This is a genomic window from Streptomyces ochraceiscleroticus (genome assembly GCF_000720485.1).
Lineage (GTDB): Bacteria > Actinomycetota > Actinomycetes > Streptomycetales > Streptomycetaceae > Streptomyces > Streptomyces ochraceiscleroticus.
This window is the reverse complement of record NZ_JOAX01000046.1, coordinates 1-42,882: the sequence shown is the minus strand read 5'-3', so window position 1 is coordinate 42,882 and position 42,882 is coordinate 1. Positions and strand designations below refer to the sequence as shown.

Below are 42,882 nucleotides of genomic sequence, written 5' to 3'. Positions count from 1 at the left end.
CGCCGTGGTGTGCGGTTACGGCGATGTGGGCAAGGGCTGTGCGGAGTCGCTGCGCGGCCAGGGCGCCCGGGTGATCGTCACCGAGGTCGACCCGATCTGTGCGCTGCAGGCGGCGATGGACGGTTACCAGGTCACCACGCTGGATGAGGTGGTGGAGACGGCGGACATCTTCGTCACCACGACCGGTAACAAGGACATCATCATGGCCTCGGACATGGCCAAGATGAAGCACCAGGCGATGGACCAGACGCTGGCCCAGATCGAGCTGTTCACCAAGCCCGAGCAGTACCCGACGGATGTGTACGTGCTGCCCAAGCACCTGGACGAGAAGGTCGCCCGGCTCCACCTGGATTCCCTGGGCGTCAAGCTCACCCGGCTCCGCCCGGAGCAGGCCGCCTACATCGGCGTTGAGGTCGAGGGCCCGTACAAGCCGGACCACTACCGCTACTGATGGCCGGCGAGCGAGATCCCTGGCTGCCCGACCGGCTGCTGCGTACGGAGCGGGACGCGCTGATGCCGCTGCTGCGCGGCACGGACCAGTACGACTTCGCTGCCCGCACGGCCTGCCCGGGCTGGACCGTACGACAAGTCCTGGCCCACTGCGGGGCCGCGCTGGTCCGCATCGTCGAAGGACGGCTGGAGGGTGCCTTCACTCCTGAGGCGAACGCCGCCGATGTACGCGAGCGCGCCGACTGGACGACCTCGCAGGTCCTGGACGAGCTGGAGCGAGGTTTCACCGAAGCGGGACCGGTCATCGCCGCATCCGATGGTGACCTCGATGTCATCGCACTGGGGGAGTGGGTGCATGCCGGGGATGTACGCGATGCGCTCGGCGAGCCCGGTGCGTACGACGGCAAGGGCGCGCTGGAGGCGCTGACGATCCTGTCCGTCGTCAGCCGCGTACGCCACACACCCCGCCTGCACGCCACCCTGCACGGGCACAACGCACCACTGGTCCTCGGCAATGAGGTCGAGGGCCGGCCGGCGGCGTCCCTGGCCGCCGATGTACCGACCCTCATCCGGCTCTACGCAGGTCGCCCACTGGTCCGTACGCGCTATGAGCTGCGCGGCGCGACGGAGAGCGAGCTGGTCATCTACGGCTGACCGGCCCCTCGAGCCGTATCAACTCAAGCCGTATCGACTCACGCCGTATCGACGACCTGGAACGCCTCGGCGAGGCGTCCGGGCGGCAGACCGCCGGCCCGGGCGTGCTCGCCGAGCCAGTCGCGGAGCAGACCGGCCAGGTCGTCGAAGTGGGCGGTCTGCGAGGTGTGGATGCGCAGCGCCTCGACCTTGCGGTCGAAGACCGGGGTGACGTCGATGTACTGGTTGGGGTGCGGGCCGGTCATCAGCCAGGTCTCGGGCACGGTCCAGGGACGTAGGCCCTCGTGTTTGACCAGGGAGGGGTGGGCGAACGGGTTGCGTGCCTCCGGATAGATCGCGCGGAGCGCCGCTTCCCCCACGGACCGGTGATCGGGGTGGACGTCCGCGATGCGGGACCAGTTGATCTCGGGGCTCGGGATGATCGCCCGCGTCGGGCGGATCTCCCGGATGACCCGGCACAGGTCCCGGCGCAGCTCGACGCTCGGCTCGACCAGGCTGTCGGGATAGCCGAGGAACCGGACGTCCTGTACGCCGCTGAGCTTCGCGGAGTGCGCCTGTTCGGCGCGGCGCAGGTCGGCCATGGCCTGGCGGGGCAGCCGTTCGTCATAACCGCCCGCGCCACCGTCGGTGACGATGCAGTACGTCACGTCGGTGCCGCGTTCGATCCACTGCATGACGGTCCCGCTCACGCAGAACTCGATGTCGTCCGGGTGTGCGGCCACCACTAACAGCCGCTCGGGCGCGCCGCGTCGGTGCGGGCCGATGGGGGAGTCGCTCATGCGATCAGCGTGCGGTGAGCCGGCGCGCCGGACAAGGCCGCGGCCGTGGCCGGTTCACGCCATTGCACTTACGCGCCAACACAAGAATTGGTAGATTCAAATCATTGGGTGCATCCAGTGGTGCTGATGCCCGGCCCCGGCTCGGAGGTAGTCGTCATGTGCAGGATCTGCGGATCGTTCGCCACCAGGGCCACCGGCCAGGAGCTGGCCGCCGTCTCGGGGCGGCAGCGCCACGGCGGACCCGACGCCCACGGCGCCGCTCGCGGCCCGGGCTGGTCGCTCGGCTGCAACCGGCTCGCCGTCACCGACCCCACTGGAGGCGGTCAGCCGTACCGCCTGCCCAGCGCCCCCGGCGTCGTCGCCGTCCTCAATGGGGAGATCTACAACCACCGCCAACTGCGGGCCCGACTGCAGGCGTTGGGTCATACCTTCCCGGACGACTGCGACGGCACCGTGATTCCCGCGCTGTACGCCGAGCACGGGCCGGGCTTCGTCGAGCTGCTGGACGGCATGTTCGCCATTGCCCTCGTCGACCTGCGCCCGGACGAGCCCCGTCTGCTCCTCGCCGTCGACGACCACGGCATGAAGACGCTCTACTACCACGCCGCTGCCGACGGCGGTGTCCGCTTCGCCTCCGAGCTGCCCGCACTGCTCGCCTTTCCCCAGGTGCCGGCAGAGCACCGCGACGAGGCGCTGGACGAGTACCTCACCACCCGCACCTGCCTCGGCCAGCAGACCGCCTTGCGGGGCATCCGGACGCTGCCCCCCGGCGCGACCGCCCTGGCCACCAGGGGTGGCAGCCTGCGTGTGTACCGGAGAACACCGCACCGGAGTTCCCGTGCGCCCCTCGGCGTGAGGGAGACCCTCCGCAGGGAAGTGCGCCGTCTCGCCCAGGCCGACGTACCGGTCTGCGCCATCACCAGCGGCGGTCTCGACTCCGGGCTCGTGACGGCCCTGGCAGCGGAACACGCCAACGAGACCCAGGCGCCACCGCTGCACACCTTCCACCTGACATACCGCGGTGAGTGGCCGGGCAGTGAGCACGGTTTCGCCCGCGCCATCGCAAGGCGCAGCGGCACCGTGCACCACCAGGTCGAGGCCGACCCCGCCGAGTTCGCCGAACTGCTGCCGCGCACGGTGTGGCACCTCGGGCAGCCCAACGCCGACCCGATCACCCTCAGCACGTACGCCCTGTTCCGGGCCGTGCGCAACGAGGGCTTCACTGTGGCGCTGACCGGGGACGGGGCCGACGAGCTGTTTGCCGGGTACGACCGGATGCGGACGGCCCTGGCGGCACCGCCCGGCACTGGCTGGGTCGCCCCGTACGTCGCCTCGCTCGCCGCGGTGCCCAGTGCGCTGCGCGAGACGCTGTACACCTCCGACTACCGCGCCTTTCTGGCCGACCGAGGCACCGCCGAGCAGCGGATCGCCGGCCGGCTGGCCTCGGCGGGCGGCGACCGGCACGCCACGCTGTCCTCGTTCGAGACCTTCCAGCGGCTGCCCGCCTACCACCTCCGGCGGCTGGACCACCTCAGCATGGCCTGGGCCGTCGAGGCCCGGCTGCCCTTCCTCCAGCCCTCCATGGCCGGCCTCGCCGCCCGGCTCCCCGCCCCGCTCAAGACCGGCAAGCGAGCCCTGTACGAGGCTGCCCAAGGGCTGCTCCCGGCGGCCGTGATCCGCCGGCCCAAGCAGCCCTTCCTGCTGCCCGTCGAGGCGATGCTGGTACGCGGTACGCCCCTCATGGCGCTGGCCCAGGACGTGCTGACTGCCGGGCCGCATCTCGACGCACGCCTGTCCCCGCGCGGCTTGCGCGCACTCTTCGCCGCGCATCTGCGCCGGCCCACCGGCCCCAGTGCGATGGCCTTGTGGGCGCTGCTCGTGCATGAGCTGTGGCGGCAGGAGCTGTGCGCCCTGCGTCCTGCGCCGATCCGTGCGTCCGCCGCGCCCGTATTGGCCGGAGCCGCCGCGTGACGGCGCACCTCGCCATGGCGGAGGGCGCGCCGGGGCCCACGCTGGTCCTGGGCGCGGACGAAGTTCCCGATTACGACGAGGAGTTGGCCGAGGCTCTGTGCGAGGCGCGGAGGGTGCTGCGGGCCGGCGGGCGGGGCGAGGTACTGAAGTTCGCGCTCGTCCGGCCTTCCCGGCACCCCTTCTTCGACCTGGAGTACCGCTTCGTCCAGGGGCTGGCGGGCCGAGAGGACGGGTTCGCCTTCGACAGCGCGTGTGGTCATTCGCTGCTGGCGGCCGTGGCCGCGTGGGGGAGGGGCGGTACCGTCCGCGTGCGTACGCGCGCTCCGGGCGGTACCGGCGCGGTGGTCTGTGAGCAGGCTGCCGACGGCTCGTACACCGTGCACTTCCTGCCCGCGATGCCGCGGCCGGCGGAGCTGCTGCCCACCGGTCGCCCCCGGGACGTGCTCATCACCGCCGACGGGGTGCACAGGGTGTCGTTGGTGCGGTTCGCCAATCCGTACGTGTTCGTCGATGCCCGGGATCTCGGGCTGGAGGGGCGGTCGGCCCTGTTCGCGGCCGGGGCTGCCGATTTCGGCCGCCTGCAACGGCTCAGGGGGGCGGCCCAGTCGTTGCTGGGCCTGTCGGCCGGTGGCGCCCTGCCGAAGATCGCAGTCGTCGCTGCCGGGCGAGCAGGACGCCTCGTCGTGCGGTCACTGACCGAACCCGGCTGGCACCCCTCCTTCGCCATGACCGGGCTGACGTGCCTCGCCGCTGCCGCGGCGATCGACGGCACGGTGCCGTACCGGCTGGCCCGCGCGGCCGGTTGTCCGCCGCATGCCCTCCTCGTGGAGACCCCTGGCGGCCTCGCAACGGTCACCGCGACCGTCACCGGCGCCCCGGACTCCCGGCTGGCGCGGGTCAGCGTCCCCGGCAAACGGGTGCGCGTCCTCGAACGCCACGTCGCGCTGCCGTGGCGTACCCACGCCACGGCGTGAATCTGCCGCCGTTTTCCGCAGACCTTCCCCGTTTCCTCTGCCAGGCTCAATGAACGGTCCAGCCGATTCAGGAGAACGGGACAGGATGACTTTCGAGAACCTGCGTGTCGTGGTGACCGGCGCTTCGCGCGAATTCGGGCGATCACTTGCCGTGGGATTCGCGCACCTGGGCGCCGAAGTATTCGTTTCCGCGCGGACCGTCGAAGCGGCCGAGCGCACCCGGACGGGAGTCCTCGGTGCGGCACGCGACCGTATTCACGCATTCGGCTGCGACCTGAGCCGTCCCGCCGAAATCCGGGAATTCGCCCGGCAGGTGGGCGAACACAGCGAACGCGTCGACCTCCTGGTGAACAACGGCGCGCGCTGGCTCGACGGCGTCGAGCTCGACGACGCGTCGGACGACCAGATCGTCGAGACCATCGAATCCACCGCGGGCGGCACCGTCCTCATGGTGAAGCACTTCCTGCCGCTGCTGCGGAAATCCCACCGGCCGGACATCGTGAACATGGTGGCCGTCCGCGGGGGAGCGGGAGCCGCCAGAACCTCCGCGCACGACGCCTTCTACGCGGCGAAGAACGCTCAGGCCGGGTTCGCCGACATCCTCTCCCACCGGCTGCGCCCCTCCGGTGTACGCGTCTTCTCCCTCTATCCGCCGGACTTCTCCACGGCCGACCCGCGGTCCGTGGAATGGGCCGGACTCGGCGCCCACCCCGACGACAAACTCACCGGCCAGGCGCTCTTCGACTGCATCGTCTACGCCGTCGAGCAGCCCCGGGACTGCTTCATCCGCTCCTTCCACTTCGAGCCCCACTAGGGCCTGTCCGAAGCCTGTCCGATGGAACAGGCCCCCAGCACACCAAGGAGGTCCGCCCGTGAGCGTCCCGCTCTGGATCACCGCGACCCCGCCCGCCGCACACGGCGAGCTCCACATCGGCCACCTGGCCGGCCCCTACGTCGCGGCCGACGTGCTCAGCCGCGCTCTCCGCGCCGACGGCAGGCCCGTCCTCTTCACCACCGGCACCGCCGAGCACGGCAGCTCCGTCGAACTCCGCGCGCTGCGCACCGGCCGCAAGCCGGAAGAGGTGGCAGAGGGATACCGCCAGGCCATCTGCGCCGACCTGCTGCGCGCCGGAGTCGTCTTCGACCGCATCGTCCACCCCCGCACCGCCGACGGCTACGGAAGCTGGGTGCAGGACCTCTTCACCCGGCTCCGCAACGAGGGCGTCCTCGCGGCCCGCACCCGGCTCATGCCGTACTGCGACACCTGCGACCGCTGGCTGCACGGCGCCCACGCGAACGGCACCTGCCCCCACTGTGCGCTCCCCTGCGACGGCAATGCCTGCCCGTCCTGCGCCCGGCCCAACAGCAGCGGCGAGCTCCTGGAGCCGCGCTGCGCACTCTGCGACACCCCCGCGGCCATGCGCCGCTGCCGCCGGCTCCACCTCCCCCTGGAGTCGTTCCGTGACCAACTGGCCGACTACTGGGCGGCCGCCGAACTGCCGCCCCGCCTCGCCGCACTGTGCGAGCAGCTCATCGAGGACGGGCTGCCGGACGTCGCCGTCTGCCACCCGGGGGAGTGGGGCCTGCCCGTACCGGGAGAGGACTTCGCCGGCCATCGCATCGACGCGTGCTTCGAGGCCGCCGCGATCCCTCTCTTCGGCTACCGGCTGGACCTCAATGCCGCGCCGGAACGGGCCGTGCACTTCTGCGGCTTCGACCACGCCTTCTGCCAGACGGTGCTGCTGCCCGCCCTGATGCTCGCCCAAGGCATCAAGCTGCCCCAGGGATTCTGTGTCAACGAACCGCTGGTGCTGGACGACGACAGCATTCTGCCCGGCGAGCAGCCCGCCACCGTGTGGGCGCTGGACCTGCTGACGGAGTTCGGCTCCGACTCCCTGCGGCGGCATGTGCTGCAGACCCGCCCCGTCGGGCGTGCCGTCCACTTCAGCCGTGCGGGCCTGGAGCAGGCGCGCCAGACCCTCGACGCGACATGGAACGGCTGGCTGATCCGGCTCTTCGCCCGGATACGGCAGGACTGCGCGGGCCGCGTCCCGGATGCGGAACCCGGCGGCGCCGGCTGGCCGCGGCTGCGCGAGCTGCTGCTGCGTACCGCCGAGGACCTGGCCGTGGCGTACTCACCGGACTCGTTCGACCCGCGGCGCGCGGTCGCCCTGCTCGACGAGACCGTCCGCTCCGTCGACGACTTCGCGCACATCAACGCTCACGAACGGCGCCGTCCGACCGGCCACGGCCGCAGCATGGCCGCCACCGTGGCCCAGTTGGAGGTGGCCGGCGCGCTGTCCGCATGGGCCCGGCCGGTGATGCCCGAAGGCGCCGACCGGCTGGCGGCGGCCCTCGGCCTGCCCACCGGACGCGCGATCACCGCGGAAGCGCTCGCCGCGCCCGCCCCCGGCACCAGGCTGTCACCCCCGTCAGGCCCCGTCTTCGGGTTCTGATCCCGCTCCTCGCCACCCCACCGGCCCCGGCGCACCACCGCACCGGGGCCTTCCGTCTGCCGCGTGCGACGCCGGGTCCCGTACGGACACTGTGCTGATACGGCAGCGGCGGGGCACGTGGCCCCTCGAAGGAGACCCACGTGCCCCGCCCCGCTTCCAGGCCGCCCCGCGTCGCCATGCTCAGCGTCCACACCTCGCCCCTGCACCAGCCCGGCACCGGGGACGCCGGCGGCATGAACGTCTACATGGTGCAGTTGGCACGCGCGCTGGCCACCAAGGGCGCCGAGATCGACGTGTTCACCCGCTGCCGCGGTGAGGGCCTGCCGGCCCGTGTCCCGCTCGCCGACCAGGTGACCGTCCACCACCTCCACGCCGGCCCCTGCGGCCCGCTCGCGAAGGAGGCCCTGCCGGGCACACTGCCCGAATTCTCGCGAGACCTGCTACGAGTCGCTGAGCACTGCCGCTCGTACGACGTCGTGCACTCCCACTACTGGCTGTCCGGCCAGGTGGGCCGGGCCGTCGCAGGCCACTGGCGGATACCGCTCGTCCACACCATGCACACGCTGGGCCGGGTGAAGAACGCCTCCTTGGCCCCGGGGGACAGTGCCGAGCCCGCTGCCCGCATCCTCGGCGAGCACCAGGTCGTCGACGCCGCCGACCGGCTGATCGCGAACACGGCCGACGAGGCTGCCGCCCTCCACGACCTCTATGGTGCCGAGACCACCCGTACCGACATCGTGCGACCGGGGGTCGACACCGAGACCTTCAGCCCCGGGGCGGGCAGACAGGCCGCACGCCGCCGTCTCGGCCTGCCACCGGACGCCTTCATCCCGCTCTTCGTCGGCAGGATCCAGCCCTTGAAGGGGCCGGACGTACTGATCAGAGCCATCGCCGAACTCCTGGGCCTCGCCCCGGAGCTCCGTACGCGCCTGCTGGTCCCCGTCATCGGCGGGCTCAGCGGGAGCGGTGCACATGCGCCCGGACTTCCCGATCTGTGCCGGCACCTGGGCGTCGATGATGTCGTACGGACGGAGCCGGCGGTGCGCCAGCGGACGCTGGCCGACTGGTACCGGGCCGCCGACGTCCTGGTCGTCCCCTCGCGCAGCGAATCCTTCGGGCTGGTGGCGGTGGAGGCGCAGGCATGCGGCACACCTGTACTGGCGGCGCGGGTGGGAGGGTTGCCGACGGCAGTTCAGGACGGGCGTACCGGGCTCCTGGTCGACGGCCATCGACCGGCGGATTACGCGCGGAACTTGCTGGCTCTGGCCCGTGCTCCGCGACGTGCGCATGCGATGGGCAGGGCGGGTGTCCGGCATGCGGCGGGCATGGCATGGGAGACCGCGGCGGAGGCGACGCTCGCCACCTATGAACGGGCCGCGTGGACTGCACGTCGGGGGTGGGCAGGGGCGGCGGCATGCCCCTGCCCGGGCGGGATCCCGCCCCTGGAGGTGCTGGGTTCCCGCCGGTTCCGGGAGCGTTTGCCGAAATGACGCCGCGCTGACGAACGTACCATAAATTTGGTCAGCTCAACTATTGGGCGTATTGCGGAGAATTGAATTCCGGAAAGCGTTCCCGAGGGATCTTCGGAGAGGGGTCCGGAGAGGGATCAATTCCGCTTCCGTCGGTCGTGACGCACTCACGCCATGGCGCGGGCACGACGCCATGAACGCTGGATCGGCCAGTAGTCGAACGGGATTATTGAAGAGTCAGCCCGAGGAAATCCCGGCGGCACGGGAACGGGCGGCAAATCTCTTTCCATCTCCCTGGAGGATTCATGTTCTCGTACGCCGGAATTCGTTACGCGCTCCGTCGCTTCACCGTCGCCGCGGTCCTGTGTGCGGCGGTCGTCGTGCCCGCGACGGCCGCCTCCGCGGCGGAGCGGGGCGCGAGCTCGGCGACCTTCCTGGCGAGCGAGATCGACTGGCCGCCGGCCGTGTCCGGGTCCGGGGCCACCGTCACCACCGTGGACCCGGAGATCGACTGGCCCCCGGCCCAGCCCGCGGCCTAACGGCACTCCGGGCACTCGCCCTTGTACACCAGCTCGGCGGCGTTCATGCGCCAGCCGCTCAGGCCCTTGCGCGTCGGCGTAGGGGCCTGGACGTCTACATTGACCACTCGCCCGCACCGAGTGCACAGGGCGTGGTGGTGCGGTTCCGTCGCCGCCTCGAATACCGCCGGAAAACCTGGCCGGTCGAACTTCGTCACCAGCCCGGTGTCCAGGAAATGCTTCAGCATTTCGTAGACCGCCTGACTCGTGAGGGTGCCGAGCCGCTCGCGGGCGATCGAGGTGATCTCCTCGACGTCCAAGTGACCGCCCTCGCGCAGCACCTTGAGGACTTCCAGCCGCGGTCCCGTCACCCGGAGCCCGACATCGCGCAGCTGCTGCATCGCCGCCTCGCGCTGCTCCGGCAGTACGTCGCGCTTCATGTCTCCGCCATATGGTCGGGCCAAATATTTGACCCCATCGTACCTCCAGGCCGGTGGGGCCGCTCCAGTGCCGGTCCGGCCAACTGCGCCGGCCGAGGTTCCGGAAACGGACGTTCCTGGGCCCACGTGCTCAAGCCCAGCGGTACCCACCGTGATCCGCTGCTCGACGTACCCGCGGTCGACCGTCACCGTGATCGCGTGCTGCACACGGTCCCAGCGCCGACCTCGGCGTCCGCTAGTCCAGCCAGCCCATCCGGGTCGCTCGCACTCCGGCTTCGAAGCGGCTGCTGGCGCCGAGGGCCTGCATGACTTCCGAGAGCAGGCGGCTGACCGTGCGGAGTGAGACCCCGAGGTTGCGGGCGATCTTCTCGTCCTTCATGCCGCTGGCGAGCATGCGCAGGGCGGCGCGCTGCTGTTCGGTGAGGCCGTCGCCGCCGCGCTCGGGGTCCTCCTCCTCGCCGAAGGCGGCGGACGTGTGCCAGCAGTACTCGTACACGGCGAGGTACGACCGGACCAGCGCCGGGCCGCGCGCGAGGATCGCGCCGGCGGTGTGGTCCTCGGGGTCCGCGGGCAGCAGGGCGAACTGACTGTCGCCCAGGATCATATTCATCGGAACGACGGGGGAGAGGCGGACTTCGACGCCCACGCCCGCCTGGCGCCGGAAGAATTCCGCGAGCGCCGGTACGGAAGCGAACCGCTGGTTGTAAATGACGCGGACGCGGACGCCCTCGTCCACCATGCGTTTGTCGCGGCTGAGGGAGCGGTCGAGGGTGGCCGTGTCAATGGCGCCGGGATGCATCGAAGCGATACTGTCGTGCACCACATCGAGCACGTCTTCCACTACTTGCTGAATGCGGCGGTAGTCGGTGAGAACTTCGACTTCGACTTCGGAATTGGATACGGATCCGGCCCGTAGAAATCTTCCGGCCAGCATTTCCAGCCGACTGTACGCCTCGTCGGTCTGCTTGAGCCGTTCCCGCAAGGTGGCCTGCTCGTGCTCCAGGAGTCGCAGGAGTGCGACCTCCGGATCGATGGCCGCGACGGTGTCATCGGCCGTGTCGTGCACCCACCCGGGATTGGTGTCCAATCCGGTGGTGTGGACCGGATCCGTGGGGACCAGCAGGCCGAGCTGTTCCAGTTCGCTGCGCAGCGCGCCGGCTTCAGCCGGCTCGAGCCCTAACTCCTGGGCCACGGCGGAGAAACCCGCTGCTCCCCGAGAGCGCAATGCCTGGTAGAGATGGAACGCAAGGTCCTCGTTACTGCCACCACAACCGGATCTGGACACGTTGCGGCCATCCCCCTTAGTCCATAAGCCGCGCCCCTCAGCGACCTCGCCACATCCCTGACCGGCGGCCGCTGTCCACCGATCAAGTCGTGACCGCCGTCACCCCATCATGGGGCGGCGCGGCAAATCAAGAGCACATGCTCCGTGACACCGTCGATCCGATGGGGCGTCCGCTGGTCGACCTGCAGTCCGGCGTCGCGGATTTCCTGTGCCAACCGGTCGGTTTCCACCAGCCACTTGTGTGTCGTGAGCTTGCTGCGGTGTGTCCGGTGACCGACCGCGCGTTCGCAATAATAGGTGATCTCTTCGGTCCCCTCGGCGAGGTCGAAGGTCTGCTGCGCGACGACCCGCTCGGTCACGTCGTCGCAGCGTGGTACGTCGAACATCCAGGTGCGCCCGGGCTGTTCGGCGAGGGCGCTCATCGAGTGCTCGGGGTAGTCCAGAGCCAGGAGGCCGCCGCTGCCGAGGTGCGCGGCGACGTGGCGGAGCAGGCGTCGGCGGGTGTTCGGGGGCACTGCCGTGATCATGGCTCCGGCCAGTACCACCAGTTGGTAGTCCTGCCGGAGCCGCAGTTGGGCGAGGTCGGAACGGACCGTGGTGACCAGGGCGGAAGTACTCCTGCCCAGCCGGTCCGCCCAGTGCCGCAACCGCTTCAGGCTGGGGCCGTCCCGGTCCACCGCCGCGACGGCGAACCCGTGCCGGGCGAACGGCACGGTGAGCCGGCCCGAGCCCGATCCCAGATCGAGCACGGGACCGCCGGTCCGGCGCGCCAGGGTCAGATAGCCCACGATGTCGGCGCTGTGCGGGCCGAGCAGCGCATCGTGCAGCCACACGTCCTGCTCGTTCTGCGGCGCGACGCTCTCCAGGCCGGGCAGCCACAGCCCTCCGGTGAGCTCTCCCGTGGGCCGGGGCGGCAGATCGTCCGAGAGGTCGCACAACGCGGTACACGACGCGGTGGGGGCGGTACTGGTTCGCACGTCCATGGCTCCTCCAGGTTCCTTCGGGCGGACACTGCCGCCCGGGACGGCACCCGTGCCGCCGGTGCCGTCCCTGGAGAAAATCCTGTCGGGGAAGAGGTGTTGCGAGCTATGGAGAACGGCTGCGTGTCCACGCGATGGCGTGAACGCGCCACGGGCGCCGAGCGGTTCGACGTTTCTCACATGAGGTGCTGTCTCACACGGCGCGCGCGTACCGGAGCCGGTCCGCGGCGCTCTCCTCGGCGGGCCGGAAGCCGTGCCGGCCGAGGAAGGGAACGGCAGGGTCCTGCGCGGCGAGCAGGGACACCCGCTGCTGCCGCGCCGCGTTCCGGAGCTGCTGCTCTGTGACGGCGGTGAGCAGGGACGTGCCCACGCCCCGACGGCGATGTGCCTCGCTCACGCACAGCGCATACAACTCGCCCGAGCCCGCCTCGGCGATGCCGCCGGCAGCCGCGCCGATGACCGTGCCGTCCGCCGCGGTGGCGACGAGCCAGCCCAGCCAGCCGGGCCCGCTTCCGGGCGCGCCGATTTCCGTGCGAATTCGGGTCAGCGAACACTGCTGACTGACCAAGCGCTCGACGGCGGATTTACCCAGCAGGTCCAGATAGCTATTACGGAGTGATTCGGCGACAATGTGGGACACCGCGGGGGTGTCCGCCTCGACCGCCAACCGCACGTCCACCTGGCCCATGGAGCCTCATCCCTCCCGCGGGCACAGTCGCCCCACTGCGGTCCACCATAGACCTCAAGTCGCTTATGGAATCAGCCTTCCCGGGAATTTCGCAAGACTGCAATCATTCCGCGGAAATATCTGTTGGCTGCTTCGTTGTGGAGCCCGTGAATTACGAATGTACGTAGTAAATAAGTAGACCGGGATGGCGCCTACAGCGCACAGCACGTCACCAGGAGCGGAACCGCGGCGAGGCAGTACGCCAGCATGGTGAGCGCGCCATGCGCTGCCGCCCGGCGCGGTCGTTCGGTGGTCAGCAGGCGCCGGACCCGTACGACGGTGGAGGAGCCGCTCAGCGAGAGCGTGCCCCGGTCCACCTGGCCGGCCGCCATCTCGTACAGGGCCGCCGCCAGCGCCTGCCGGGACCCGTGCCGCAGAGCGCGGTCGTCCGCCGCCATTTCGAGCAACAGCGGTACTTCGCGGCGGAGGTGGCGGCCGAGGGGGAGCCACCGGAAGGACGTACCAAATGCATGCGCGGCGGCGCTGAGCCAGTGGTGGCGGCCACGGAGATGTGCCCGTTCGTGCGCCAGCGCCACGTCCAGCTGCCGCCGGCTCAGCGTACGGACAGCGCCCGAACTGACGACGATCTGCGGCGAACGGCCGGGCAGGCAGTACACGGTCGGCACCGCATGCTCGATGACCACCGCGCCCAGCGGCGCGGAACGTCGCCCCACCAGCCGCAGCAGATCGGCGTGGCGCATCCGGGCCCGCCGGGTCCTGCGGTGTTCCCTGGCCAGGGCCTGTACGGGCCAGAGTGCCGCCGCGGCCAGCGAGGCACCCAGCAGGAGATAGAGCCGGCCGTTGGGCTGCGCCGCGTCGTCCTCCGCGGTCGTGCAGGCCACGATCAGGGCCATCGTGTCGTGGGCCCCGGCGAGCGGCAGCAGGAGCTGCGCCAGGCCCAGCCCCACCGCGGCCGTCATGAGGACGGCCAGGGTGAGCCAGCCGGCGATCGCCAGGCGCGGGGCGTGCGGGGCCCAGCGGGCGCGGGCCAGGAGACCGGGCGCGAGCAGGGCACTGCCCAGGGCGATCCCCAGCGGCAGTACCAGGTGATGGAACATCGGCTAGTCCGGCTGCCGAGTGGAGCGGAGCGCGGCGTTCAGCGCTTCGACGTCCTCCGGGGACATGCACTCGACGAAGTGCAGCAGTGCCGTACGCCGGTCCTCGGTGTGGCCCAGCGCTTCCTGCATGAGGGCCGCGGTGTACTCCTCGCGGCTGTGCGCCGGTTCGTACACCCATGCCCGGCCGTTCTTCTGCCGACGGAGCAGGCCCTTGCGGTGGAGTATGTCCGCGACAGTCATGACGGTGGTGTAAGCGACGGTCCGCGTGCGGTTGATGTCGTCCACCACGTCGCGCACGGTGGCGGGCCGGTCCCATCGCCAGAGCCGGTCCATGATCTCGGCTTCCAGTTCCCCCAGCCGGCGCACGCTGTCCCCCTTCTGCGGCACGACGCCGCCACATGGCCGTGCCACATCGTACGACGGTTGCGCGCGTCATGACCGTACGAGACGGGCAATGGCCGCCGATGCCTCGGTGACCTTCTCCCGCGCCTCGCCGCCGCCCTTGCCGATCGCCTCGGTGACGCAGCAGTTGAGGTGTTCGTCGAGGAGGGCGAGTGCGCAGGACTGCAGGGCGGCGTTGGTCGCGGACACCTGTGTCAGTACGTTGATGCAGTAGGTGTCCTCGGACACCATGCGCTGGAGCCCCCGCACCTGGCCCTCGACGCGGCGCAGCCGGCGCAGGATGTCGTCCTTGTGGTTCTGGTAACCGGTCACTGACGCCTCATCTCATCTGAACGTGCCGGATCTTCTGGTCGTACCAGGCATGACGTCTGGAGCGGAGGAGGGGCCGGAGGGGGAAGTCTCCGGCCCCTCCTCGGTCGCGCGTCAGGAGTGGGGGGTGAAGCCGCGCAGGCGGAGGGAGTTGCCGACCACGAAGACCGAGGAGAAGGCCATGGCGGCCCCCGCGATCATCGGGTTGAGCAGGCCGGCGGCGGCCAGCGGCAGGGCGGCCACGTTGTAGGCGAAGGCCCAGAAGAGGTTCGAGCGGATGGTGCCGAGCGTCTTGCGGGAGAGCCGGATGGCGTCGGCCGCGGCGCGCAGGTCACCGCGTACGAGGGTGAGGTCGCCGGCCTCGATCGCCGCGTCCGTACCCGTGCCCATGGCCAGGCCCAGGTCGGCCTGGGCCAGGGCGGCGGCGTCGTTGACACCGTCGCCGACCATGGCGACGCTGCGGCCCTCGCCCTGGAGGCGCTTGACGACGTTGACCTTGTCCTCCGGCATGACCTCGGCGATCACCTCGTCGATGCCGACCTCCGCGGCGACCGACTTGGCGACCGCCTCGTTGTCGCCGGTGAGGAGGATGGGGGTGAGGCCGAGGGCGCGCAGCCGGCGGATGGCCTCCGGGCTGGTCTCCTTCACGGCATCGGCCACCTCCAGTACTGCGCGGGCCTCGCCGTCCCAGGCCACCGCGATGGCGGTACGGCCGCGGGCCTCGGCTTCGTTCTTGGCGCGGCCGAGTTCGGCGGGCAGTTCGATGGCCCACTCGGCGAGCAGCTTCTCGCGGCCGACGAGTACGGCGTGGCCGTCGACAACGCCCTGGACACCGAGGCCGGCGATGTTGGCGAAGTCCTCGGGGGTGGGCAGGGTGCCCACCTTGGCGCTCGCACCGGCGGCGACAGCCTGGGCGATGGGGTGCTCGGAGGCGTGCTCCAGCGCGCCGGCGAGGCGCAGTACGTCGGTCTCGTCGGTGTCGGGTGCGGTGTGCACGGCCAGCAGGGTCATCTGACCGGTGGTGACGGTGCCGGTCTTGTCCAGGACGATGGTGTCGACCTTGCGGGTGGTCTCCAGGACCTCGGGGCCCTTGATGAGGATGCCGAGCTGGGCGCCGCGGCCCGTGCCGACCATCAGTGCGGTCGGGGTGGCCAGGCCCAGGGCGCAGGGGCAGGCGATGATCAGTACGGCGACGGCGGCGGTGAATGCGGCGGTCAGGCCCGCGCCGTTGCCCAGCCAGAAGCCGAGGGTGGCCAGCGCGAGGGCGATCACGATCGGTACGAAGACGGCGGAGATCTTGTCGGCGAGGCGCTGGGCGGCGGCCTTGCCGTTCTGCGCGTCCTCCACCAGCTTCGCCATCCGGGCGAGCTGGGTGTCGGCGCCGACGCGGGTGGCTTCGACGACGAGGCGGCCGCCCGCGTTGAGGGTGGCGCCGGTGACGGAGTCGCCCACGGAGACCTCGACGGGGACGGACTCGCCGGTCAGCATCGAGGCGTCCACGGCGGACGACCCCTCGACTACCGTGCCGTCCGTGGCGATCTTCTCGCCGGGGCGGACCAGGAAGCGGTCGCCGACCTGCAACTCGGCGGTGGCGACGGTCACTTCGCGCCCGTCGCGCAGTACGGTGACCTCCTTGGCGCCCAGTTCGAGCAACGCCTTCAGGGCGGCGCCCGCCTTCCGCTTGGAGCGGGCCTCGAAGTAGCGCCCGGCCAGGATGAAGGCGGTGACGCCGGCCGCGGCCTCCAGGTAGATGTTCCCCGCGCCGTCGGTGCGGGCGATGGTCAGCTCGAAGGGGTGCGTCATGCCGGGCGTGCCGGCCGTACCGAAGAACAGCGCCCACAGCGACCACAGGAACGCGGCCGTCGTACCGACCGAGATCAGCGTGTCCATCGTGGCCGCGCCGTGCTTGGCGTTGGTCCAGGCAGCGCGGTGGAAGGGCCAGGCGGCGTACGTGACGACGGGTGCCGCCAGCGTCAGCGAGAGCCACTGCCAGTACTCGATCTGCAGCGCCGGGACCATGGCCATGGCGATCACCGGCACGGCGAGCGCCACGGCGGTGATCAGGCGCTGGCGCAGGGGCCGCAGCTCATCGGGTTCCTCGGTGGGCTCCCCGGATTCCGCCGCGCTCTGCGCGCGCGGCGGGGCCGGCTCCTGGGCGGTGTAGCCGGTTGCCTCGACGGTGGCGATGAGGTCGCCGACGGAGACGTCCGTGCCCCGGTAGCTGACCTTTGCCTTCTCCGTGGCGTAGTTGACGGTGGCCTCGACCCCGTCCATGCGGTTGAGCTTCTTCTCGATACGGGCCGCGCACGAGGCGCACGTCATGCCACCGATGGCGAGCTCGACCTCGTGGGATTCCGCGGTGGTAGTCATTACTGCTCCTCGAATGCGTCAGGTCCTTGAATGCGTCAGGCCACCGTGCTTGCGTCAGGCCGCCGGGCCGTTGCGTCAGGCTGCCGGGCCCGCGCGGTCGCGGGCCCGGCGACGGTGGCGGCGGGTCAGGCGGTCCGGCCGGTCAGTTCGTATCCGGCCTCGTCGACGACCTCGGCGATCTTCGCGTCGTCGAGCTCGTCCGCGCTCACGACGCTCGCGGTGCCGGCCTCGACGTCGACCTCGACGCTCAGCACGCCGTCGATCTCGCCGATCGCCTTGGTGAGCGTCGCCTTGCAGTGGCCGCAGGTCATTCCGGCGATCGCGTAGACCGTGGTCCGGCTGTCGGCGACGGCGGTCGTGGTGCTCTGCGCGCCGTTGGTCTGGCAGCTGCCGTCGGGCGTACAGCAGTTGGACATGGTTCCTCCTGGGAAGCGATCGGACTTTGGATGCACCTGCCGGGCCTCGGATACCCTAGGGGGGTACCGGTTGCGGCCCTGCTATGTATACCCCCACCCGGTATCGATGGCAAGCCTTTGATCGCGGGCTTGCATATACCCCGGCGGGGTATATGCTCCGTGGCTACGTACGGCCCTGCCGTGCGCCCCAGCCGCTCGAATGCGGTGACCGACGATTCGAGGATTCGAGGAGAACCCGATGAACACCCCAGCGAAGATCACCGCCTTCGTCGCCGCGCTCGCCGCCTCCTTCGGGGCCGCGTACGGGGTGGGCAACGCCGTCACCCCCATCACGGCACCCGAGCCCGCCGCGCACGCGGGCAAGCACGGCGGTGACGCGTCCGGGGGCGGTGGTGATCATCAGGAGGGCGGTGGTCACGACATGCCGCCCGGTGGCCTGCAGATCTCCCAGAGCGGCTACTCGCTCGACCTCAAGACCCCCAGCGTCCCCGCGGGGGAGGAGTCCACGATCCGCTTCGCCGTCCGCGACAAGCCCGGCCGGCAGGTCACCGCGTACCAGCGCGAGCACGGCAAGGAGCTGCACCTGATCCTCGCCTCGCGGGACCTCGGCACCTACCGGCACCTGCACCCCACCCGCGCGGCCGACGGCACCTGGAGCACGGACACCGAACTCCCGAAGGCCGGCGGCTACCGCCTCTTCGCCGACTTCAAGCCCGCCGCCAAGGGTGCCGAGAACCTCACACTGGGCGCCGATCTGGCCGTCACCGGCAACTACCGCCCGGCCGCACTCCCTGCGCCCTCCCGGACGGCGAAGGTCGACGGGTACACCGTCACCCTCGACGGGCGCCTGCGCCCGGGCGCGGAGGACGAGCTGAAGCTGAAGGTCACCAAGGACGGCCGCCCGGTCACCGACCTCCAGCCCTACCTCGGCGCCTACGGCCACCTGGTCGCCCTGCGCTCCGGCGACCTGGCCTACCTCCACGTCCACCCCAATGGCGCCCCCGGTGACGGGAAGACGAAGCCCGGCCCGGAGACCTCCTTCACCGCCACGGCCCCGAGCCCCGGCTCCTACCGCCTCTTCCTCGACTTCCAGCACCAGGGCACGGTCCGCACCGCGGCCTTCACGGTGCGTGCCGGCGGGGCGGCGGATGACACGACGGCCAAGGAGGACACGAAGCAGGAGCCGGATTCGGAGTCGCACGGCAGCCACCAGCACTGACCACTGAGCCGCCGCGCCTCGGCCTTGTCTTGCCGAGCCCCACCGAGGCGCGGCGCGCCCACCCGCACAGGACAGACACCAGACACATGAGACGGCCCCTCAAGCGCTACCTGACCACAGCGGCGCTCCTCCCCCTCACACTCGCCGCCTGCTCGAACACGCCATCCGAGGGCGGCCGGCACTCTGACTCGGACCCGCACTCGCACGCGGCACCGGCCGACAACGGCATCAGTCACATCCACGGCATCGGCGTCGACCCGCACACCGACACGCTCTATGTAGCCACCCACGAAGGCGTGTTCACGCCGGGAAAGAACGGCACGCCGCAACGCGTCGGCACCAGCAGGGACGACTTCATGGGCTTCACCGTGTCCGGTGACCACACATTCCTCGCCAGCGGTCACCCCGCCCCGGGCTCCGATGCCCCCGCCAACCGCGGCCTGCTCCAGAGCACTGATGCCGGAAAGACCTGGAAGGAACGCTCGCTCGGCGGCGAGGTGGACTTCCACGCCCTGGACTACGCCCACGGCGCGATCTACGGCTACGACAGCACTCACGGCCTGCTCCGCACGAGCAAGGACGGCGTCCACTGGAAGAACGGTGCCGAACTCCAGGCGCTGGACATAGCGGTGAGCCCGCGCAACGCAGACGTCGTTCTGGCCACCACGGAGGACGGCGTCGCCAAGAGCACCGATGGCGGCAGGACGTTCTCGTCGGGACACGGTCCGGTCATGGCCTTTCTGTCCTGGACTGCCGCTGACGCGCTGTACGGCGTCGACACAACGGGTCGGCTGAGCCGCAGCACGGACGCCGGAAAGACCTGGCGCCCGACCGGCCGAGTCCCCGGCGGTGCCCCGCAAGCGCTCACCGCGGTCGACGCCCGCCGCGTACTGGCCGCCACTCAGGACGGTGTGTACGAGTCCAAGGACAGCGGCAAGACCTTCACCCGGCGCATGTCGGCGGACCGGACGGGCCACTGAGAGCAACACCCGGCAGCGTCGACAGTGACAGTTCACGGTTCTCTGAATTCAGATATTCGTGTACTCTCAGTGTGTGCTGACTCTCGCTACTGACATCGAGGTGCTGGCGCGGTTCGGCCGCGCGCTCGCCGACCCGATCCGTTGTCGGATCCTCCTCGCACTGCGCGATGCCCCGGCCCATCCCGCCGACCTCGCCGACACCATGGAGATCTCCCGGACCCGGCTGTCGAACCACCTGGCCTGCCTGCGCGATTGCGGACTGGTCGTCGCGGTACCGGTCGGCCGCCGCACCCGCTATGAGCTGGCCGACGAACGCCTCGGGCACGCGCTGGATGATCTGCGTACCGCCGTGGTGGCCGTCGCCGCCGACCGCACGTGCGCGGAGGCTGACGAGGAGGGCTGCTGCTGACATGGCCGCCGGGATATCCATCGGTCCGGCTCCCGCCCGCCGCGACGTGCTCGCCCGTCGAATACGGCTGCTGGTCGCCGCCACCATCACCTACAACGCCATCGAGGCCATCGTCGCGATCGCTGCCGGCAGTCTCGCCTCCTCGACCGCACTGATCGGCTTCGGCCTGGACTCGGTGATCGAGGTCTCCTCCGCCGCGGCGGTCGCCTGGCAGTTCTCCGCCCGCGAGCACGTGGTCCGCGAAGCGCGGGAGCAGACCGCACTGCGGATCATCGCGCTTTCCTTCTTCGCGCTGGCTGCCTACGTCGCTGTCGATGCCGCCCGCAGCCTGATCGGCGGCGGCCAGGCCGACCACTCGGTGCCCGGCATCGTGCTGGCCGCGGTGTCGCTCGCGGTCATGCCGTTCCTGTCCGCCGCCCAGCGACGGGCCGGACGCGAGCTCGGCTCCGCCTCCGCGGTCGCCGATTCCCAACAGACCCTGCTGTGCACGTACTTGTCCGCAGTGCTACTGCTCGGCCTCCTTGCCAACGCGCTGCTCGGCTGGTCCTGGGCGGACCCGATCGCCGCCCTGGTCATCGCCGCGGTAGCCCTCAAAGAAGGCCGTGAGGCATGGCGCGGAAACAACTGCTGTGCCCCCATTGGAGCCGTACCGGCCCCGGGTGCCAGTGATGACGCAGGTGGCTGCCGTCCCGGCTGCTCGTGCTGCGCTACGAGCGTTGAGGGCTCCTGACGGCCGCCGGGGCCGTCTCGACATCCCCGCGCGTCAGGCCAGGACTTGGGCGAGGAAGTCACGGATGTACTGGGTGATGGCCTCGAGGTGACTTTCGAGGGCGAAGTGCCCGGACTCGAGCAAGTGGATCTCGGCATCGGGCAGGTCCTGGCGGAACGCCGTGGCACCGTCGGGGCCGAAGAGCTCGTCACCCGCGCCCCAGACCGCCAGCAGCGGGACCTGGGAGTCGCGGAAGTACTGGTGGACGGCCGGGTAGAGCTCCACGTTGGTGGGGTAGTCACGGAAGAGCTTGAGCTGGATCTCGTCGTTGCCGGGCCGGTCCAACAGTGCCTGGTCGTGGACCCAGTTGTCGGGGCTGACCAGGCTCGGGTCGGCAACTCCGTTCACGTACTGCCAGCGGGTGACCTCGGGTGACAGGGCCGCGCGCATGGGCGCCTCGGTGTCCGGCCCTGGAGCCGCGGCGTAGGCGAAGAGGCCGTCCCAGAAGGACTTGACGAGGCCCTCTTCGTAGGCATTGCCGTTCTGGGTGATGATCGCGGTGATCCGCTCCGGGGTCTGGAGGGCGAGCCGCCAGGCGATGGGGGCGCCATAGTCCTGCACGTACGTCGCGAACCTGCCGATGCCCAGGTGCTGGAGCAGGCCGGAGGTGACCTCGGCGAGGGCGTCAAAGGTGTACGGGAAGTCCTGCAAGGCAGGCATCGCGGACTGGCCGAACCCGATGTGGTCTGGAGCGATCACGTGATAGCGGTCGGCGAGCGCCGGGATCAGGTTGCGGAACATGTGCGAGCTGGTCGGGAAGCCGTGGAGGAGGACCACGGCGGGTGCCTTCGGGTCGCCCGCCTCCCGGTAGAAGACGTCGAGACCGTTGACGGTGGCGGTGCGGTGGTGGACCGTGGGGAACATCGACCTAACCCCTCTATCGAGCTTTAGTGGTTACGGGCACAGTCGAGCACGTTCCGCCTAACCAGTCAAGAAGCTCTAATCGGTTAGGTGCGTTTCGGAGTCCGGTCGGTTGACCCGGTTCATGTAACCTGTTAGAGGAGTCAAGCTGGTTAGGAGGTGTCGGCGGTGGTTGATCCAGGGCGGCAGGACACACTGCTGGAGCTCCTCAACACCACGCCGGTGGTCAACGGGGCAGCCCGGGATGAGCTGGCAGACCCTGAAGCGGCCAGGGCCTGGCAGCGGGCGCACGGCGGGAGCGGCAGCGAAGAGGAGCTCCGGCACCTGGTGCAGGCGCGCGATGCCCTGCAGGACGTGGTGCGCGGCACTCGGCCGGCCACGTCACTGGCCTCGACCCTCGAGGGCGTGTTGTACCGACCGCGCCTCTCTCCTGAGGGAGTGGTCTGGGAATTGGACGCCCCTGCGGAGCGCCGACTGGCAGTAGAGGCGGTCATGGCGTGGAGCGCACTGCAGGAGGCGAAGCCTGGTCGGCTGCGTCCGTGCGCCAACCCGGAGTGCTGTCTGTTTCTCCTCGACCGCAGCAAGACCAACAGGGCTCGATGGTGTTCCATGGCCGTTTGCGGCAACAGGATGAAGGCCAGGCGGCATTACCAGCGCACCCGCGACAGCGCAGCTGAGTAACCTCTCCGGGCGGTTCCCTCAAACCACCTCGCCAGTGCCCCCGAGTGCCGTGATGGCCTGTCTCCGGCAGTGCAGTGCATCGGCTCCGGCTTGCGAGGGCTGAGCGCACGATGCGACACAGATGTTCGTCAGCTCCCGAGGTCGCTTCAACTGTGCCGTGGTGCCAGGATTCCGTCGCTTCCAGCAGGGACTACCGCGACTCGACGAACTGCAGGCCATTGCCGATACCAACAGGCGCCTGGTAGTGGCGACCGAGGTGCCAATGCCCGGCAAGCGCAACGGCTGCCAGCCGTTAACCGAGTCCGGTGTCGACCGGGCCCACCGCGATGCCCCCACCGTCGCCGCCGGTGGTCATCAGGGCACCGGCACTCCCGACCCGCGCCGCATGGCGTGAGCTGGGCCATATGAACCTATTGCCCGTTATGGGAGCGTGGTCTACTCCCCATGCACACACCGTTGTGTCATCGGGTGCGCCCCTCATCCCCGACCTCCAGGGAGCCCCATGCCCCGCCGCGTACGCTCCGTCCCGCCCGTCGTCCTGGCAGGCGGTGCGCTGACCCTTGGTGTCGGTGGTCTGTATGCCGCCGGGCTGCTCGCGGGCGGTGACATCGACGCGGGTACAACCGTGCACGGCGTGGACATCGGGGGCCTGAGCCGGGCGGAGGCCACTCAGAAGCTGGATACGAGCCTGTCGGCGGCCGGATCGAAGGATCTGATCGTGAAGGTCGGCGACCGCGTCGGCAAGGTGGACCCGCGGCAGGCCGGGCTCTCCGTCGACGTACAGAAGACCGTCGACCGGGCGGCGCACACCGGCGCCGATCCGGTCACCGTGATCAGCGGGCTCTTCCACTCGGGCGGCGACATCGAGCCAGTGGTCCGTACGGACGAGGGCAAGGCCCGTGCAGCCCTGGAGAAGCTGGCGAAGACCCACGACCAGAAGGTCCGCGACGGCGCCGTGACCTTCGACGACGGCGAGGCCGGGGAGGTCGCGCCGCGCAGCGGATACGCCGTGGACGTGGACGCGGCGGTCGGCACCCTGCGTACCGCCTTCGCCGGCGGCAAGACCGCCAATGCAGGCGGCGCGGCCGGCGCCGCCACGGCCCTGCCCACCCGCGAGATCAAGCCGAAGGTCACCGCCGAAGAGACGCGGCGAGCGGTGCGCGAGTTTGCGCGCCCGGCCATGTCGGCGCCGGTCACCCTCACCCTGGGTGGCGAGCGACTCACGGTCAGCCAGAACACTCTGGGTGAGCACCTGAAGATGCGGCCGGACGACGCCGGCAAGCTGACCCCGAAGCTCGACGCCAAGGGCCTGCGAGCCGACCCCGCGGTGGCCCGTCCCCTGTCCAGGATCGCCGGCCCGGCCCAGGACGCCGAGCTGAATCTCGACGGAGACCGGGTCGTGGTGGGTGCCGATGCCAAGATCGGCCAGGAATTCACGGACAAGGCGCTGAGCAAGGCCGTAATGCCGCTGCTCACTCGCTCGGGTGCGGCCGCCCGTACCGGCGAGGTGGCGACGGAGAAGACCCAGCCGAAGGTGACCCGCGAGAACGCCGCACAGCTGGGCCTGAAGGAGAAGATGTCCTCCTTCACCGTGAATTTCGAACCGGCCCCTTACCGGACGAAGAACATCGGCCGGGCGGTGCAGCTCATCAACGGCTCGCTCGTCCGGCCCGGCGAAACCTGGAGCCTCAACAAGACCGTCGGCGAGCGCACCAAGGCCAATGGCTTCACCGACGGCACCATCATCCTCGACGGCCAGTACACCAAGGCGGCCGGCGGTGGTGTGTCGACCGTGGCCACCACCACGTACAACGCGTTGTTCTTCGCCGGGCTGAAGCCCGTGGAGCACGGCGCCCACTCCTTCTACATCGAGCGCTACCCCGAGGGCCGCGAGGCAACGGTCGCGTGGGGAAGCCTGGACCTCAAGTTCAACAACGACTCCGGCAAGGCCGTCTACATCCAGGCGAAGGCCACCGATACCTCCGTGACGGTCACCTTCCTCGGCACCAAAAAGTACGACGACGTAAAGGCGATCAAGGGGCCGCGCACCCACGTGCAGAAGCCGGGGGTGCGGCCGGGCGCCGAGAAGGACTGCGAGCCGCAGACCCCGCTCGAAGGCTTCGACGTCACCGTGCAGCGGGCCTTCTACCAGCGCGGCGAGGAAGTGAAGCGCGAGCCGTTCCGTACCCACTACATCCCGCGTGACCGGGTGACCTGCGACTGACCCCACCTTCGCGCCCCGCTGCCGCAGGGCGGGACACCGGCGTGATCGCGCGTCCAGGCCGGCTGAACGAAGGTGGTGAAACGGCGCGCCTATCCGCGCCGCCTGCGACGCCCGGGAATGGTCCCTCGGCGCCGCCGCCTGGCTCGTGGAGATCTTCCTGGGCTCGCTGCGCACCGTGAAGGTGACCAAGCCCGTACTGCTCACCATCTCCAAGAGCACCGTCTGAGACGGCCACGACTGTCCTGGCCGGGCCGCTCAGCCGTCTGGCCAGGACAGTCGTGATGTGCCCCTAGGGCAGCCGCCCACAACTACGGCTTGGTCGGTCCAGTCGATTGCCGGGAATGGTCGTGGGCAGCATCAAGCGAGGGCGGGGGCCGCACTCTCGCGACGGCGCGGGCCGCTCAGGCGTCCTGCAGACCGGTGTCCGGCACCGGATTGCAGGTAGTTGCCGAACTTGCCTGATGCGCTCCCCGGACCCGAGATGATGGTCGAGTCCGGCGAATCATGTCCCAAGGCTCACCAGCTGTGGTCATGGTCCGCCGGACAACACACTTAGGCCGCCTGCGCCAGCCACTGCGATGCGGCCTGGAGCAGGCGCTTCACCGCCCGGCTGCGCCACATAGCCGGCGCGGGCCGTGTCGGCAGCGGTCAGGAGTTCTTGAACGTCCAGCTGTACGGCTCGCCGTCGTCCTCGGCCGACCAGCGGACGGACAGCTCCTTCGCGCCCTTCGGGACCATGTAGGTCTCGCAGAGCACGTGGCTCTGGCCCTTCTTCCAGTTCTCGATGTCGGTGTCCGACTCGCAGCCGGGCGCGTCATCTGCCGCACCGATCAAGATGGTTCCGCGCTGGCCGTCGGCGTAGATCTCGACGTTGTCACCGACGCTCGGATACGAGGCGACGGTGCCGCCGCCCTTGTTCGTGTACCGCAAGTGGGCCACCGCGGGGACGAACCCCTTGGCCTTTGCCGGGTCGTCGACCATCTTCTTGGTGTCCGCCTCGGTGCCCACGTCGATCTTCTGCGCGAGGACGGAGTACGTGATCGTCCCGTCGTCCTCCTTGAACTTGCTGGTGGCGCTCTCGCCGGTCGCCAGCTCCCGGCTCTCGGGCTTGTCCTCCTGGAGCTTGCTGGTGCCGCCCTTGGCGTCCCCGCTGGACCCGCCGCATGCGGTCAGCGTCAGCGTCAGCGCCAGAACAGCAACGGGCGCGGCCGCACGCAGCCACAGCGTCTTACGGTTCAGCATGTTCGATCTCCCCGTCAGTGACCATCAGTTGGCATGATCATAACCAGAGATCTGGTTGGCGATCACTGTGGTCAGCCGCGGTGACCTGCGCTTTGTCCTACTTACCGCCCGGCTGCCCGGCTGCCCGGCTGCCCGGCTGCCTGACCGCCTGGCCGACGCCGACCGCGACGCCTCCCTGGCCGGCCTGCCCCCAGGCACCGAAATTGACCACCGCGACACCTCCTTCACCGGACTCCTTCTCGAAGCCCGCGAGTTCCGCGGTACCGGGGAGCCATAGCGGGTCGGTGGAACCATGCGCCGGTAGGGGCCAATCGGGTTGGCGTGCCCGGGACTTCAGGAGCAGAAGCCGATGACTCCGAAGCCGGGGCGTGCCGTTGCGTGCCGCATCCAGCGGGTGCACTGCATAACGGCGTCCACGACTTCGGGCTCCAGCGGGGGCGCCTGGCCCGACTCGTCCACCGCCCGCTTGATGGTCTCGAACTGCTCCAGTGCTTGTGTGATCTGCTCGGGTGTCCACTCGCCGCAGCCCGGAGTCAAGCTGTACGGCAGGGGAGTGGGCAGGTCGCCCCAAGACGGAGACACCGCTTCCTTTGGTGCCGGTGATGGCCTATGGGCCCTCTGCCAGCGTTCGGTGCCAACCACGGAGGGCAAGCTCCCTGCCTGGCGGCGGCTCAGGTAGTCGTAGGGTGCCGGCCGCTAGCGCACCGGGCACAAGCAGAGATTGAGGGCCGCACCCCGTGCTCATCCGCATTGCGGGCGGTGCAAGGTACATGGGGAGGAGCGGAGGAGCACCAACGGAGGGTCGAAAGTGAATTCCCGACCGCTAATGAGTGCATTGTCCCGCTGATGCGCATGCTGGCGCAACGGTCCGATTGGAGTCGGTTCAACACACTGGAAAATATTGCTGCTGGTCTGGTCAGGAGAGGCGGCAGGTTACCTGGAAGACCGCATCGAGATTCTGGGGGAGCTGGCAAAGCCAACAGCAGTTAACGCCATCATCCAGGTATTCGCAGAACGGGAATATTCTGACGATTCGACCTACTGGCTGTTCCTGAAGTGCATCCAGGCGCTCGGCAATATTGGGAATCCGGCAGCTCGAGATTTTCTTCGGAGTATTGCAGAAGGAGACCATCCGCCACACCTGAAGTGGGAGGCCGCGGCAGAACTCGAGATCGAGGATGATCTGGGTTTTGATGAGCCGCACTGTGCGACGCAACTCACTCACCGCATCCCGCCCTCAAGCGCCGCCATAAGGCAGCAAAACGACCTCTTGCGGTCGGGATGTGCCGGTGTTGCGCTCAGTGAAGTTCTCCCATGCACTCTCTTGACACCGCTGTCCCGCAGCCCGCAGGATCGCTCCCGTGAACCTGTCAGACAGCCAGACAGCCGGGATGCCGCGACGCGTCAGTGCGATGGAAGCGGTGCTCGCCCACCTTCGTGGCGCCATCGAGCGCGGCGACTACGCCATCGGTGACAAGCTTCCCTCCGAGGCGGAGCTGTGCCGGACCCTTGAGGTCTCCCGGCCCGTTCTGCGGGAAGCGCTGCGCGCCCTGCAGACCATGGGCCTGACCGTCTCCAGGACCGGCAGGGGCACCTTCGTGGTCGCGACCACCGTCGAGGACCCCACCTTCGGCGACTACGCGGCCAGCGACCTGCTGGAGGTACGCCGCCACATCGAGATTCCGGTTGCCGGATACGCGGCGCTGCGCCGCACCCCGGAAAACCTGGACCACCTGTCCCACCTCCTCGACCGGATGGAGCAGGAGACGGACACCACCGCGTGGGTCGCGATGGACAGCCTCTTCCACCTCGCCGTGGCCGAGGCGGCCCAGAACCCGGTCTTCCGCCGGGTCATCGAGGAGATCCGCGACGCACTGGCGCGTCAGTCGGCGTTCCTCAACGACCTGGGCGGCCGGCGCGAGCGGTCCAATCAGGAGCACCGGGCGATTGTCGAGGCGTTGATCGACGGTTCCGAGCACGACGCGGTGGCGGCCATGTCCCACCATCTCGACCGCGTCGACATCACCCTCACCGACATCGTGCGCCCCACACGTACGGACATACCTACGGAAGGCAGACCCGAGGCGTGAGCGAACAGCACCTCAAAGACGAGACGCGCCCCTCGCCCCGACACGTCGACGCCGGAGACGCCGGGTACAGCAAGTCCCTGAAGTCCCGGCACGTCAACATGATCGCGGTGGGCGGTGCCATCGGTACCGGCCTCTTCCTCGGCGCCGGCGGCCGTCTCGCCGACGCCGGCCCCTCTCTGTTCATCGCGTACGCCGTCTGCGGCCTCTTCGCCTTCCTCGTCGTGCGGGCCCTCGGCGAACTCGTTCTGTACCGCCCGTCCTCCGGCGCCTTCGTGTCGTACGCCCGGGAGTTCCTGGGGGAGAAGGGCGCGTACACAGCGGGCTGGATGTACTTCCTGAACTGGGCGACCACCGGCATCGCCGACATCACCGCGGTAGCCACGTACACCCACTACTGGGGCATGTTCTCCGACATCCCGCAGTGGGTGATCGCCCTCATAGCCCTGGCCGTGGTCCTCACCGTGAACCTCATATCGGTGCGGATCTTCGGCGAACTGGAGTTCTGGTTCGCCATCGTCAAGGTCGGCGCGCTGGTGATCTTCATGTGCATCGGCATCTTCCTGCTGGTCACCCAGCACCCGATCGACGGCGCCACGCCCGGCCCGTCCCTGATCACCGACAACGGCGGCTTCTTCCCCAACGGCCTGCTGCCCATGCTGCTGATCGTCCAGGGCGTCGTCTTCGCCTATGCCTCCGTCGAACTGGTCGGCGTCGCGGCCGGGGAGACCGAGAACCCCGAGAAGATCCTGCCGAGGGCGATCAACTCGATCATGTGGCGCGTGGGGATCTTCTACGTCGGCTCGGTCCTCCTGCTGTCGATGCTGCTGCCCTGGAACGCGTACAGCGCCGGCGAGAGCCCCTTCGTGACCGTGCTGTCCCGCATCGGCGTCCCGGCGGCCGGCGGCGTGATGAACCTCGTCGTCCTCACCGCGGCCATGTCCTCGCTCAACTCCGGCCTCTACTCCACAGGCCGCATCCTGCGCTCCATGGCCGTCAACGGCTCGGCGCCGCGGTTCACCGCCCGCATGAGCCGCAGCCAGGTGCCGTACGGCGGCATCCTGCTCACCGGCGGCATCTGCGTCCTCGGCGTCGGCCTCAACTTCGTGGTCCCCGCCGACGCCTTCGAGATCGTGCTCAACTTCGCGGCGATCGGCATCCTCGCCACCTGGGGCATGATCATGATCTGTCACCTGCGCTTCTGGCAGAAGACCCAGAAGGGCGAGCTGACCCGCCCCGGCTACCGACTGCCGGGTTCCCCCTGGATCCAACTCGTGACGCTGGCCTTCCTCGCGTCCGTCCTGGTCCTCATGTACGCCGACGGCGGCGCCGGACGCACCACCGTGCTGTGCGTGCCGCTGGTCGTCGGAGCGCTGGTCGCGGGCTGGTACAGCCTCCGCGGCCGCATCGCGCGCACCTCCACCCGGACCGACGCGTGACCCGCGTACCGGTCCACGACAACACAGCAGTGATCGAGACAGTCATGTACAGCAGTTCCCTCGCGGACGCACCGGCGATCCGCGCACCCCGCCACGCTCCCGTCGCCCATGTCGTCCGAGGCGGGGTGGTCGAGGGCATCCACTACGGCTCCGCCGCCGTCCTGGGCGCCGACGGCGAGGTCCGGTTCCAGCTCGGTGACATCGAGGCCGCCTTCTACCCGCGCTCGGCGCTCAAGCCCGTCCAGGCCGTCGCCATGGTGCGGGCCGGGCTCCCGCTCGACGGCGACTTGCTCTCCCTGGCCGCGGCCAGCCACTCCGGCGAGGAACGCCACCTCGCCGGCACCCGGCGGATCCTCGAGCAGGCCGGCGTCGCCGAGGACGACCTGCGCAACGTCCCGGACCTGCCGTACGGCCCGGCCGTCCGCGACGCCTGGATCCGCGAGAACCGCCCGCCCTCCCGGCTCGCCCAGAACTGCTCCGGCAAGCACGCCGCGATGCTCTACACCTGCCTGCTCAACGGCTGGCCGCTGGAGAGCTACCTGGACCCCGCCCACCCGCTCCAGACGGCGATCGCCGAGACCGTCGAGGACCTCACAGGTCAGCGCGTCGCGCAGGTGACCGTCGACGGCTGCGGCGCTCCGCTGTTCGCCGTATCCCTGCACGGCCTCGCCCGCGCCGCCGCCCGCATCACCACCGCAGCCCCCGGCACCCCCGAGGCACGCGTGGCGCATGCGATGCGCGAGCACGCAGAGATGGCTTCCGGCACCGGACGGGACGTGGCCGCGCTGATGCGTGCGGTTCCCGGGCTGCTCGCCAAGGACGGCTTCGAGGGCGTCCAGGTCGCCGCGCTGCCGTCCGGCAGCGCCATCGCCGTGAAGATCGCCGACGGTGCGAACCGGGCGCGCATCCCGGTCGCCGCGGCCGCCCTGGCCCGGGCGGGCGTCGACCCGGAGCTGCTCACCGGGTTCGCGGGGGAACCGATGCTCGGCGGTGGCCGGCCCGTCGGCAGCGTACGGCCCGTACCTGCGCTGGACCCGTCGGTCGTGGCCACCGCCGTGTAACCCGGCGCATGCCCAGAACCTCACTCACTCACCTCAGGAAGAGGACCCGTACAGCCATGACCGGCGCCACCCGCAGCGAACACGACCTGCTCGGAGACCGTGAGGTCCCCGCCGACGCGTACTGGGGCGTCCACACCCTGCGCGCCACGGAGAACTTCCCCATCACGGGCACTGCGATATCCGCCTACCCGCACCTGATCGACGCCCTGGCCGCCGTCAAGGAGGCCGCCGCCCTCGCCAACGAGGAACTCGGCCTTCTGGAGCCCGAGAAGGCGGCCGCGATCGTCGCTGCCTGCCGCGAGATCCGCGACGGCAAGCTGCACGATCAGTTCGTCGTCGACGTCATCCAGGGCGGCGCCGGCACCTCGACCAACATGAACGCCAACGAGGTCATCGCCAACCGCGCGCTGGAGCTGTTGGGGTACGCCAAGGGGCAGTACCAGCACCTGCACCCCAACGAGGACGTCAATCTCGGCCAGTCCACCAACGACGTCTACCCCACCGCCGTCAAGATCGCGACCGTCTTCGCGGTGCGCGGCCTGCTCAAGGCGATGGCCGTCCTCCAGGACACCTTCGCCGGCAAGGCCGTCGAGTTCCGCGACGTGCTGAAGATGGGCCGTACTCAGCTCCAGGACGCGGTACCCATGACCCTCGGGCAGGAATTCTCGGCGTACGCCGTCATGCTCGACGAGGACCGCAGCCGCCTCGCCGAGGCCGTCGAGCTGATCCATGAGATCAACCTCGGCGCGACCGCGATCGGTACGGGCCTCAACGCCCACGCGGCATACGCGGAGTCGGCCCGCCGCCACCTCGCCGACATCACCGGGCTGTCCCTGGTCACCGCCGCCAACCTGGTCGAAGCCACCCAGGACTGCGGCGCGTTCGTCCAGATGTCCGGCGTGCTCAAGCGCATCGCCGTCAAGCTCTCCAAGAGCTGCAACGACCTGCGCCTGCTGTCGTCCGGGCCGCGCGCGGGCCTCGGCGAGATCAACCTGCCGCCGGTGCAGGCCGGTTCGAGCATCATGCCCGGCAAGGTCAACCCGGTGATCCCCGAGGTCGTCAACCAGGTCGCCTTCGAGGTGATCGGCAACGACGTCACCATCACCATGGCCGCCGAGGCCGGGCAGCTCCAGCTCAACGCCTTCGAACCGATCATCCTGCACTCCCTGTCGGAGTCCATCACGCACCTGCGCGCCGCCTGCCTCACCCTTGCCGAGCGCTGCGTGGCAGGTATCACCGCCAACACGGAGGTGCTGCGCGCGACTGTGGAGAACTCCATCGGCCTGGTGACCGCCCTGAACCCGCACATCGGTTACACGGCCGCCACCGACATCGCCCAGGAGGCCCTCGCCAGCGGCCGGGGCGTGGCCGAGCTCGTCCTGGAGAAGGGCCTGCTCCCGGCCGAGAAGCTCGCCGCGCTGCTGCGGCCCGAGGTCCTCGCGGGCAACGGCGCACCCCTGGCCTGACCTGCCGCGCCGGGCTGCGGGCGGGGCTGGAGGCCGGGCCGCGCAGGGGCGGGCTGTCCGTTGGAGCGGTGGACTCGTCCGCACTGCGGAGCGGAATGACGTGGGCCCCTGACGGCCGTCCTGGGAGGCGTGCGGTCAGTCGGGGGCCTGCTCGCCGGGCGGTGGCCGGAGGCCGCGCGTCCGGGACGGCGCGAGGCTGGACACCACCTCGGTGAGGACGGTGCATGCCTGCTCGATTTTCTGGTACGTGTTCTCCCGCTCGGCGACGACGGCCGCCAGCAGCAGCGTGGTCAGTGAGGCTGCGCCGTTGAGCGCCTGCAGGGTAATCATGTTCTCGACGATGCTCTGATGTGCGAACGGCCCGCGGCGCTGGGTCATCGCCACCACGGTGAGCACGGACAGCAGCAGCACGCACGGCGCGGCGCCGACCAGGCGGGTGCGCAGCGCAGCCCAGATCAGCAGTGGGAAGACCAGGAACAGCAGGTGGAGCGAGATGTTGGTGACGGCGGTCGTGACGGCCGCCGTGGCGGCCAGCAACACCGCGGGCTCGGCCCACTCCTGCAGGTCCTTCTCCCTGAGCGGCCGGGCGGCGTGCAGGCTGAGCAGTACCGGTGTGACCACCAGTACTCCCATCGCATCCCCGGTCCACCACGCGGACCAAGCGCGCCAGAACTCGTTCGCGGAAACCTGGCCGGTGAGCAGCAGCGTTCCGCTACCCACCCCGGAGCTGATCAGCGTCCCGGCGAGGCCGCCGAAGACCAGCATCAGGCCGTCGTTCAACCGGTCGAGCCCGGTGCGGATGCCTGCGCGCCGCAGCAGCAGATAGGAGCAGAGCGGGCCCGCCGTGTTGCCGAAGACGATCGCGAGGGCGGCGGGGGTCAGCGGCCCGAAGGTCGCCATGATCAGCAGCGTGCCCAGGGCGATCCCGGGCCAGACGCGGACGCCGGCGAGCAGCAGGCAGGCCAGGGCCACGCCGGTGGGCGGCCACAACGGCGTGACGCGTGCGCCCGCGATCACTACCTGTTCCAGCAGGCCGAGTTTCCCGGTCGCGGCGTACGCGACGGTGACGACGAGGATCATGAGCCCCGTCGCCGCCGGGCGTCGCAAGCCCTCGGATCGCACCACGTCGCCATGAGACAACGACCCGTGCCCGAGGCGGGCCGGGACACGCGGGGCCGCGCTCGGTCGCTCACCCGTCGTGGCGCAGGACCAGCACCGCCGCATCGTCGGTGTGCCCGGTCAGGTCGGCCACAGTGATGACCTCGGCCGCCAGCTCATCCGGGGGGCTGCCCACCCCGACCCGTACGATCCGCAGCACGTGTTCCAGCCCGGCCTCTATCGGGAAGGCCGGTCCCTCCAGTACTCCGTCCGTGACCAGGACACATGCTCCCGGCGCTGACAGCCGGTGACGGGTGACCGGAAAGCTCTCACCGGGCGTGATGCCCAGGGGGATGCCTCCCTCGTCCGGGGTGATGCCGCCTTGCCCGTCGGCTGTCGCCCATACGGTGGGGACATGGCCGGCGCGGGCGCCCGACAGCTCCAGGGTGGCCGGGTCGAAGCGGAGGAAGGTGCAGGTCGCGAAGAGGCTGCTGTCCAACGTCGCGAGCAGGTCGTTGGTGCGGCTGAGCACCTCGCCGGGGTCGGGGGTGAACGCGGCCACCGCGCGCAGGCCGATGCGTACCTGCCCCATGAAGGCCGCCGCCTCCACGTCGTGGCCCTGGACGTCACCTATCGAGAACCCGAGCGACCCGTCCGGCAGCCGGAAGCCGTCGTACCAGTCGCCGCCGATGTCCAGGCCGTCCCGGGCGGGTGCATAACGGGCGGCCGCCCGCAGCCCGGGCAGTTCAGGGAGGGAGTCCGGCAGCATCTCGCGCTGCAGGGCCTCGGCCAGCTCGATCCGGGCCCGCTGCAGCTCCGCCCGTTCCAGCGCCTGGGTCGTGAGCCGCCCGAGTTCCGCCAGCAGGTCGTCGGCGCTCGCGGGCCGATGAGAACGATGCCGGGACATTGACCCTCCGAGGTACCTCGGACCATGAGCCGCCACCCGAGACCACGCGAACGGCGGAACATCGCCTTCCTCCCGGGCTCCGGGCTCCGTGTCCCCTTGCCGGTCAGGGACCCCGCCCAGGGTGGAGAAGGCCCCTGAGCAGCCCTCATGCTCGATCGTAGTGCAGTTCCCCCGCGGGGCGCCTGCCGATGTGGCCTTGCTGCACTCGGGCTCGGATCCCTGCCACCCGGACTCTCACGTAATGACCGACGACATCCGACGTCCGATGTCCCACATGCGCCTCGCCGAACAAGACCTGACCGACCTCGCCGCGCTGCCCACGCCCGAGGCGTCGCTACTGATCACTACGGTGGATACTCGTAGCTCTCGGGACACCGAGCGCAGGACGCTCTCCGGGCCCAGGCAGCGGCCTCACGTGGTCACGCCGGCAGCACTCGCCTTGGCTTCGACGGAGGCAGGTGCCCGCGGGTGCTGGGACAACTTGGTCTTGGGGCTGCTGGGTGGACCGCTGGCAGACCTCGCGGGTGCGTGGACAATCAGCCGGTTCAGGATGGCGATGCCCAGGAACTGGGCAGGCTCCCATACCCACTACGGGCAACACAATGGAGCATCAGAGCAGGGCCCCGGCGGCGCGCTGAGGACGGCTGGTGTGAGCAGCCGGGCAGTTTCCAGTACGACGGCGAGTGAGCGCCGACACCCCTCCGCTGCCTGAGGGGGGAGGGGAGCTTCGTCTGGGCGGGGACTGTCGGCGGCCGGGAGGTTTTTCCTTCAGGCGAGACGTTTCCCTTGTCGCGAACCCTTGAAGGCAAGTCCTGGGCCGCTACCTTGAATGCATGCCGGGCAATGACAATGCTCGTCTTGTCCCGAGCGGCACTTGCTGGTGCGGCTGCGGGAAGGAGACGAGCAGCGGAAAGTTCTTCGTGCAAGGGCACGACCGTACCGCCGAAACCGCGCTGATGGCGGTTCGCTACGACGCGTCCATTCCTCGTCTTCTCGCCGACCATGGCTTCGGGCCTGACCACTCTGTTCGCGACGCCGCCCTCCGGAACGCCGGGTGGGTCAGCTGCTCCTACTGTGACTACGCAAGGTCACCTGCCGAGGTCGGCAAACACACCCGGAAGCACCACCCGGACAAGGGGGACCGAACGTAATCCGGATGTCTGCCAGGCTAGGGGGCGACTCTGACGCTAGCCGATGGAGCCGAGCTCCGCGTCTGACTGGCAGGTCCCCGCAGGCGTCGATTCCTTCGGCGGGGACGCGGAGGCACCGCCGAGAGGCAGAGACTCGTCACCGGCGTCATGCTGGAGTATGGGTGGAACCATCCCCCCACTGTCGGCCGGCGCTCCTCTCCGCCCGGCACTGCCGCAGATCCGCAGAGCTGGGTATTCAGCGGCCAGCGCGCCGCCCAATGGCGCCAGGCCTGCCTGGGGACGGCCCTTTCGCATCATCTCCGATGCGCAGCGCGCGGAAGCCGCTCGGTTCTCGGCACCCGCCGCGCACCGCATCGAAGCGGCACCACGGATTGCTCGCCGCGAGCGGAACCCGGGGCGGCCACGCCCCACTGCTGTGGCCAGCTCCTCGTCGATGGCGCTGGCCAACAAGCAGGCCGTGCGGTGCGGTGACTGCGGCCGGGCTTAAGGGCCGCGTAACGACGCAGCTTGTGGGGCGCCAGCCGGTAACGGGCCAAGGAATGCCGCGCAGTTGAACGCAGATCGCCGCCAGGCGTACGCAAACGACCTCGGCGTCGGCCGCTCACTGGCCGCTGCCGTCGTCAAGAACGACTGCACCAGTACTGCCGGTCGTCCGATGCGAGCGCATCGTGGATCACCCATGGCGCCCCCTAATAGGCGGTTGAACTGAGGGGCACCGAGAGATTGCAGCAGGCCAGCGCCTCGGGTATCTGCCAATAGAGCACACACTGGATTCAAGGCGAGAGGTGCAATGATCATGAATGCCGTCACAGAAATCCGGCAATCGGTCCTAGTGCTGCTGATTACGGCCGGGATTGTGTGGGCGGCGACGCTCTTGCTTGCAGGATGCAACAGCACAGACAGCGGAGGAGAGTCGGTCTCACCCTCCGCGTCGGCAACGCGCACCTATGACGCCTTTGACTGCAGGGCTCTGCTGGAGCGCAACTACGAAAACGACGAGGTTCGTGACGCATCCGATGACTCCGAGTGCGAAGGACTGACCTCAAACGAGTACACCGAGGTTGTGAAGGACGTCATCACAGGCCATAAGGACGAGATTCTGGATCGAGCTCGCGACGAGACGGTGTGGGACGAGGCGTGGGAGGGCACTGCCCCTTCACAGCAGACACTGGTGTGCGACCGCCTGGCTGAGGATGGGGCCACGGTGGTTGGAGATGAGATGGCAGACGCTGCTGGTGACGAGGCAAGCGGGGAGGAAGTCGAGATGGCGCAGTATTTCCTCGACGAGAAGTGCTGATGAGTATCGGCTGCGAACTGGCCTTCAGTGGCGGGGTTTGCCCGTACGGTTCGGGAAACGGAAGACAGTTGTGGGGTGCCGCAAGCCACGCGTAGCCTCTGAACAGGTGCTTTGCAGCACCCAGCGATCACGGCGGGCTCGGACTGCATGGCTCTGCGCATGGTTTGTCTGATCTTCCTCCGGCTCATCGGACTGCTCCTGCTGCTTTCCCGCAGGGGGAGGCCAAGGACGCGAAGCTCGTTGCGCTCCGCCACGAGAACGCGGTGCTGCGCCGACAGTTCGGCGTCCGGTCGCGCTTCACGTGGCCGGAGCCAGCCGTGCTCGCCGCCCTGGACCGGCACCTCCCGGGCCAGTGGCGCCGCCACCGCCTGGCCACCCCGGCACCCTCCTCACCTGGTACCGCACGCTGCTGCGCTGGAAGTGGAGGAAGAAGTCCGCACGGGCCGGACGTTCGCCGATCTGGGAGGGCTCACCGCACTGATCCTGCGCCTGGCCCGGGAGAACCCGACCTGGTGGTCGACTCGCATCCAGGGCGAGTTGCACCGCCTCGGCCACCGCATCGGCGCCTCCTGCGCGACGCCGGCCTGGGCCCCCGCCCCTCGGCGCGGACCCGGCACGGGGCCGACGTGGCGTCAATTCCTGCGTTCCCAGGCCCTCCGGACTGCTCGCCCTGGACTTTTTCACATCGACACTGCGACGCTGACGAGGCTGTATGCCTTCGTGGCCATGGAGGTCGACACCCCCATATGCTTCCGACCGGCAGCGGGGAACCGCTCATGCGGATTCGGCTGATGGCCCGCCGGGATTCGCTTGCCGTTGTCGGCGTTGGGGCCCGAGGGGAGTGAAGTCTGCCTGCACACGGGTAGCCCTCCGTCACCGCTCTGACCAGGAGCGGAGCCGCTTGCCCCACCTCTGCTGACCTCCCCGCCAGGACCACGCCATCCAAATGTCTTGACCACCGCCTTCTTGGGGATGCAATGGTGTGCGGGGCGATGACCGCGGGGCCGGCAGGGCGGCCTGCTGGGCGCTCCGGGCGCCTTACCCCTCCCGGACAGTGCGTTGGAGATCTCCGCCGCCCATTCCCACGGCGCTGCCGTGCTGCCCGGTTGTGCGTTGAAGTACTCCCAGCCGACGACCCCGGCGAAGCTCGGACACACGGCCGCGCTCCGTCTGCTGATGCCGCCTCACACCGGTCATGCGCAGGCCCGGCGCGAGCAGGTCTTTCGCGATGGCGGCCGGGCGGCAACCGCCAGTTGACCCAGGGTCCGGAGCACCGCAGGCGGAAGCAGCTCGGCAATGCCAGGAAGAGCATCGGGGGGCGAGGTTCGGCGCCGGTGAAAGCGGTGGCGGTCAGGTCACTGCAGGACGATCTGGTGCTCGTGCCGGGGGTCGGCCGCGCACGCGAAGATGTTCAACGCGCCGTCCCTGCCAGGGCGGACCTCCGTCGGGTGCTTGTTGTCCTGGGGGCTGGAAGCCTGGCGGTCCTCCAGCGGGGTCCAGCTGGAGACGACGCCGCCCCATTCATAGGTGGCGATGGTGAGGAAGAGCCGCAAAGGACTGCCGCACGAGCAGGTGATCTCGGCCGGGCCGGTCACGTTCCACGCCGCGAAGCCTCCGACCTTCCACCCTGGGGCGATGGACAGGTCGCCCTGGTAGCTGAGGATGTCCTCCTCATCATCCTCGGCCTCCTCCTCAAGCTGCATCTCCCATTCTTCGATGCGCTCTTGCAGGTCGGTGTCGAGGAGTTCGATGTATTCGTGCTCCATGACCTGTTCGGGGGCGATGGTGCAGGGCTCGGGTACGTAGCCGTCGAATCCGACGACCTCCGGGAGCGGGGGAGTCGCCAGGACCTCCTCACACCGTGAGGAGTCGCGCCACCGCACGTCGACGGCGACCGTCCCTTGCCGGCCGTGTCCATCGAAGGGGCACCACAACACCTGTACCAGGTCGGTACCTTGCGGTGCCTCCAGCCCGGGAACGTCCTTGGTGAAGAACTGGGCCACCGGCAACAGCGGGACCGGCGCGGTCTCACCGAGATCAGGGATCTGGTGTTCTTCGCGCAGGGTGGCCAGCAGTGCCCGGTCTTCTTCGGTGAAACTGGTTCCAGGAGCAAGATTCTCCGCCTCGCGCAGCATGGCCCGCTCGCGGTACACATCGGGTACTCGCCGGCCGCGGTTGCGCGGGTGCGCATGGTGGCACGTGGGCCAGGGCTCGTCCGCCGGCCACAACAGCGGCCCGCCGATGGAGCTGTCGTGGTATTTGGGAGCTCCGGGCCGGGGATGGAGGCGGGTACTGGTCGCACGGTGGGCTACCAGCTCGGGGAAGATCTGCTCGATGTCCAGGGGCCGTGGCGGGGTGGTCCGGGTCATCGTCATCCTTTCTTCAAGACGGTCTCATCACATCACAGCCGTCCGCACGCCTGCAGCGGGATTCTCCAGCACATCCGTCAGCTTAAATCCGCGATCTCCGAATGCTGATATTTCGAGTTGGATCGGGATGGGATTGGTTCCCTCGTAAATCGGTTTCACCGAGTACTGGACGTTCTGGCCTGGAATGCCATTGGCGGGATCGCCCTTGACCGCATTGTAAACTTGGGCTTCGAGGCCCTTCATGTCGGGGGTATTGGTCGGGTTCTGGGTGAGGGTGACGAGATTGTGTCGCGCCAGGGGGCCCGTACCGGGGCCGCCCAGGCGGTTGGCCAGTAGATGGCCGCGCGCCTCGTTGAAGAGGGTGCCGTTACCTCGCCAGCCCGGCGTCCGGGTCGCTCCGGCTTCCGTTCCGGTGTCGAGCATCTCCTTGCGCAACGACGCCCACACACCCGTGGGCCGGCCGAGGTCGTCCAGTTTCCCGAATCGGACGCTGCCATCCCACTTGTACCTGTCCTGCAGGCAGGACTTCGGGACCAGGCCGAGCGGGTCGCTCCAGGTCTGCGGGTTCGTCGTATAGGCGACGGGGTTGGGCGCCGGTGCTAGGCCGAAGGGGTCGGGGGTGGTGTAGCGGGCGGTGTCCGGGTCGTAGTGGCGGAAAAAGTTGTAGTGCAGGCCGGTCTCGGGGTCGGCGTATTGGCCGGGGAAACGGAGTGGAGTGTAGGCCGATGCGTTTCGGTTCCAGGCGATGGCGCCCCAGATGGTGGTGCGGGCGTGCCAGGCGATCTCGCCGTGTTCACCGACGAGTTCGGTGGGGGCGCCGACCAGGTCGGTGACGATGGCGAAGAATCGGCGGTCGACCTCGTCCTGGCTCAATTCACCGTTTCGCGACCGGCATTCGAGCTGAGCCAACGGATGCTCATCGTCGTCGTACTCCCACGTGGTGACGATGCCGGTGGCGGTGTCGGCCTGCTCGGCGAGGTTCGTGCCGTCCCAGGTGAAGCGGATGGTCTGCTCGATGCTTTCGCCGTCGGGGGCCATGCGGTGCTTGGCGTTGCGGCGGCCCAGCGGGTCGTAGCTGTAGCGCCAGAGAGTGCCGTCGGGTGTGGTGCAGGCGACGAGACGGTCCTCGGCGTCGTACTCGTAGCGCCAGGTGTCGGGTTTGCGCGACAGCCGGGTCCGTTGCCGCAGGACGGTGCGGCCGGCGCCATCGTGTTCGTAGCGGATGGCACCGGCGGAGCGTATTCGGGTGCCGCTGTAGCTGCGCTCGCCGCGGGCCTCGGAGTGCGGTGCGGCGTCGGGCCAGTGGGCGGCGGTCTGGTTACCGGCCGCGTCGTAGGCGTACGACTCGGTCCAGCCGTCGGCCGTGACCTGGAGCGGTCGGCCGACCGGGTCGAGATCCATCCGCCGCTGTTCACCGGTGACGTGGTCGATGGCGCCGATCAGGTTGTCGTCGCCCCGGTAGGCGTAGTCGCGCGAGCGCAGCGTGCGGCCCGGGACTGTCACCTGCTGGCTGGTCCGCCGACCACGTGGATCCCAGGAGGTGCCGAGGCTCAGGGGCGCGGTGGACAGGCCGATGGTGCGCGTCGTTTCGCGGCCCAGTGCATCGCGGGTGAAGTCGAGGTGGTGGCCTGCCAGGCTCATGGCCGTGGGGCGGCCGGCGGCATCGAGAGTCATCTCGGTGCGTATGCCGCTGGGGGTGGTGCGGTGGGTGCGGCGTCCCATGGCGTCGAAGCCGAAACGGGTGGCGCGCCCGTCGACGGTTTCGGACAGGACGCGGCCCGCAGCGTCGTAGCTGAGCTCCAGGACCGAATAAGGAGCGGTCGCCCGGGTGAGGTGTCCGGCGGCGTCGTAGGTGTACGTGGTGCGTTCGCCGTCGACGTCCTTGGCCAGGATGCGGCCGGCCGGATCGAGGTGGTGGCTGATGAGTTGCCCGAGCGGGGTCGTCCGGGAGATGAAGCGGTTCGCGGCGTCGTAGGTGTAGGTGAGGGTGCGGTCGTCGAAGTCCGTCTCGGAGGTCAGACGACCTGCTTCGTCATAGCTGTAGCTCCACGTCAGGCCCTGGGGGTTGGTGACCCCGGTCAGTCGCAGCTCGGTGTCGTGGGCGAACGTGAAGCGGGCACCGTCGGGGGTGGTGCGGGCCGTGGGGAGGTCGAAGACTCCACACTCGAAGCGCGTGACGCCACCCGAGGGGTCCGTGTGCGTGGTGCAGTTGCCCTCCGTGTCGTAGGTCCAGGACTCGCTGGTGCCGTCCGGGTGGGTACGGCGGGCGAGCCGTCCATCAGCGGTCCACTCGAGCCGCGTCGTGTTGCCCAACGGGTCTGTGAGCGCCGACTGGCGGCCCATCGCGTCGTACTCGCAGCGCGTGACCGCACCCAGTGGGTCGGAGACCTCCACAGGCAGGCCGGCCCGGTTGTAGCGGAACTCGGTGGTGTGGCCGAAGGCGTCGATGATCGACTCGAGCAGGCCGGATGCCGTGTAGGAGAAGCGCACGGTGATCCCGGTCGGATCGGTGACGGCGGTGCGGTTGCCGTGCTCGTCGAACTCCTGGTGCCATACGGCACCGTCCGCTCCGGTGATCCCTACCGGCCGGCCGGCCTCGTCGTACGTGGAAGTGCTCTCCTGACCGTCCGGACCGAGGACGGAGGTGATCAGGCCGCACGCGTCGTACTGGACGCGCGTGGTGTGGCCCAGCGCGTCCGTGGTGGCGACCAGGCGTCCCCGTCGTCCCAGTCCTGGAGGCGTGAATGGCCGAGCGCGTCGGTCTCCCGGATCAGTCGGTACGCCTCGTTGTGCTCGAATGTCGTGGTGCGGCCGAGGGAGTCCGTGTACCGGGTGATCCGGTGGTCGGTGTCATAGCTGATGGCGCAACTGAGAATCCCATTGATGCCTTCACCACGTATGCAGCGGTCTTCTCCGTCGTAGATGAAGCGGTACCAGGAGCCGTTGCGGTCGGTCCAGGAGGTGATGCGTGCGTCGTCGTCGTAGGTGAGCTGGAACGGCACGCCGGAGGAGTTGTAGATCTCGGCGAGGTTGCCGTCGCTGTCGTAGGCGTAGCTCAGGATCCGGGAGCCGTCGGGTGCTTCGTCCGAGCCGAGGAAGCGCAGGCCGGTGACCCGGCCGTCGGCGGTGTCCACGGCGATGTGATAGCCGCCGGTGTGCCGCACCGCTGCCGGCATCCCGGCGTCGTTGTACTCGAAGGTGACCTCATTGCCGTTCCGGTCGGTGATCGACTGGAGAAGCAGAATCCGCTGCTCCGGGGAATCGGCCTGGCCCTCCTTCCCAGCACTCGCCACAGGCGCCGCGAAGCTGCGGGTAAGGCCGGATTGCGGGTCGGAGATGGTGATCGGACTGTTGGGCGTGCCGTCCCATTCCAGCGGCCAGCGCGGGCCTGCTGCGGGCATGACGGGCCGACCGGGTTGGGGAGCGGGGTAGGCCAGGAGCATCCCGTCATCGGTGGCGAAGACGGCGCCTTCTCCGTCGAGTTCCAGGCGCTGGTCGAGCGTGGAGGCCCAGGATTCGCCGAAGCAGCGGCCCCAGCGGTAGGTCGACAGATGGGTGCGCTGCAGGACGAGCGGCAGCACGCCTGGCAGTACGACGTCGGTCTCCTGCATGAGCATTTCGCCGGAGGCCATGTCGATCGGGTCGCCGTTAAGGCACCGGCCCTTGGCCGGTTTGGCTTTCTTCAGCAGGTCCTTGCCGGAGCGCAGGCCGTTGCGCAGCCCGCCGGCGCGCAGGCCCTTCGCTGCGGCCTTGATGCCCTTGGCGGCTCCGGCGAGAGTGGTCAGACCCTTCATGCCGGGGATGCAGTCGAGGGCGGCCAGGCCGACGTCGAAGAGACTGGCTTTCCCGTCCTTGAATTTTATGAGGGTGTCGGCGAGCACGACCAGTGCCGCGACGACGACGATGGCGGCGAGGATCGGGCCACCGATGATCATCGCGACGATGCCGACGACGGTAACGATGACCTTGCAGACGGAGACGATCGTGTCCCAGTTCTCGGTGACGAAGTGGGCGACCTCCTCCCACCAGTGGCGGTTCTGGATGCCGGCGTCGGAGGCTTCGTCGAGTTTGTCCTGGCAGACGCGGGCGGCGTCCTCGCGTAGTTCCTTGGCCTCCTGGGCCATGGCTTTGGCGGCGTCCAGGGCGGATTGGGCGGTATCGACCGCGCCCTGGGCGTCGCTGCGGGCGGAGTTGGCCTGCTGGGCGTTGCGGGTGGCGGCGCGCACCTTGGACTCGTCCGGGGCCTCGGGGCCCTTGGCGTCGTTGTACGCCTTCGTCTTCGCGGTGGCGGTCTTGACCCAGTCGGTGGTCGAGTCCAGCCGGCCCTGGGCGGCGTTCAGGTCGGCGCGGGCTTCGCGGCCCTT

The 42,882-nt window shown here is 69.4% G+C and carries 40 protein-coding genes; 21 read left to right on the top strand and 19 right to left on the bottom strand.

Annotation, left to right across the window (positions count from 1 at the left end; all coding sequences use genetic code 11):
* A partial coding sequence (locus IG84_RS0135700) for an adenosylhomocysteinase (RefSeq protein ID WP_037801336.1) occupies positions 1–451 on the top strand: 451 nt, incomplete at its 5' end.
* Positions 451–1,104, top strand: a complete 654-nt coding sequence (locus IG84_RS0135695) for a maleylpyruvate isomerase family mycothiol-dependent enzyme (RefSeq protein WP_031067118.1) — start codon at positions 451–453, stop codon at positions 1,102–1,104. The genes IG84_RS0135700 and IG84_RS0135695, both read left to right, overlap by 1 nt.
* 38 nt (positions 1,105–1,142) lie before the next feature.
* On the opposite strand, the gene IG84_RS0135690 is transcribed toward IG84_RS0135695, so the two are convergent.
* The gene (locus tag IG84_RS0135690) at positions 1,143–1,883 is read right to left on the bottom strand and encodes a PIG-L deacetylase family protein (protein WP_031067114.1); all 741 of its coding nucleotides are present in this window, start codon (positions 1,881–1,883) and stop codon (positions 1,143–1,145) included.
* Between the two features lie 156 nt (positions 1,884–2,039).
* Between IG84_RS0135690 and asnB the strand changes: the two genes are divergently transcribed.
* The 6 genes from asnB (at position 2,040) to IG84_RS0135660 (ending at position 9,292) form a co-directional block, all read left to right on the top strand.
* Positions 2,040–3,854: an asparagine synthase (glutamine-hydrolyzing) gene (asnB, locus tag IG84_RS0135685; RefSeq protein WP_031067112.1), complete on the top strand. Its 1,815-nt coding sequence runs from the start codon at positions 2,040–2,042 to the stop codon at positions 3,852–3,854.
* Positions 3,851–4,828, top strand: a complete 978-nt coding sequence (locus IG84_RS0135680; protein ID WP_051862829.1) for a PrpF domain-containing protein — start codon at positions 3,851–3,853, stop codon at positions 4,826–4,828. Before asnB ends, IG84_RS0135680 begins: the two co-directional genes overlap by 4 nt.
* A gap of 85 nt (positions 4,829–4,913) precedes the next feature.
* Positions 4,914–5,642, top strand: coding sequence for an SDR family oxidoreductase (locus tag IG84_RS0135675; RefSeq protein WP_031067105.1), 729 nt, complete (start codon positions 4,914–4,916; stop codon positions 5,640–5,642).
* A gap of 58 nt (positions 5,643–5,700) precedes the next feature.
* Positions 5,701–7,284: a class I tRNA ligase family protein gene (locus IG84_RS0135670; RefSeq protein ID WP_031067103.1), complete on the top strand. Its 1,584-nt coding sequence runs from the start codon at positions 5,701–5,703 to the stop codon at positions 7,282–7,284.
* A 140-nt stretch (positions 7,285–7,424) separates the two neighbouring features.
* On the top strand, positions 7,425–8,774 hold the full coding sequence (mshA, locus tag IG84_RS0135665) for a D-inositol-3-phosphate glycosyltransferase (RefSeq protein ID WP_063761919.1): 1,350 nt from the start codon (positions 7,425–7,427) through the stop codon (positions 8,772–8,774).
* A gap of 284 nt (positions 8,775–9,058) precedes the next feature.
* Positions 9,059–9,292, top strand: a complete 234-nt coding sequence (locus tag IG84_RS0135660; RefSeq protein WP_031067096.1) for a hypothetical protein — start codon at positions 9,059–9,061, stop codon at positions 9,290–9,292.
* On the opposite strand, the gene IG84_RS0135655 is transcribed toward IG84_RS0135660, so the two are convergent.
* The 9 genes from IG84_RS0135655 to IG84_RS0135615 form a co-directional block, all read right to left on the bottom strand.
* The gene (locus IG84_RS0135655; protein WP_078649849.1) at positions 9,289–9,711 is read right to left on the bottom strand and encodes a Fur family transcriptional regulator; all 423 of its coding nucleotides are present in this window, start codon (positions 9,709–9,711) and stop codon (positions 9,289–9,291) included. The genes IG84_RS0135660 and IG84_RS0135655 overlap by 4 nt on opposite strands.
* 235 nt (positions 9,712–9,946) lie before the next feature.
* On the bottom strand, positions 9,947–10,903 hold the full coding sequence (locus tag IG84_RS0135650; protein WP_245659717.1) for a helix-turn-helix transcriptional regulator: 957 nt from the start codon (positions 10,901–10,903) through the stop codon (positions 9,947–9,949).
* Positions 10,904–11,103: 200 nt separating this feature from the next.
* Positions 11,104–11,973: a class I SAM-dependent methyltransferase gene (locus tag IG84_RS39175; RefSeq protein WP_157849005.1), complete on the bottom strand. Its 870-nt coding sequence runs from the start codon at positions 11,971–11,973 to the stop codon at positions 11,104–11,106.
* Positions 11,974–12,169: 196 nt separating this feature from the next.
* Positions 12,170–12,664, bottom strand: a complete 495-nt coding sequence (locus IG84_RS0135640) for a GNAT family N-acetyltransferase (protein WP_051862828.1) — start codon at positions 12,662–12,664, stop codon at positions 12,170–12,172.
* A 191-nt stretch (positions 12,665–12,855) separates the two neighbouring features.
* On the bottom strand, positions 12,856–13,761 hold the full coding sequence (locus IG84_RS0135635; RefSeq protein WP_051862827.1) for a M56 family metallopeptidase: 906 nt from the start codon (positions 13,759–13,761) through the stop codon (positions 12,856–12,858).
* Positions 13,762–13,764: 3 nt separating this feature from the next.
* On the bottom strand, positions 13,765–14,127 hold the full coding sequence (locus IG84_RS0135630) for a BlaI/MecI/CopY family transcriptional regulator (protein WP_031067081.1): 363 nt from the start codon (positions 14,125–14,127) through the stop codon (positions 13,765–13,767).
* A 66-nt stretch (positions 14,128–14,193) separates the two neighbouring features.
* The gene (locus IG84_RS0135625) at positions 14,194–14,475 is read right to left on the bottom strand and encodes a metal-sensitive transcriptional regulator (protein ID WP_031067077.1); all 282 of its coding nucleotides are present in this window, start codon (positions 14,473–14,475) and stop codon (positions 14,194–14,196) included.
* 111 nt (positions 14,476–14,586) lie between these two features.
* The gene (locus tag IG84_RS0135620; RefSeq protein ID WP_031067074.1) at positions 14,587–16,842 is read right to left on the bottom strand and encodes a heavy metal translocating P-type ATPase; all 2,256 of its coding nucleotides are present in this window, start codon (positions 16,840–16,842) and stop codon (positions 14,587–14,589) included.
* 125 nt (positions 16,843–16,967) lie between these two features.
* Positions 16,968–17,258 (bottom strand): heavy-metal-associated domain-containing protein, encoded by a 291-nt coding sequence (locus IG84_RS0135615; RefSeq protein ID WP_031067072.1) that lies wholly within the window; start codon positions 17,256–17,258, stop codon positions 16,968–16,970.
* Between the two features lie 238 nt (positions 17,259–17,496).
* Between IG84_RS0135615 and IG84_RS0135610 the strand changes: the two genes are divergently transcribed.
* The 4 genes from IG84_RS0135610 to IG84_RS0135595 all read left to right on the top strand — a co-directional run bounded on the left by IG84_RS0135610 (position 17,497) and on the right by IG84_RS0135595 (position 20,596).
* Complete coding sequence (locus IG84_RS0135610; RefSeq protein ID WP_031067068.1) at positions 17,497–18,477, top strand: hypothetical protein; 981 nt, start codon at positions 17,497–17,499, stop codon at positions 18,475–18,477.
* A gap of 86 nt (positions 18,478–18,563) precedes the next feature.
* Positions 18,564–19,457: a F510_1955 family glycosylhydrolase gene (locus tag IG84_RS0135605; protein ID WP_031067065.1), complete on the top strand. Its 894-nt coding sequence runs from the start codon at positions 18,564–18,566 to the stop codon at positions 19,455–19,457.
* A gap of 73 nt (positions 19,458–19,530) precedes the next feature.
* Positions 19,531–19,866, top strand: coding sequence for an ArsR/SmtB family transcription factor (locus tag IG84_RS0135600; RefSeq protein WP_031067063.1), 336 nt, complete (start codon positions 19,531–19,533; stop codon positions 19,864–19,866).
* A gap of 1 nt (position 19,867) precedes the next feature.
* Complete coding sequence (locus IG84_RS0135595; protein ID WP_031067061.1) at positions 19,868–20,596, top strand: cation efflux transmembrane domain-containing protein; 729 nt, start codon at positions 19,868–19,870, stop codon at positions 20,594–20,596.
* A gap of 33 nt (positions 20,597–20,629) precedes the next feature.
* Here the strand turns inward: IG84_RS0135595 and IG84_RS0135590 are convergent, their stop codons facing one another.
* Positions 20,630–21,499 carry an alpha/beta fold hydrolase gene (locus IG84_RS0135590; protein WP_031067056.1) on the bottom strand — a complete coding sequence of 290 codons (870 nt, stop codon included), beginning with the start codon at positions 21,497–21,499 and terminating at the stop codon, positions 20,630–20,632.
* Between the two features lie 165 nt (positions 21,500–21,664).
* Between IG84_RS0135590 and IG84_RS0135585 the strand changes: the two genes are divergently transcribed.
* The 3 genes from IG84_RS0135585 to IG84_RS0135580 all read left to right on the top strand — a co-directional run bounded on the left by IG84_RS0135585 (position 21,665) and on the right by IG84_RS0135580 (position 24,401).
* Entirely contained in the window at positions 21,665–22,177 is a 513-nt protein-coding gene (locus tag IG84_RS0135585; protein WP_037801329.1) for a CGNR zinc finger domain-containing protein, read from the top strand.
* 121 nt (positions 22,178–22,298) lie between these two features.
* Positions 22,299–22,571 (top strand): hypothetical protein, encoded by a 273-nt coding sequence (locus tag IG84_RS41410; RefSeq protein WP_157849004.1) that lies wholly within the window; start codon positions 22,299–22,301, stop codon positions 22,569–22,571.
* A gap of 108 nt (positions 22,572–22,679) precedes the next feature.
* The gene (locus IG84_RS0135580) at positions 22,680–24,401 is read left to right on the top strand and encodes a VanW family protein (RefSeq protein WP_031067049.1); all 1,722 of its coding nucleotides are present in this window, start codon (positions 22,680–22,682) and stop codon (positions 24,399–24,401) included.
* 648 nt (positions 24,402–25,049) lie between these two features.
* Here IG84_RS0135580 and IG84_RS0135570 read toward each other — a convergent pair.
* Positions 25,050–25,640: a hypothetical protein gene (locus tag IG84_RS0135570; protein WP_051862830.1), complete on the bottom strand. Its 591-nt coding sequence runs from the start codon at positions 25,638–25,640 to the stop codon at positions 25,050–25,052.
* A 58-nt stretch (positions 25,641–25,698) separates the two neighbouring features.
* Here IG84_RS0135570 and IG84_RS0135565 point away from each other — a divergent pair, with 58 nt between their 5' ends.
* Positions 25,699–25,920 (top strand): hypothetical protein, encoded by a 222-nt coding sequence (locus IG84_RS0135565; RefSeq protein ID WP_157849003.1) that lies wholly within the window; start codon positions 25,699–25,701, stop codon positions 25,918–25,920.
* Positions 25,921–25,976: 56 nt separating this feature from the next.
* Here the strand turns inward: IG84_RS0135565 and IG84_RS0135560 are convergent, their stop codons facing one another.
* Complete coding sequence (locus IG84_RS0135560; RefSeq protein WP_031067041.1) at positions 25,977–26,225, bottom strand: DUF7691 family protein; 249 nt, start codon at positions 26,223–26,225, stop codon at positions 25,977–25,979.
* Positions 26,226–26,559: 334 nt separating this feature from the next.
* Complete coding sequence (locus IG84_RS41405; protein WP_157849002.1) at positions 26,560–26,868, bottom strand: hypothetical protein; 309 nt, start codon at positions 26,866–26,868, stop codon at positions 26,560–26,562.
* A gap of 187 nt (positions 26,869–27,055) precedes the next feature.
* On the opposite strand from IG84_RS41405, the gene IG84_RS0135555 reads away from it, so the two are divergent.
* Genes IG84_RS0135555 through aspA form a run of 4 tightly spaced genes read left to right on the top strand, consistent with a single transcriptional unit; the run spans position 27,056 to position 31,696 of the window.
* Complete coding sequence (locus IG84_RS0135555; protein ID WP_031067038.1) at positions 27,056–27,733, top strand: FadR/GntR family transcriptional regulator; 678 nt, start codon at positions 27,056–27,058, stop codon at positions 27,731–27,733.
* Entirely contained in the window at positions 27,730–29,169 is a 1,440-nt protein-coding gene (locus IG84_RS0135550; protein WP_031067036.1) for an amino acid permease, read from the top strand. The genes IG84_RS0135555 and IG84_RS0135550 overlap by 4 nt, the downstream gene beginning before the upstream one ends.
* Before the next feature lie 44 nt (positions 29,170–29,213).
* A complete protein-coding gene (locus IG84_RS0135545; protein WP_031067030.1) occupies positions 29,214–30,230 on the top strand; it encodes an asparaginase in 1,017 nt (338 codons plus the stop codon).
* A 56-nt stretch (positions 30,231–30,286) separates the two neighbouring features.
* Positions 30,287–31,696, top strand: a complete 1,410-nt coding sequence (gene aspA / locus IG84_RS0135540) for an aspartate ammonia-lyase (RefSeq protein ID WP_031067028.1) — start codon at positions 30,287–30,289, stop codon at positions 31,694–31,696.
* A gap of 135 nt (positions 31,697–31,831) precedes the next feature.
* Here aspA and IG84_RS0135535 read toward each other — a convergent pair whose 3' ends face one another.
* Positions 31,832–32,821 (bottom strand): MASE1 domain-containing protein, encoded by a 990-nt coding sequence (locus IG84_RS0135535; protein WP_037801328.1) that lies wholly within the window; start codon positions 32,819–32,821, stop codon positions 31,832–31,834.
* Between the two features lie 64 nt (positions 32,822–32,885).
* A complete protein-coding gene (locus IG84_RS0135530) occupies positions 32,886–33,701 on the bottom strand; it encodes a PP2C family protein-serine/threonine phosphatase (RefSeq protein WP_031067022.1) in 816 nt (271 codons plus the stop codon).
* 1,947 nt (positions 33,702–35,648) lie between these two features.
* Between IG84_RS0135530 and IG84_RS41400 the strand changes: the two genes are divergently transcribed.
* Positions 35,649–36,149, top strand: a complete 501-nt coding sequence (locus tag IG84_RS41400) for a hypothetical protein (RefSeq protein WP_157849001.1) — start codon at positions 35,649–35,651, stop codon at positions 36,147–36,149.
* 1,355 nt (positions 36,150–37,504) lie between these two features.
* Here the strand turns inward: IG84_RS41400 and IG84_RS0135515 are convergent.
* The 3 genes from IG84_RS0135515 to IG84_RS0135505 all read right to left on the bottom strand — a co-directional run.
* Entirely contained in the window at positions 37,505–38,518 is a 1,014-nt protein-coding gene (locus IG84_RS0135515) for a hypothetical protein (protein WP_031067016.1), read from the bottom strand.
* 27 nt (positions 38,519–38,545) lie between these two features.
* Positions 38,546–41,167, bottom strand: a complete 2,622-nt coding sequence (locus IG84_RS0135510) for an RHS repeat-associated core domain-containing protein (protein ID WP_281179406.1) — start codon at positions 41,165–41,167, stop codon at positions 38,546–38,548.
* The coding region (locus IG84_RS0135505) for a DUF6531 domain-containing protein (RefSeq protein ID WP_245659716.1) at positions 41,167–42,882 on the bottom strand (1,716 nt) is incomplete at its 5' end. The genes IG84_RS0135510 and IG84_RS0135505, both read right to left, overlap by 1 nt.

What these genes read in the sequence shown, in the direction of transcription:
- IG84_RS0135695 (WP_031067118.1), top strand. Translation starts at nt 451, where the DNA reads ATGGCCGGCGAGCGAGATCCCTGGCTGCCCGACCGGCTGCTGCGTACG.
- IG84_RS0135690 (WP_031067114.1), bottom strand. Translation starts at nt 1,883, where the DNA reads ATGAGCGACTCCCCCATCGGCCCGCACCGACGCGGCGCGCCCGAGCGG.
- asnB (WP_031067112.1), top strand. Translation starts at nt 2,040, where the DNA reads ATGTGCAGGATCTGCGGATCGTTCGCCACCAGGGCCACCGGCCAGGAG.
- IG84_RS0135675 (WP_031067105.1), top strand. Translation starts at nt 4,914, where the DNA reads ATGACTTTCGAGAACCTGCGTGTCGTGGTGACCGGCGCTTCGCGCGAA.
- IG84_RS0135660 (WP_031067096.1), top strand. Translation starts at nt 9,059, where the DNA reads ATGTTCTCGTACGCCGGAATTCGTTACGCGCTCCGTCGCTTCACCGTC.
- IG84_RS0135655 (WP_078649849.1), bottom strand. Translation starts at nt 9,711, where the DNA reads ATGAAGCGCGACGTACTGCCGGAGCAGCGCGAGGCGGCGATGCAGCAG.
- IG84_RS0135640 (WP_051862828.1), bottom strand. Translation starts at nt 12,664, where the DNA reads ATGGGCCAGGTGGACGTGCGGTTGGCGGTCGAGGCGGACACCCCCGCG.
- IG84_RS0135635 (WP_051862827.1), bottom strand. Translation starts at nt 13,761, where the DNA reads ATGTTCCATCACCTGGTACTGCCGCTGGGGATCGCCCTGGGCAGTGCC.
- IG84_RS0135620 (WP_031067074.1), bottom strand. Translation starts at nt 16,842, where the DNA reads ATGACTACCACCGCGGAATCCCACGAGGTCGAGCTCGCCATCGGTGGC.
- IG84_RS0135615 (WP_031067072.1), bottom strand. Translation starts at nt 17,258, where the DNA reads ATGTCCAACTGCTGTACGCCCGACGGCAGCTGCCAGACCAACGGCGCG.
- IG84_RS0135610 (WP_031067068.1), top strand. Translation starts at nt 17,497, where the DNA reads ATGAACACCCCAGCGAAGATCACCGCCTTCGTCGCCGCGCTCGCCGCC.
- IG84_RS0135605 (WP_031067065.1), top strand. Translation starts at nt 18,564, where the DNA reads ATGAGACGGCCCCTCAAGCGCTACCTGACCACAGCGGCGCTCCTCCCC.
- IG84_RS0135595 (WP_031067061.1), top strand. Translation starts at nt 19,868, where the DNA reads ATGGCCGCCGGGATATCCATCGGTCCGGCTCCCGCCCGCCGCGACGTG.
- IG84_RS0135590 (WP_031067056.1), bottom strand. Translation starts at nt 21,499, where the DNA reads ATGTTCCCCACGGTCCACCACCGCACCGCCACCGTCAACGGTCTCGAC.
- IG84_RS41410 (WP_157849004.1), top strand. Translation starts at nt 22,299, where the DNA reads ATGTTCGTCAGCTCCCGAGGTCGCTTCAACTGTGCCGTGGTGCCAGGA.
- IG84_RS0135580 (WP_031067049.1), top strand. Translation starts at nt 22,680, where the DNA reads ATGCCCCGCCGCGTACGCTCCGTCCCGCCCGTCGTCCTGGCAGGCGGT.
- IG84_RS0135555 (WP_031067038.1), top strand. Translation starts at nt 27,056, where the DNA reads ATGGAAGCGGTGCTCGCCCACCTTCGTGGCGCCATCGAGCGCGGCGAC.
- IG84_RS0135545 (WP_031067030.1), top strand. Translation starts at nt 29,214, where the DNA reads ATGTACAGCAGTTCCCTCGCGGACGCACCGGCGATCCGCGCACCCCGC.
- aspA (WP_031067028.1), top strand. Translation starts at nt 30,287, where the DNA reads ATGACCGGCGCCACCCGCAGCGAACACGACCTGCTCGGAGACCGTGAG.
- IG84_RS0135530 (WP_031067022.1), bottom strand. Translation starts at nt 33,701, where the DNA reads ATGTCCCGGCATCGTTCTCATCGGCCCGCGAGCGCCGACGACCTGCTG.
- IG84_RS41400 (WP_157849001.1), top strand. Translation starts at nt 35,649, where the DNA reads ATGAATGCCGTCACAGAAATCCGGCAATCGGTCCTAGTGCTGCTGATT.
- IG84_RS0135515 (WP_031067016.1), bottom strand. Translation starts at nt 38,518, where the DNA reads ATGACCCGGACCACCCCGCCACGGCCCCTGGACATCGAGCAGATCTTC.